The sequence below is a fragment of the Methylobacterium sp. J-072 genome (assembly GCF_022829425.1).
Taxonomy (GTDB): Bacteria; Pseudomonadota; Alphaproteobacteria; order Rhizobiales; family Beijerinckiaceae; genus Methylobacterium.
Genome location: NZ_JAKSYK010000115.1, coordinates 53,942 through 109,855, shown reverse-complemented (window position 1 = coordinate 109,855; position 55,914 = coordinate 53,942). Strand labels below are relative to the sequence as shown.

The window sequence follows — 55,914 nt, the reverse complement described above, 5'->3', positions numbered from 1 at the left end:
TGACCCTGGTCTGCCTGTGCCCGGAAATCCTGTCGTCCTACGCCTCGGCGAGCCTCGGCTTCGGCGGCACCTCGCTGCTGATCGTGGTCTCGGTGACCATGGATACGGTCGCCCAGATCCACGGGCACCTGATGGCCCATCAATACGAGGGCCTCGTGAAGAAGGCCAAGCTGCGTGGCGCCTCGACCACGCAACGCCGCCGCTGACCCTGTTACAGAGGCGGGACGACGCCACCGACGCGCCCGCCTCTGACCAAAAGGTCCGGATGCCTCCCGGCACGGGACCGGCTAGAAAAACATGAGACGGGCGATGCCGGGGAGGTTTCGCCACCCGCCGCTTGGGCCCGGAGAGAGTCGGGCCGGACGAGGACAACGCCATGCGCATCATTCTGCTCGGCCCCCCCGGCGCGGGGAAGGGGACGCAATCCGAGCGGATCGTACAGCGCTTCGGCATCCCGCAGCTGTCCACGGGCGACATGCTGCGCGCCGCGGTGGCTGCCGGCACGCCGGTGGGCCGGGAGGCCAAGGCCGTGATGGAATCGGGCGGCCTGGTCTCCGACCGGATCGTGGTCGGCATCGTCGCCGACCGGATCGAGGAGCCCGACGCGAAGGGCGGCTTCATCCTCGACGGCTTCCCTCGCACCGTCGCCCAGGCCGAGGCGCTCAGCTCCATGCTGGCCGGCAAGGGCATGGACCTCGACGCGGTCATCGAGTTCAAGGTCGACGAGAACGCGCTGGTCGGGCGCATCGAGAAGCGTGCCGCCGAGACCCAGGCCCGCGGCCAGGCGGTGCGCAAGGACGACACCCCCGAGGTGTTCAAGCAGCGCCTGGAGGCCTACCGGGCCCAGACGGCGCCGCTCTCCGACTATTACGCCAAGACCGGCCTGCTCCAGACCGTGGACGGCATGCAGCCGATCGATACGGTGACCGCCGAGATCATGGGACTGCTGGAGCCGCACGCGGAACGCGTTGCGTCCTGACAGATCGCCGGCACGGCACGGCTTTGAGCGGCCTGCCGGCGGATCCATCGGTGAACCTCAGTTCAAGTCGGAGGTTGAGGGGCAGACCCGACCGGGAGCCCCCTCCATGACCGTCCTCCGCATCCCCGTGAGCCTGCTCTTGGTCGCCATCGTGGTGACACCGCTCCCGGCTGCAGCGCAGAGCCCGGCGCAAGCCTTCGTGTACGGCGAGAAGCGCTTCCGGAACGCGTGTCGGCCGCCGCTCAAGTACGCAGCGGGGGCCTGTGTTCGCCGCTGCCCGGCGGGCTACCGGAATACAGGCGGCTATTGCCGGTTCCAGAGCCAGCGCTTCCGCTGAGACAGCCGCGTCAGCGCTCGGCCCGCCGTTCCGCCCGCAGCGCCCCAAAAAAGTTCACGACATCCATCGGCAGCGCCCGGCGGCCGAAGAGGCGAGTAGGGTTGCCGTCGGTGCGGCCGTCGCGCAGCTCGACCATCGCGGTCATGCCGTTGTAGCGGAACACCATCCGGCGGCCGGCGAAGGTGGCCCAGAGCAGGCCGGGGCCGTCATCCTCCTCCTGTAACGCGATCGAGCCGGGCTCGGCCTCCGTGAGGACCCCGCCGGTCACCGCCAGAATCACGGGCGTGACCTCCTCGGCATTCTCCTCGGCCGCCCGGAGGACCGAATCGGCGAAGGCCCGCAGGGTGGCGCCGTCGCTGGTCAGAACCGACATCTGTACTCCTGGGTGGATCCCTGTCCGGTCCGCGCGCGACGCATGGCGGCACGGCCGATCGTTCACGCGTCGTTGACATATGGTCCTGCGCACGCTAGCAGGCCGTCCTTCGTCCAATCGATCGCTGGTCCGAGGTGCCCTGTCCAGGGCCGCCCCCGGGCCACGTTGTCGTTTGGCGCGCGCAGGGGCCGGCCTCCACCGGACGCGCGCGAGCACCGCCCGGTTTCCGGGCCTCATATGGAGCGTGATCATGGCCCGTATCGCAGGCGTCAACATCCCGACCAACAAGCGCGTCGTCATCGCGCTCCAGTACATCCACGGTATCGGCGCCAAGAAGGCCGAGGAGATCACCCAGAAGGTGAACATCCCCGCCGAGCGCCGGGTGAACCAGCTCACCGACGCTGAGGTGCTTCAGATCCGCGAGACGATCGACCGCGACTACATCGTCGAGGGCGACCTGCGCCGCGAAGTCTCGATGAACATCAAGCGCCTGATGGATCTGGGCGCCTATCGCGGCCTGCGTCACCGCAAGCAGCTGCCGGTCCGCGGCCAGCGCACCCACACCAACGCCCGCACCCGCAAGGGCAAGGCGAAGCCGATCGCCGGCAAGAAGAAGTAATTTTTCGTCCTTGGAAGGCCGTGCTTCGCTCGGCCTTCTTTCCGTCGCGCTGGGTGTCCCACACGGATCCCGGCGCAGGCTCGACCGCCCTGCACGGGCGCGCCGGCCCAGTCCCAAACAGAATCCCGAGCGCCTGGAATTACGGGCGCGCTTGAAGGAAGAGTGAGACGAGAATGGCTAAGGAACCGCAACGCGTCCGCCGGCGCGAACGCAAGAACATCGTGTCGGGCGTCGCCCACGTGAACGCCTCGTTCAACAACACGATGATCACCATCACGGACGCGCAGGGCAACACGATCTCGTGGTCGTCCGCGGGCGCGATGGGCTTTAAGGGCTCGCGCAAGTCCACGCCGTATGCCGCCCAGGTGGCCGCCGAGGACGCCGCCCGCAAGGCCTCCGAGCACGGCATGCGCACCCTCGAGGTCGAGGTGTCCGGTCCGGGTTCGGGTCGTGAGTCGGCCCTGCGCGCCCTTCAGGCCGCGGGCTTCACGGTCACCTCGATCCGCGACGTGACCTCGATCCCGCACAACGGCTGCCGTCCGCGCAAGCGTCGTCGGGTCTGAACCAACTGGTTTGACGGAGAAGCTCATGACGGGATCGAAGCCGCTTCCGGGCGTGCTGCGTTGGAACCTCGGCGACCTCACGGTCACCGCGCTCAACGACGGCTGGTTTCAGGCCAGCCTCGATCTCGTCACGGGGATCCCGAAGGACGAAGCCGGCAAGCTGCAGGTCGCGGGCTTCCGCACCGAGCAGCCCAAGATCACGCTGAACGCCTTCCTGATCACCGGCGCCGGCCGCAAGCCGGTGCTGATCGATACGGGCTACGGCGAGAGCGCTCCGGCCGAGACCCTCGGGCGGGCCGGCGCGGCCCTGGCGCTCACCGGCGTCAAGCCGGAGGGGATCGAGACCGTCCTGGTCACGCACCTGCATCCCGACCATGTCGGCGGTCTGGTGACGAACGGGGCGGCCCGGTTCCCGAACGCCGAGATCGTGGTCCACGCCGACGAGACGGCCCACTGGCTCACCGACGAAGCGCTCTCCCGGGCGCCGGATGAGGCCAAGCCGTATTTCGAGGGCGCCCGCAAGGCGGTGGCGCCCTACGCCAAGCGGATGCGCGAGCATCGGGGCGGCGAGGTGCTGCCGGGCATCACGGCGGTCCACCTGCCGGGCCACACCCCGGGACATTGCGGTTTCCGCATCGTCTCCGGTGGACAGTCGCTGCTGATGTGGACGGATGTGGTGCACCTGCCCGCGATCCAGTTCAAGAACCCGGAAGCGGGTGTCGGATTCGACGTCGATGGCGACCAGGCGCGGGCGACGCGCAAGGCCATCATGGACGAGGTCGCCAGCGACCGGACCTTCATCGCCGGGGCGCATCTCGAATTCCCGGCGCTGGGCTATGTGGACCGGGATGGGGCGGGCTACCGCTTCGTGCCGGCCCTCTGGGTCGGCGGCGAGTAATAGACTTTGCATTCAGGGACCGTTCGGGGCGCCAGGGGGCGGCGCCGGGCGGCCGAAGCGCGGGGACGGGCGTCGCGGATCCCGAGCATGGACGAGAGGTAGGATCGTGGTCATTCAGAAGAACTGGCAGGAACTGATCAAGCCGAACAAGCTGCAGGTCTCGACCGGCGACGACCCGAAGCGGGTCGCCACGGTCGTGGCCGAGCCGCTTGAGCGCGGCTTCGGCACCACGCTCGGCAACGCCCTGCGGCGCGTGCTCCTGTCCTCGCTCCAGGGCGCGGCCGTGACCTCGGTGCAGATCGACGGCGTGCTGCACGAGTTCTCCTCGATCCCGGGCGTCCGCGAGGACGTCACCGACATCGTCCTGAACATCAAGACCATCGCGATCCGGTCGCAGACCGATGCGCCCAAGCGCATGACCCTGCGCAAGACCGGCCCGGGCACCGTCACGGCCGGCGATATCGGCACGGTCGGCGACATCCAGATCCTGAACCCCGAGCTGGTGATCTGCACGCTGGACGACGGCGCCGAGATCCGCATGGAGTTCACGGTCGCCACCGGCAAGGGCTACGTCCCGGCCGAGCGCAACCGCCCCGAGGATGCGCCGATCGGCCTGATCCCGGTGGACTCGCTGTTCTCCCCGGTGACCAAGGTCAGCTACCGCGTCGAGACCACCCGTGAGGGCCAGGATCTCGACAAGGACAAGCTGACGATGACTATCGAGACCAACGGCGCCGTGGGCCCGGAGGACGCGCTCGCCTACGCAGCGCGGATCATCCAGGACCAGCTGCAGGTCTTCGTGAACTTCGAGGATCCGCGCAAGGAAGAGGCCGCGCCGCTCGCGCCGCAGCTGCCCTTCAACCCGGCGCTGCTCAAGAAGGTCGACGAGCTGGAGCTGTCGGTCCGTTCGGCGAACTGCCTGAAGAACGACAACATCGTCTACATCGGCGACCTGATCCAGAAGTCCGAAGGCGAGATGCTGCGGACTCCGAACTTCGGCCGCAAGTCGCTCAACGAGATCAAGGAAGTGCTGGCCGGCATGGGCCTGCACCTGGGCATGGACATCCCCGGCTGGCCGCCGGAGAACATCGAAGATCTCGCCAAGCGCTTCGAAGAGCATTACTAGGTCCGACGTCCACGCTCCGCCCTCATCCTGAGGTGCCGGAGCGAAGCGGAGGCCTCGAAGGAGGCCTCCAGCGACCATCGCGATCCCTGGAGCGCTCCTTCGAGGCTGCTGCGCAGCACCTCAGGATGAGGGTTTAGGGTTGGAGTTCCCGCCGCGGGGTTACGCGGATAACAACAGCCTCGATGAGGCGCCCGGCCGTACCGTGGCACGGCGGCCGAGAAGAGAAGGAAGCCAGCACCATGCGTCACGGTTATCGCGGCCGTCGCTTCAACCGCACCGCCGAGCATCGCAAGGCGATGTTCGCCAACATGTCGGTCGCCCTGCTGAAGCACGAGCAGATCGTCACCACCCTGCCGAAGGCCAAGGACCTGCGTCCCGTGGTCGAGAAGCTGGTCACCCTCGGCCGCATCGACAGCGTCCACACCCGCCGTCTCGCCATGGCGCAGCTGCGCGATGCCGACATGGTCAAGAAGCTCTTCGCCGTGATCGGCCCGCGCTACGCCGGTCGTCCGGGCGGCTACCTCCGCATCATGAAGGCCGGCTTCCGCAAGGGCGACAACGCCCCGCTCGCCGTGATTGAGTTCGTCGAGCGCGACGTCGACGCCCGCGGCAAGGATTCGGGCCAGATCGAGGTCGCCGAGGCGGCCTGAGCCACAACAGCTCAGCCGATCGCGTTTGAAAGAAGCCGCCCCGGGTCATCCGGGGCGGCTTCTTCGTTCTGAAGAGCGGTCAAAAAAGAACCCGCCGGCTTGCGCCGACGGGTCTGAAGCAGGGTCCACGTTTCGGATCGTTGCGGGAGCTCACCCTTGGCGGTCAGTGTCGGACTGACCGGGAACTCGACCGCGTCGCGGTTCCGAAACCCCTATCCCTGCTGATTCTTGTTGGGCGGATCGTCCTGATCCGGGTCGGCATCGCGCCGCCTGCCTGGGAAGATACCGTGATTGCTCATGGTTCACCTCCACGTTCGTAACCCGGAGCAACGAGGCTCCGTGGAGGGTCAATGAGCCGGCAACGGGGTGGTTCCCATCCGCCCCGTCATTGCGAGCGCAGCGAAGCAACCCAGGGCGGCGCGCGCTCCCAAAACGTAGCGGATCACCGGCTTGCTTCGCCACGCTCGCAATGACGGATTAGGTCACCCCCGCCCCGGATCAGCACCATCCAGAAGATCCGAGACCCGGTTCGCTAGGTCGGCCGAGCGGAACGGCTTGGTCAGGACCGGCAGGTCGTCGGGGATCTGCATCGCTTCGGCATGGCCGGTGAGGATCAGGACCGGCAGGCTGGGGTCGCGGTCGCGGATCGCGGCGGCGAGTTCGATGCCGCTCATGCCCGGCATGGCGAGGTCGGCGACGATCAGGTCGAACCGGCCGGGCGCGAAGGATTGGAGCGCGGTCTCGCCGTCGCCGGCCTCGGTGGCGTCGTGACCGAAGCCGGTGAGGAACGAGGCCGTGACGTGCCGGACCTGCGGGTCGTCGTCGACCACCAGGATCCGCGCCGACCGGGCCGCCACCGGGGCGTCCCCTGGGGCGCGGGCCGCCTGCTCGGGCGCCTCGGCCGCGAAGGGGAGGGCGAGCTCGACCCGCGTGCCGCGGCCGACCTCGCTCTCGATGGCGAGCCGCCCCTTCGATTGCTGGGCGAGGCCGAACACCATGGCGAGGCCGAGGCCCGTGCCCTGGCCCACCGCCTTGGTGGTGAAGAACGGCTCGCAGACCCGGCGCAGGATCTCGTCCGGGATGCCGGTGCCCTCGTCGGTGACGCTGACGCCGAGATAGGAGCCGTCGGCGATCTCGGGATCACCCGCGATGTCGAGGCGCCGGGTGGCGACGGTGATCGTGCCGCCGTCCGGCATCGCGTCCCGGGCGTTGATGCACAGGTTGAGCACGGCGAGTTCGAGCTGGTCCGGATCGACTTGGACGGCGGCCAGGTCGTCGCCCAGCTCGGTCCGGACGGTGACCAAGCCGCCGAGGCTGCGGCCGAACAGGTCGCTCATCCCGGCGATCAGGGCGTTCACGTCGGTGGCCCGGGCCTGAAGGTCGTGGGCGCGGCTGAAGCTCAGCAGGCGCTTGGTCAGCGAGGCGCCGCGCTCGGCCGCGCCGCGAGCGTTCTCGATCAGGCGCTGCACCCGCGGCAGCTCGGCGACCTTGGGGGCGGCGAGTTCCAGGCTGCCGAGGATCGCGGTCAGCAGGTTGTTGAAATCATGCGCGATGCCGCCGGCCAGGGTGCCGAGCGCCTGCATCTTGTCGGATTGGCGCAGCCGCGCCTCCAGGGTCCGCTGCTCGGTGACGTCCCGCTCGATCACCGCGAGGTGGCTGACCGCGCCGCCGGCGTCGCGGATCGGCACCCGGGTCACGTGGCTCCATTGCTCGGCGCCGACCGGGCCCTCGCTGGTCAGGCTCTCGGCGACCGTTCCGGAGCGGATCGCGGCGGCATCCGCCTCGGCCACGGCGCCGCCCTGCGCGCCAAGGAGGTCGCCCTCGCGCTGCCCGAGGCAGTTGAACACGTCCCGGCCGAGCAGGGTCGCCTTGCGGGCGTTAAGCCGCACGAACCGGCCGTCCGCGTCCTTGAAGCTGATCGCATCCTGGGCGTGGTCGAGGAGCCCGCGCAACAGCGCCCGCTCGGTGGCGAGGTCGCGGCCCAGGCGGTGGCGCTCGAAGGCCTGCCGGACCGTGGAGCGCAGCAGGCTCGCGTCCCAGGGCTTGGTGACGTAGCCGACGATGCCGCCACGGTTGAGGGCCGCGATCACCGCGGTGATGTCGGCGTAGCCGGTGAGCAGGATCGCCTGGGCGTCGTGGAAGGCGCGGGCCTCGGCCAGCAGCGCGTCGCCGGTGAGGCCGGGCATGCGCTGGTCCGACAGGACCACGGCGATGTCGGGCTCGGCGTGCAGGATCTCGAGCGCCTCGTTCGGGTTCGAGGTGGTCAGAACCCGGTAGGAGTCCTCGAACAGGTCCTCCAAGGCGATCAGGATGTCCGGCTCGTCATCGACGGCCAGGATTGTCCCGCTGGGGCCCTCGAACCCGGCCCGAGATCCGTTCTGAGAATGCGTATCCGTCACCGAACCGGTGTCCATCGCGGAGGAGAATGCTCGAATTGCCGTGCCTTCACTCATGCGTTGGCCGCCTGCCGCGGAATGCCGATCACGAAGCAGGCTCCCCCGTCCGGCGCCGCCTCCACGGTGAGCGAGCCGCTATGCGCCTGAACGACGCTGTAGGCAATCGCAAGACCCAAGCCGGTGCCTGAACCCACGGGCTTTGTCGTGAAGAATGGCTCGAAGATCTTCTCGCGCAGGTCTTCCGGGATACCAGGACCAGTATCACTGATCCGAATCTCGTCGACCTCCGGGCTCGAGACGGTGTCGATCCGGATCATGCCGCCCTCCGGCATGGCGTCGGCGGCGTTGCCGAGGATGTTCATCACCACCTGGTTGAGCAGCGCCGGGGTGCAGTGGATCTCAGGCCGGCCGGCGAAGCTGCGCTCCACCGCGATCCGGTCGCCGAGCTTGTGCTGGATCAGCGCCAGCACGGTCTCGATCGCCTCGGGCACGTTGACCAAGGCCCGCTCGCCCTCGTCGAGGCGGGAGAACTTGCGCAGGTTGAGCACGAGGTCCTGGATCCGGGTCAGCCCCATCCGCATCGAGCCGACCCGCTGGCGGGCCTTGTCGAGGGCGCGGACGGCCGCCTCCGGGGCCGCATCGGGCAGCTCGTTGAGCAGGCGCTCGACCGTACCCTGGTGGGCCAGGATGAAGGCCAGGGGGTTGTTGATCTCGTGGGCGATGCCGGCGACCAGCTCGCCGAGGGAGGCCATCTTGGCGGCCTGGACCAGCTTGGCCTGGGCCTCGGTGATCTGGCGGTTGGCGTCGGCGAGGTCGCGGTTGGCCCGTTCCAGGGCGTCGGCGAGGCGGGCGCGCGCCTCGGAGGCCTCGGCCTCGGCGCGGGCGCGCTCCACCGCCCGCTCGCGCTCGCCGAACTGGCCGGCGATGCGGCGGTCGTCCTCCTCCAGCAGGCGGCGGCGGACAAAGCCGCGGACCCGCAGGGCCAGCACCTCGGCATCGGTCTTCGAGACCACGTCGTCGGCGCCGGCCGCGAAGGCCTCGACCAGAAAGTCCTTGGCCGGATCGCTGCCGGCGATGCCGACGAGATGGAAGCCGGCGCCGGCCGCCTGGCCCGAGCGGCGCTGGCTGATCGCCCGGCACAGGGTCAGGCCGTCATAGGCGTGGCCGAGCAGGTCCACGGTCACGCAGTCGAACGCATCCTCGCCGACCCCGTCCAGGGCCGCGAGCGCCGCCTCCGGCCCGTCGGCGGTGGCGACATGGTGGCCCTCCTGCCCAAGCAGGCCCGCCAGGAAGGTCCGGTAGGTCAGGCTGCCGTCGATCACCAGGATCCGCCCGCGCCGGAACGCGGCGGCACCCGGCCCCTCGCCCTCGGCGGAGGGCCGGCGCTCGCGCAGCAGGGCGCGGATGCGCAGGATCATCAGGTCGCGGTCGGCGGATTTCGGCAGGTAGGCGTCGGCGCCGCTCTCCAGGCCCTTCCGCTCGCCGCCGCCGCCGCCGGTGAGCATCAGCACCGGCAGGGCCCGGGTGCGCAGGGACAGGCGCATCTGGCGGATCAGCTCGTCGCCATCCATGCCGGGCAGGTGGTAATCCGCCACCACGAGGTCGGGCTGGCTGCGGTTGAGATGGTCGAGGGCGGCCTCGGCCGAGGGGCAGCGCTCCACCGCGAAGCCGTGGGCCTCCAGCAGGAGGCGCAGCTCCAGGGCCTGGGTCTCCGAATCCTCCACCAGCAGGATCCGGGCGGGCCCGTCCTGGGCCCCGGCCTCGCTCCGGCTCACGGCCGCGCCCCCGGGTCGGCCAGCCGCAGGACGTGGTCGCCGATCCGGTCGAGGGGCAGGATCGCGCGGGCGGCGCCGAGCCGCACCGCCGCCGCCGGCATGCCGTAGACCACCGCGGTGCTCTCGTGCTCGGCCACGGTCTGGGCGCCGGCCCGGTGCATGTCGGCCAGCCCGACCGCGCCGTCCTCGCCCATGCCGGTGAGCAGCACGCCGATCCCCGAGGCGCCGACCTGGCGCGCCAGCGAGCGGAACAGCACCGTGGCGGCCGGGCGCTGGCCGGAGACGGGCTCGGTCTCGACCACCCGCATCACCCGGCCGGTGCCGATCTCGAGGTGGCGGTCACCGGGTGCCACGTAGACGTGGCCGGGTTCCGCGCGCGCCCCGTCCCGCGCCAGCGAGACCGGCAGGGCGACGACGCTGTCGAGCCAGTTGGCGAAGCCCTCCATGAAGGCCGCGCCCATGTGCTGGACCACCAGCACCGGCAGCGGAAATGTTTTCGGCAGGGCGCCGATCACCCGGGCCAGGGCCGGCGGCCCGCCTGTCGAGGCACCGATCGCCAGCAAGCTGGGCGCCTGCCCGGCCAAGTCGGCCGGCGCGGCGAAGTCGGCCAGACTGGTCCGTCCGGCCCATTCGGTGCCGATCGGCCGCCGCCGGATCACCGGGACCTGGGCCATGATCCGCAGCTGGGTGCAGATCTGGTCGGCCACCGCCTCGTAGCCGGCATGGGTCGTGGCCACGGGCTTCTCGACCACCGAGAGGGCGCCGGCCCGCAGGGCGTTCATGGAGATCCGGAGCGAGGAATCCTCGACCGAATCGGCGACCACGACGATCGGGGTCGGCTGCTCGGCCATGATCCGGCGCGTGGTCTCCAGGCCGTCGATGCCGGGCAGGCGGATATCCATCGAGATCACGTCCGGCCGCGCGACCGGGAGGGTGGCCAGCGCGTCCTCGCCCGAGGCCACCGCGGCCACCAGCTCCAGCCGGGGATCGCGCGAGACGATGTAGCGCAGCAATTCGCGCACGACGAGGCTGTCCTCGACCAGCATCACCCGGACCGGCGTCATAGCAGCTGTCCGATCGTGTCGAGCAGCTGGCGCTGATCGAATTTCTGCTTGGTCAGGTAGGCGTCCGCCCCGAGGTCGAGGCCACGGGACACGTCCGCGGCATCCCCGCGCGACGTCATCAGGATCGTCGGCAGCCGGGCGAACCGGGGGTCGGCCCGCAGCGCCTTCAGCAGCCCGAAGCCGTCGAGGCGGGGCATCTCCACGTCGGCGAGCACCAGATTCACAGGTTCGATCTCGGCGCGCAGCCGGTCGAGGGCGTCCTGACCGTCGACGCAGACGACCACGCGGTAGCCGGCGGCTTCCAAGATGCCCTTCTCCAAGGTCCGGGTGGTGATCGAATCGTCGACGACCAGGATGGTCGCCCGCGCGGCGGCGCGGGGCGCGGTCGTCGAACGTGGAGCCTGCGTCATCGTTCCGGCGGGAAGCCCGGCCGATGACGCCGCGGCCCGCGCGGCGAGGCCGTCGGGGTCCAGGACCAGCACCGGCACGTCGCCGGGCAGAACTGCGGTGCCGGCGATCAGGCCGGGATCGGCCCCGAAGGACGGGGCGGGCAGGACCAGCAGCGCGCGGACATCGTGCAAGCGGTCGACCCCGAGCGCCAGGCGGCCGCCGCCGGCCCGGAGCAGCACCGCGGTCAGGATCGCCGGTTCCTGATCGGCGGCATTCGGTGTCTGTCCCAAAATCTCGGTGAGATCGGTGACCGGGTGGTTCGTGGCCGCCTCGCCCTCGCCGACCCGCAGGATCGTGCGGCCCAGGGCGAGGGGCAGCTCGGCCCGGTCGAGGCGCAGCAGGCGCTCCACCGCGCCGCCCGGCAGGGCGTAGGTGCGGCCGGCCGCCTCGACCAGCAGCAGGCTGCGGCGGGCCGCGGAGAGCGGCAGGCTGAAGACGAGCGCGGTGCCGGTGGGCTCGCGGGGTTCCAGGCGGACGCTGCCGAGCAGCTGGCGGGCCGCGTCGGCGGCCACCGACAGGCCGTAGCCGCGCCCCGACAGGGTATCGACCGCCTCCGCGGTGGAGAAGCCGGGCTCGAACACGAGCCGCAGCAGGGTCTCGGGATCGGCGTCCTCCCCGGGGGCGAGCAGCCCGCGGGCGCGGGCGGTGGCGGCGATGCGGGGCAGGTCCGGCCCTGGCCCGTCATCGTGCACGGTAACTTGGAGGCGCGCGCCGCGCACCGCCACCTCCAGCCCGAGCGCCAAGGCCTCGGGCTTGCCGGCGGCGCGGCGCACGTCCGGGCTCTGCCAGCCGTGGCTGAGGGCGTTGCGCAGGGCGTGCAGCAGCGGGTCCTTCAGGGCCTGGAGCAGTCCGCGCTCCACCGGCAAATCGAGGCCGCGCAGGTCGAGATCGACGTCGCGGCCCTGTTCCCGGGCGGTCTCGCGGATCGAGCGGGCAAGGGGGCCGAGCACGGTCTCGGCCGGCACCAGGGCGAGGCGCTCGGCCTCGGCGCGGACGCGGAACGCCGCGCCCTCGACCGCGCTGGTCGCGGCGGCCTGGCGCCGGGACAGCTCCGCGGCCTCCCGGGCGAAGCCGCCGAGACGCGTCGCCAGCGCCCGCAAGTCCGACCCGTCCGCATCGGATCTGGCGGCCAGCGCCTCGGCGCCCGCGCGCATGTCCCGGGCGAGCCGGGCGAGGCGCGCCAGACCCTCGGCCGCAGGAGCCTGGGCCGCCAGGGTGCTGGTCAGGTCGTGGCTCGCCCGGGCCAGGGCTTCCACGGCCTCTCCGGGCACGCGCAGGATCGCGGCACCGGACTCGATCGGCTCGGGAGCCGGTGCCGGGGCGGGCGGGGCAGGGGGTTCGGTGGGTGGCGCAGCGGCGGGCGGCGGCGGGGCCTTCGGCGCCTCCTCGGACAGGCCGAGGCATTGGCCCAGGGCCGACAGGGCGTCGGCGGGCATGTCCGGCCCGGTGCCGTCCTGAAGGCCGGAAACGTAGGTCTCGATCCGGTCGAGGGCGAGCTGGACGGCGTTGGCGGCGGCACGGTCGAGGGCCTGCGCGCCCGTGCGGACCCGCTCGAACAGCGTCTCCAGGCGATGGGCGACGGCCTCCACGGGGGGCAGGTCGACGGCCCGGGCGGCGCCCTTCAGGCTGTGGGCGCGGCGGAACACGTCGTTCCAGTCCGGGGTGGCGCTTCCGAGCGCGGCCCGGATCGCCGTGATGTGCTCGCGGTGCTCGACCTCGAAGGCCGCGAGCAGGAGCTGGCGGATGTCGGCGGGCAAGGCGGCGCCCGCCCTCAGTGCCGGTAGCGTTCGGCCAGGGCCATCAGCGCCTGGGCGAGGTCCGTGAGGTTGGCCGAGGCCGCCTCGACCTCCCGGGTGCCGGCCGCCGTCTGCTGGCTGGCCTGCCGGATGTTCTGCAGCGCCCCCATCACCTGCTCGATCCCCAACTGTTGCTGGTTGGTCGAGGCCACGATCTGCTGGAACGTCTGCACGTTCTCCTCCACCCGCGCCGTGATCTCCTCGATCGTCCGCTGCGTCGTGTCCGAGCGCGTCTTGCCCGAAGCCGCGCGCTTCACCGCCTCCTCGGTCAGCATCACCGACGTGTTGATGCCCCGCTGGATCTCGCCCAAAATCCCCCGGACCTGGCCGGTGGCCGCTTTCGCTTGATCGGCCAAGAGCTTCATCTCGGAGGCCACCACCGCGAAGCTGCGCCCGCTCTCGCCGGCCGCCGCCGCCTCGATCGCGGCATTGAGCGCGAGCAGATGCGTGCGCTCGGAGATGTCGTTGACCGTCTCGATGATGTCGCCGATCGTCTGGGTCTTCTCCGACAGGCTGACGATGTTGCCGGCGACCGCCTCGGCCTGCTCGCGGATCGCGTCCATGGCCTTGGCGGTGTCGGAGACCGCGCGCAGGCCCTGCCGCGAGGTCTGGGCGGTGGCCTGGGCGGTGGCGATGACCTCGGTGGCGCGCTTGCCGATCTGGGCGCCGGAATGGGTGATCTCGTCCACCGTGGCGGCGGTTTCCTGGACGGCGGCGAACTGCTCTTCGACGGAAGCCGCCTGCTGCTGGGCGGAGGCGCGGATCTCGGCGGCGGCGGCGTTGAGGTCGGCGGTGGCGGCGCGGTTGGTCCGGGCGAGGTCGGACAGGTTGTCCACCATCGCGTCCAGCGTACGCCCGAGACGGGCGATCTCGTCGCCGCCCTGCATGCCGAGCTTCCCCGACAGGTCGCCGTCGCCGACCCGCTCGACGAAGGCCATCACGGTCTCCAGCGGGCGCACCACCGCGCGGCGGATCATCCAAGTGACCAGCACCGCCAGCAGCACCGCGGCAGCCAGCGTCAGGTAGATCGACAGGCGCGAGCGCTCGTAGACCTCGTGGGCGGCGCGTTGCCCCAGGGCCATGCTGCCGTCGAGCAGGGTGCGCAGGTTGGTGATGCCGCCCAGGAACGGCGCCTGCAGACGGCTGATCTCGTCGTTGCGCGCCTCGACGGCGGGGAGATCCTGCTTGGCGATGGCGGCGAACTGCGCCTCGCTCACGCTTCGCACCTCCTGGAAGGAGCGCTGCACCTCGGCCGCCGCCGTGGCGATCCGGTCCCAGGCGGCGTTGCGCTCGGCGGTGATCGAGCGCGTCCGGTACTCGCCGGCGAGTTGCATGGTGGCGGCGAGGCCGCTCTCGACCTCGGCGGCGGTCCGGCGCCAGGCGGCCACGGTGTCCTCGGCGCGTGCCGGCCGCCCTTGCGCCTGCGACAGCATCCCGATCACGGCGTTGCGGCGCAGGAGCCCGAGGTCGCGGGCCTGGTTGCCGAGATCGTCGAGCTGGCGCAGCACCGCCATGTCGCGCCGGACGATGGCGTCGGTCGTGTCGCGCACCGACCCGATCTGCTCCAGCGCGTAGAAGCCGAGCGCCACGATCACCACCGTGACGGCGCCGAAGCCGAGGAGGATGCGTCTTCCGATCGAGAACGTCACGGTCGGGGCTGGCTCCGGTGGAGGGGCGCGCGGACGGGACTTAGGGCAGTACGCGGCGCAGGAGGCGGGGGAGGTCGACGACGACGAAATCCGGTCGGCCGTCGCGGGCCGAAGCGGGGGCATACCCCGAAGCGGCCGCGTTGCCCAACCCGGCGGGATCCGCATCCTCCGCAATCCCTGCGGCGGACGGTCCCGGGGCGGCGGCGATCCCCAGAACCCGATCCACCGCCAGGGCGACGGATTGCGGCTGGCCGCCGCGCAGCACGACGAGATGGCCGCCCCCGCTCTCGCCCTCGGGCGGGGCTTCCGGCCGGCCGAGGGCCCGGGCGAGGCCGACGACACCGACGATCCGGCCCGACAGGGCGATCAGGCCGAGCAAAGCCGGCACCGCCCCGGGCATCGGCGTGCACGGGCGCATCGGCAGCACCTGCGCCACCGCGGCGAGGGGAATCCCGTAGCGCTCGGACCCGCAGGCGCAGACGAGGTGGTCGATCCCGATCTCGGGCCCCGCCGCGGCGGCGCTCCGCCGCGCCAGGGACGCGGCGCGCTCGGCCCGGATGTCCCGCTCGGTTCTGGGCCGGGTGCCGTGCTTCGGTGCGCTCTGGCGCGCGTCCATCAGGGACTCCCGGTGTCTGCGCCGCGATGGGGCCCGAGCCCGGCGCGGGCCGCGGCCGCCCCGGCGGCGATCTCGCCGGCCGCCGCGCCGTCGCCCTCGAGCAGGAGCGTGTTCGGCCCCAGCGCTTGGCTGAGGGCGATGGCGTTGTCGAGGGCGCGGGCCGCCTCGTCGGGACGGTCGAGCCCGATGAGCAGCAGGCCGAGATGGTAATGGGCCATCACGAAGCCCCGGTCGAGGTAGAGCGCCGCCCGCAGCGCCCGCTCGGCCTCGGCGTCCCGGCCCAGCGTGTGGGCGAGCAGACCCTCGTAGAAGCGCAAAGCCGGATCGGTCGGGTCGCGGGCGAGGGCGCCCCGCAGCACCCGCCAGGCGGCGCCGGTCTCCCCGGAATCGGCGAGGGCCCGGATCTGCGCGAGGTCGCCGTCCGGTGCGTCAACGGGGACCGCCTCGGCCGGCGGAAGCGCGTCCGCCGCGGGAGGGCGCGGCTGGGCCAGGGTCGCGACGACGGTCTCGAGCGCCGCGCAGGGTTCTTCCACGGGCCGAACGCGCGGCGGCACCGGCACGACGGCGGGCGAGACCGGCCGCGGCACGGGTGGCGTCACGTCACCGAGGCGGCGGTAGGCCACGGTGCCGGGCAGGCTGACCGGATCGAGGAACCCCGAGAAGTTTGGGTTCGGCTCGGCATGGCCGAGCAGCATCCAGCCCTCCGGCCGGAGTCTTCGGCCGAGGCCGCGCACCACCGCGGCCACCGTCTCGGCCTCGAAATAGATCAGCACGTTGCGGCACAGGATCAGGTCGAAGCCCTCGCCGGGCGGCCTCTTGGGCTCTAGCGGGCTCTTGGGCTCGACCAGGCTGAGGAGGTTGCCGCGCTCGAACCGCACCAGCGCGCGGAATTCCGGCCGCAGGGCGTAACCCCCCTCGCGGCGGATCCCGGGGGCGGGGGGCAGGCGCGTGAAGTAGCGCAGCCTCTCCTCCGGCGGCATGGTCCTGAGCGCCCAGCGCCCGTACTCGGCCGCCCGGGCGGTCGCCAGCGCCTCGACGCTGATATCGGTGCCGAGGATCACGATCCGCCAGTCGGGCAGGGCGTCGCCCAGGGCCTCGCGGACCAGGATCGCCAGGGAATAGGGCTCGGCGCCGGTGGAGCAGCCGGCGCTCCAGATCCGCAGGGTGCGGTCGAGGCTGCGCGCCGCGATCAGCGCCGGCAGGATGGTCTCGCGCAGGGCCTGGAACTGCTCGGCGTAGCGGAAGAAGAAGGTCTCGCCGACGGTGATCTCGGCCTCGAGATTGGCCCATTCCGCCTCGCCCTTGGACCGGTCGGCCAGGAGCGCGGTGTAGGCGGCGCAATCGGCGACTGCATTGGCCCGGAAGCGCCGGCGCAGGCGCTCGATCAGGAGCTCGTCCTTGTCGATATAATAATGGTGGCCGGTGCGGGCGATGATCCGTGCCTTCAGACCGGCATAGGCCGGGTCGTCGCCCGGATCGGGGCGGGGAGGGACGGGACGCCGCATCGCGGGATCAGGCGGAGGGCGGCAGGGCGGCCAGGCGCTCGGCGGCGGCCTGCGTCAGCGCCGCGACCCGGGCCCGCTCCTGGGCGGTCAGCAGGCCGTCGGGGGCGAGGGCGTGCACGAGCCGGTCGCCGATCACGAGCTCGGCCGCCACGCAGCCGTTGAGGGTGCCGGCCTCCTCGGCCGGCCGGATCGCGGAATCGGGCACGATCACCAGATCGGCGGCGCGGTCGACCAGGTAGGCGACCGCATCGTCCCGGGTCAGCACCAGATGCGCGTACAGGCCCGGCTCCGTGGCGGCCGGGCGCAGGCCGAGCAGCGGCGCGAGATCGATCACCGGGATCGGCGCGCCGCCGAGATTGAGGAAACCGGCGAGCCAGCCGCCGGTAGTCGGGGGATTGTGCAGGTCCGGCAGCGGCAGGATCTCGGAGACCGCGGCGCGGGGCAGGGCGCAGGGCGTGCCGGCAACGTCGAGGAGCAGATAGGCCGAACCGCTGCTGGCCAAAGCCGCCCCCTCCCGAACGCACCCCGATCGCGGTCGCGCCGGGACAGGGCGCGCAATAGGCTGTCGGACCCCGGCAAGCAATCATCCACCTCCGAATCGCGGGATCGGGGAACCAAGTCTCCTCTCAGCCGCTTATTTTCCGACGCAGCGGCACCGCTCCAGACGACGGGCGACGCCTCGCCTGCGACTGTCTTAGAGCCGGGATTCGATCATGAAGAAACTGCTGCTGGCCGCCGCCTCGCTGACGCTGCTCGCGGGCTCCGCCCTCGCTCAGGGCAACGCGCCCTACAACAATTCCGGTTCCCAGGCCGGTGGTCCCCGCGGCGGCCTAGAGCGCGCTGGCGAAGCCGCCGCCATGGAGCGGGGCGCCGCAGCCCCGACCGAGCGCCCGATGATGCGCAAGCGCATGAAGCACAAGCGGATGATGAAGCATCACCGCCGGATGCGCCACCACCAGATGTGATCGGGCCGGGATAGCCGCACGCGGCATGACCCGGACGGTTTGGCCTGTCGCACCCGCGGCAGGCCTTTTTTGTGGGGTTTTTCGGTCGCGTTTCAAACGATCCAGTTCGAAGATGACATGCGCCCTCCCTCCCCCCTTTGCTGGGGAGGGAAGGCGCGTAGGCCTAAGAGAACACGATAGGCCGGCGCGGAGACCCGGAGAGCAGCCAGGACAGGTCAGACCCCGATCCTTCGCCCTCCGTTTGGGTGCCCCCCGAGTCCCAGCCGGTTCACTCTGCCGCGGAAGCCGTCAGAGGCGCGGTATGTTGGGAAACCGGAGTTCCAGATTACGAGTTGGCGCCGGGGGCAGCTGCTGCACCTAGCCTCCGCCGACGGCCCCCGCCGCGGCGCGCGCTCGCCCGCCCTGGCGGAGGAGTTCGGCACCTGCGTCCGCAGGGTTGGGAAGAGCCAGGCGCCGAAGCCGGACGTGGCCGTGCGAGCACCACCCGCCAGCTTCTTCTGCGTCGCGCTGCCGCTCCCCGGCTCGGACCCGGGGGCCACCCTCCCCCGCAGAGGGGGGAGGGAAGGCGCGTGTGGCTAACCGAACACCATAGTCCGGCAGGAAGACGCGGACCGCATTCGGCCCATGTGAGAATCCAATCCTCCGCCCTGCGATCCGGTTGCCCCACCGTCCCAGCCGGTTCACTCTCTCGCGAAAGCCGCCACACCCGCAAGATGTTCGCAAACGAACATTCGCGCCCGTAAGGTGGCTCGAGGAAACGCCAGGAGGCTCGATGTCACGCCCGCTCGACCGGAGATCCGAGGACAGGATCGAGGCCACGGGGGTCGAGGGGCGGCGCAGCGCCATCGTGGCGGCGGTGCGCCAGCGGGGTTTCGTCACCATCGAGGCGCTCGCCGCGCAGTTCGGCGTCACCGTCCAGACGATCCGGCGCGACCTCAACGAGCTGAGCGCGGAAGGGCGGCTGGAGCGATACCGGGGCGGGGGCGGGCTGCCGTCGAGCGTCGAGAACATCGATTATGCCGACCGCCGGGTGACCCTGCTGCCGGAAAAGACTCGAATCGGCCGGCTCGCGGCCAGCCGGATCCCGTCGCACTGCTCGGTCTTCGTCAATATCGGCACGACTCCCGAGGCGGTGGCCCGCGAGTTGACCCGGCACGACGACCTCAGCGTCATCACCAACAATCTCAACGTGGCGCTCTCGCTCGCCGAGGCCACGGAGTTCCACATCGTCGTGGCCGGCGGCACGGTGCGCAACCGCGACGGCGCGGTGCTCGGCCAACTCACCTGCGACACGCTCAGCCAGTTCCGGGTCGACGTGGCGGTGATCGGCATCAGCGGCATCGATTCCGACGGCGCCCTGCTCGACTACGATTACGAGGAGGTGCGGGCGACGCAGACCATCCTGGCCCATGCCCGCAAAACCTTTTTGGTCGCCGACCATACCAAGTTCACCCGGCGCCCGATGGTGCAGGTCGGCCGGCTGGACCAGGTCGACACGTTCTTCACCGACCGGATGCCGCCGCCGGAGATCGTCGCGATGATCGAGCGCCAAGGGGTGACCCTGGCGGTGGCGGACAACGCCGACGAACCGTAACGAACATGCGTTTTTTCGCTTGCGAAAATCAGCGGGCGGCTCAATATGTCCTGAACCCGCCATCCAGGGCGGGAGAGGAGGAACAATGCCGGCTGCAACGCGCCAGCGCGAGCCGTCCGACGCCTACGATCTCCTGGTCATCGGCGGCGGCATCAACGGCACCGGAATCGCGCGCGATGCGTCGGGCCGCGGCCTGTCGGTCCTGCTGGCCGAGCGCGGGGATCTGGCCGGCTTCACCTCCTCGTCCTCGACGAAGCTGATCCACGGCGGACTGCGCTACCTCGAATATTACGAGTTCCGCCTGGTCCGCGAGGCCCTGGCCGAGCGCGAGCGGCTGCTGCGCCAGGCGCCCCACGTGATCTGGCCCCTGCGCTTCGTGCTGCCCCACGACGAGGGCCTGCGCCCGGCCTGGATGCTGCGGCTCGGCCTGTTCCTGTACGACCATCTCGCGCGGCTGCGGACCCTGCCGGGCTCGAAGTCGGTGGACCTGCGCAATTCGCCCTACGGCACGCCGCTGCAGAAGCGGCTGACCAAGGGCTTCGTCTATTCCGACTGCTGGGTCGAGGACAGCCGCCTGGTTGTCCTCAACGCCATGGATGCCCGCGAGCGCGGCGCCACGGTGCTGACCCGCACCGGCGTCGTCTCGGCGCGGCGCGAGGGTGACGGCTGGATGGCGACGCTGCGCGACGAGCGCACCGGGACCGAGCGGACAATCCGGGCCAAGGCCGTGGTCAACGCCGCCGGCCCCTGGGTCAGCGCAACGCTCGGCGGCACGCTCGGGATCAACAGCCGCGCGGCGGTGCGCCTGATCAAGGGCAGCCACATCGTGGTCAAGCGCCTGTTCCCGGGCGACCAGGCCTATATCCTTCAGCAGCCCGACAAGCGGATCATCTTCGCGATCCCCTACGAGCGCGACTTCACGCTGATCGGCACCACCGACGTGCCCTATGACGGCGAGCCCGGGCCGGTCTCGATTTCCCCGGAGGAGACCGACTACCTCTGCGGCTGCATCAACCGCTCCTTCGACACCCGCATCACCCCGGCCGACGTGGTCTGGAGCTATTCGGGCGTGCGCCCGCTCTACGACGACGCGGCCGAGAACGCCTCCGCGGTGACCCGCGACTACGTTCTCGACGCGGAGGACCAGGGCGGCAAGGCCGCGGTTCTGTCGGTGTTCGGCGGCAAGATCACGACGTACCGGCGCCTGGCCGAGCACGCGATCGAGAAGCTCAAGCCGTTCTTCTCCGGCCTCAAGCCGGCCTGGACCGGCGAGGCGGTGCTGCCCGGCGGCGCCATGCCGGACGCGGACTTCGATTCTTTCCTTGCCAAGCTCCAGGCCGAGAAGCCGTTCCTGCCGGCCGAGACCGCGCGGCGCCTCGCCCGCGCCTACGGCACCAAGGCGCGCGAGATCGTCGGCACCGCGCGCTCCATGGCCGATCTCGGCGAGGTGTTCGACGGCGGCCTCACCGCGGCCGAGGTCGATTACCTGCGCGTCGAGGAATGGGCGGTCACCGCCGAGGACATCCTCTGGCGCCGCTCGAAGCTCGGCCTGCGCACCAGCCCGGAGAGCGCCGCGCGCCTGTCCGCCTATCTCGACCGCAAGGCCGAGGCTGCATGATCTTGCCGAACCCGATCCGGCGCGAGACCGGTCGGGCATAACTCAGGGAGGGAACGATGAGCCGTTACGTCGGGGCCATCGACCAGGGCACCACGAGCAGCCGCTTCATGGTGTTCGATCGCGAGGGCAGCGTCATCGCGCTGGCCCAGGCCGAGCACGCGCAGATCTATCCGGCCCCCGGCCATGTCGAGCACGACGCCGCCGAGATCTGGACCAAGACGCAAAACGTGATGCGCGAGGCCCTGGACAAGGCCGGCCTCCAGCCCTCCGACCTCGCGGCCATCGGCATCACCAACCAGCGCGAGACCACGCTGATCTGGGATCGGCGCACCGGCAAGCCGCTGCACAACGCCCTGGTCTGGCAGGATACCCGCAACGACCGGCTGGTCTCCGAATTCGCCCGGGACGGCGGCCGCGACCGGTTCCGCGACCTCACCGGCCTGCCCCTGGCGAGCTATTTTTCCGGACTCAAGCTGCGCTGGCTGCTCGACCATGTCGAGGGCGCCCGCGAGCGGGCCGAGGCCGGCGACGTGCTGTTCGGCAACATCGATACCTGGCTGGTCTGGAACCTCACCGGCGGCACCGAGGGCGGGCTGCACGTCACCGACGTGACCAATGCCAGCCGCACGCAGCTGATGTCGCTGAAGACCCTGGAATGGGACGACGGCATGCTGGCGACCTTCGGGATCCCGAAGGCGATGCTGCCCAGGATCGTCTCGTCGAGCGAGGTCTACGGCGAGACCAAGGCGCCGTTCGCCGGCGTGCCGATCGCCGGCATCCTGGGCGACCAGCAGGCGGCCCTGTTCGGGCAGACCTGCTTCAGTCCGGGCGAGGCCAAGAACACCTACGGCACCGGCTGCTTCGCGCTGATGAACACCGGCACCGAGCCGGTCCCGTCCAAAGCCGGCCTTGTCACGACCCTGGCCTACCGCCTCGACGGCGAGAAGCCGGCCTACGCCCTGGAGGGCTCGATCGCGATCACCGGCGCCCTGGTGCAGTGGCTGCGCGACAACCTCCACATGATCAAGGATTCAGCCGAGGTCGAGACGCTGGCCACCACCGTCGAGGACAATGGCGGCGTCTACTTCGTGCCGGCCTTCTCGGGCCTCTACGCGCCGCACTGGAACGAGGGCGCCCGCGGCCTGATCATCGGCCTGACCCGCTACGTCAACCGCGGCCACATCGCCCGCTCGGTGCTGGAGGCGACCGCCTTCCAGACCCACGAGGTGCTGGACGCGATGGCCAAGGATTCCGGCATCCCGGTCAAGGAGCTGCGCGCCGATGGCGGCATGGTCGCCAACAACACGCTCATGCAGTTCCAAGCCGACATGCTCGACGTGCCGGTGGTGCGCCCAAAAGTGTCCGAGACCACGGCGCTCGGCGCCGCCTACGCGGCGGGCCTCGCGGTCGGCTACTGGAAGGGCCTCGACGACCTCAAGCGCAACTGGGGCGTCGACAAGCGCTGGACCCCGAAGATGGATGCCGGCCAGCGCGAAAAGATCGCCGCCGCCTGGAGCCGCGCGGTGCAGCGCTCCTTCGACTGGAAGCTCGACGAGGATTGAGCAGAGAACCTTCGGCCCTCGCGGGCCGGAGGCCGCTGCCATCCGTGCAGTCCCACCCTTGACCTCATCCTGAGGTGCTGCGGAGCAGCCTCGAAGGAGGGCTCCAGGAATCGCGAGTCCAGCTGGAGGGCTCCTTCGAGGCCTCCGCTGCGCTCCGGCACCTCAGGATGAGGGAGGGGATAGGAGAGCCGCAAATATCGGCAGCGCTTTATCAAGATCACACACTCGCACAAGCTGTACAAGTTTCAAAATAAGCAGCAAACGGGGGAGCTACATCATGACATCGCCATTCCTGGGCGAATTCCTCGGCACGATGACGCTGATCGTGCTGGGAGACGGCGTCGTCGCCGGCGCCCTGCTCAAGCAATCCAAGGCGGAGAACGCCGGCTGGATCGCCATCACCGCCGGCTGGGCCTTCGCGGTCCTCGCCGGGATCTTCGTCGCCACCGCCACCGGCAGCCCGGACGCGCATCTCAACCCGGCCGTGACCGTGGCGGGCGCCGTCAGCACCGGGGATTTTTCGAAGCTCGCGATCTACATCCCGGCGCAGATGCTCGGCGCCTTCGTCGGCGCGGCGATCGTCTGGCTGCACTACCTGCCGCATTGGGCAGCGACCCCGGAGCAGGACCTCAAGCTCGCCTGCTTCTGCACCGGCCCGGCGATCCGGGACGCGAAGGCCAACTGGACCTCGGAGATCATCGCCACCTTCTTCCTGATCCTGACCATCTCGGCGCTGGTGACCAACACGCTCGGCGCGTCCGGGGCGATCCCGCGTGGGGTCGCGCCCTACATGGTCGGCATGCTGGTCTGGGGCGTCGGCCTCTCGCTCGGCGGCACCACCGGCTACGCCATCAACCCCGCCCGCGACCTCGGGCCGCGCCTCGCCCATGCGGTCCTGCCGATCGCCGGCAAGGGTTCTTCCGACTGGGGCTACGCGCTGATCCCGGTGGCCGGCCCGGTGATCGGGGCGGTGCTCGCGGGCGTGCTGGTGCGGGGGCTCGGGATCTGACGGAAACGCCGCATCCTCAACCGCCGCATGGCGTCCCGGCGTCGCGGCGGTTTGCGGCGCGGGGCCGGGCGCCTTAAGTCAGTCCTTCCTGACCGACCGCGCCTCCGGGCGCTTCCCCGCGGTGTGGCATGGCCATCGTCCTCGACATCCTGAAGAACGATCCGCGCTCCGCGCGCCTGCGCCACCCCGAGAAGGCGCACCGGCCGGACCAGCCCGTCCAGGCCAAGAAGCCGGACTGGATCCGGGTCAAGGCGCCCGGCTCAAAGGCCTGGACCGAGACCCAGAAGATCGTGCGCGAGCACGGCCTCGTCACGGTCTGCGAGGAGGCCGGCTGCCCCAATATCGGCGAGTGCTGGGAGAAGCGGCACGCCACCTTCATGATCATGGGCGACACCTGCACGCGGGCCTGCGCTTTCTGCAACGTCCGCACCGGCCTGCCCGACGCGCTGGACGCCCTGGAACCCGAAAAAATCGGCGACTCGGTGGCCAAGCTCGGCCTGCACCACGTGGTGATCACCTCGGTGGACCGGGACGACCTGAAGGATGGCGGCGCCCAGCATTTCGCCCGGACCATCGCGGCGATCCGCCGGGCAAGCCCCGGGACCACGGTGGAGATCCTCACCCCCGACTTCCTGCGCAAGGACGGGGCCCTGGAGGTCGTGGTCGCGGCCAAGCCCGACGTGTTCAACCACAACCTGGAGACGGTGCCAGCCAAGTACCTGACGGTGCGGCCCGGCGCCCGCTACTTCCACTCGGTGCGCCTGCTCCAGCGGGTGAAGGAGCTCGACCCGACGATCTTCACCAAGTCCGGCATCATGGTCGGGCTCGGCGAGGAGCGGAACGAGGTACTCCAGCTCATGGACGACCTCCGCTCGGCCGAGGTCGATTTCCTGACCATCGGCCAGTACCTGCAGCCGTCGAAGAAGCACCACGAGGTGGTGCGCTTCGTGCCGCCCGACGAGTTCAAGACCTACGAGACCACCGCCTACGCCAAGGGCTTCCTGCTGGTCTCGGCCACGCCGCTCACCCGCTCGTCGCACCATGCCGGCGAGGACTTTGCCAAGCTTCAGGCGGCCCGGCTCGCCAAGCATGCCGTCCCGCACGCCCCCGCCCTCTCGGCCTGAGTCCGTCGGAAAAGAAATGCCGTCCTTCCGGGTTACCCGCACGGTGCGGCATTCGCCGCAGCAGATGTACGATCTCGTGGCCGATGTGGAGCGCTACCCGGAATTCCTGCCGCTGTGCGAATCCCTGCGGGTGATCCGCCGCCAGGATATGCCGGAGGGCGGGCAGGTGCTGATCGCCGAGATGGGCGTGGGCTACAAGGCGATCCGCGAGCGCTTCACCACAAGGGTCAGCCTCGATCCGGCCAACCACAAGATCGTCGCCGAATATATCGACGGCCCGTTCCGTCACCTGGAGAACCGCTGGTCGTTCAAGGAGGCGCCGAACGGCGGCTGCGCCGTCGACTTCTTCATCACCTACGAGTTCAAGAGCCGGACGCTGGGCCTCCTGATGGGCACGATGTTCGACCGCGCCTTCCGCAAGTTCACCGACGCCTTCGAGGGCCGGGCGGACCGGATGTACGGCACCGCCTGAGCGGATCAGGCCCGGGCCGGCGCGGACACATGCTCCGGCCGCACGCCCATCCCGATCATCCGGGCGGGCAGGGCCTGGAGCATCGGCAGCCGGTCGAGGATGCGCAGGGCGAGCGGCGCCCGGAACGGCGCGTCGGCCTTGAGGGACGGGGCGATCACCCGGGCCTGAATCACCCGCTGCAGCGTCTGGGTCGCCCGGACCGGGAAGAGCCGCCGGGCCTGGACGCGGGCGAGGTCGGCCTCGGTCGCGCGCCCCGCCCGCAGGGGCTCGGCCAGGATATTGGCCGCCGCCACCGCATCCTGGATCGCCAGATTGATGCCGACCCCGCCCACCGGCGACATCGCGTGGGCGGCGTCGCCGATACAAAGCAAGCCGGGGCGGTGCCAGCGCTTCAGCCGGTCCACCGTCACGGTGAGGAGCTTGACCGAATCCCAGTCGGCGATGGCCTCGGTGCGGTCGGCCAGGAACGGCGCGATCTCGGCGACCGCCGCTCGGAAGGCCGGCAGCCCCTTCGCGCGCAAGGCTGCGTCCCCGCCCTTCGGGACCACGTAGGCGCATTGCCAGATGTCGCCCCGGTCGAGGGTGATCAGGATGCGCCCCGGGCCGAACCGTCCGGCCGCCGCCTCCGGGTCGCCGTCGCGGCGGGGCAGGCGGAACCACAGCACGTCGATCGGCGCCCCGAAGGCCCGGGGCGTGAAGCCGGCGCGCTCGCGCATCGCCGAGTGGCGCCCGTCCGCGCAGAGCACGAGGTCGGTCCGGATCGCCACCGGCCCGTCCGGCCCCTCGGCCCGCACGCCCGCGACCCGTCCGTCGGCCTCGATCAGGTCGCGGGCCTCGGTCCTGCGGATCAATCGGAACCCCGGATAGCCGGCCGCCACACCGGCCAAAAAATCCAAAAAATCCCATTGCGGCATAAACGACAGGAAGCGGTTGCGGGTCGGCAGCCGGCTGAAATCGGCGACCCGGTAGCTCCGGCCGTTCACGACCCCCGAAAAGGTCTCGACCCGCCGTTGGGGCAGGGCGCGGAAGCGCTCGGACAGGCCCAACTCGTCCATCAGGTCGAGGGTGGAGGGGTGGATCGTGTCGCCGCGGAAGTCGCGCAGGAAATCCGCGTGCTTCTCCAGCACCGTGACGGCGATCCCGGCCCGGGCGAAGAGCAGCCCGGCCATCATCCCGGCCGGGCCGCCGCCGACGATGCAGAGCTGGGTCTTCAGGCTGTCCATCAAGCCCTCCGTACCTGATCAGTCGGCGAGCGCCCCTTCGAGCAGGCCGAGCGCGTCCGCCACGGCGGCACGGCGGATTTCTCCGCGGCCGAGGTCGCCGTAGCGTCGCTCCAGGTGGCGGCGTCCGCCCTCGCGCTGGGCCAGCCCGAAATGCACCAGCCCGACCGGCTTCTCGGCGCTGCCGCCGCCGGGGCCGGCGATGCCGGTGATCGCCACCGCCACCGCGGCGCGCGAGGCCGCCAGCGCCCCGGAGGCCATCGCCCGGGCCACGTCCTCGCTGACGGCGCCGTGCCGGCGGATCAGGTCCATCGGCACCCCGATCGCCTCCACCTTGGCCTCGTTCGAGTAGGTGACGTAGCCACGCTCGAGCACGGCCGAAGAGCCCGGCACGGCGGTGAGCAACCCCGCCACCAGCCCGCCGGTGCAGGATTCGGCGGTGACGAGCGTGCGCCCGGCCTTGGCATAGGCCGCGACCAGCGCCTCGGCGCGGTCAAGAAGCTCCGTGTCGTCGATCATCGCGCGAGGCTCGCCCTGGGCCGGAGCGCCCTATCTCGTGTTGTGATCCAAGCCCGGTCCCGGCTCAAGGACCGGCCGCCCCCCATAGGAGACCGCGACCCGATGATCTTCCCCGCGACCACGGCTGTCTACGCCGCGCTGCTCGCCCTCGTGTATCTCGGCCTGTCCGGCTGGGTGATGGGATCCCGCGTCTCCGACAACGTCCTGTTCGGCGACGGCGGCGACGAATCCATGCTCAAGCGGGTCCGCTCGCACGCCAACTTTTCGGAATACGTGCCGCTGGCGCTGATCCTGGTCGGCCTGCTGGAAGCCGGTGGCGCCAGCCATGGCCTGGTCCAAGGCCTGCTGATCGCCCTGCTGGTCGGCCGCATCCTCCACCCGATCGGCATGTTCGCCGCGCCGAACTCCCCCCGCCAATTCGCCTGCAGGGGCGGCGGGATCTTGCTGACGCTGGCGGTGCTGGCCATCGCGGCGATCGCGCTGCTGCTGCGGACGGCGTGATTCTTTTTTGAGAGCGGATTCGCCTGGTCAAGATTGGCGCCCCTCCAACCAATCCCCTCATCCTGAGGCGACGGAGCGAAGCGGAGGCCTCGAAGGAGGCCTCCAGCCGGCCGCGCGATCCCTGGAGCGCTCCTTCGAGGCTCGCTGCGCTCACACCTCAGGATGAGGGAGTAGGTGGGATAGACCCTTTGCCATGCGTCAGCCGGCCCGACCGGTTGGCCGGGTGCTCTCTCGGTCACGCCGTCGCGGACCGTAATCGACGCATATGGGCGGAAACTGAAGCCGCACGCTTTCCTCCCTCCCCCGCAGAGGGGAGAGGGAAGGCGTCGACGCCCCTCACCCCTGCCGCATCGCGGTCTCGGCCTCGGCGTCGAGGGCGGGGCCGTCCTCTTCGGGGAGGCGGATCGTGGCGGCGGCCTGGGCGGCGAGGCCCTCGGCGCGGCCGACGAAGCCGAGCTTCTCCGTGGTCGTCGCCTTGATCGAGACGGCGGTCAGCGGCACGCCGGCGATCTCGGCGATCCGAGCGCGGATCGCCTCTCGGTGCTGGCCGATCCGCGGCGCCTCGGCCAAGACGGTGATGTCGAGATGGTCGATCCGGCCGCCCCGCGCCCGGACCAGCCCGCAGGCATGGGCCAGGAACTGGTCGGAGGAGGCACCCCGCCAGCGCTCGTCGGAGGGCGGGAAGTGGGTGCCGATATCGCCGTCCGCGATGGCGCCGAGCAGCGCGTCGGTGAGCGCGTGCAGCGCCACGTCGCCGTCGGAATGCGCGAGCACGCCGCGGTCGGCCGGGATCTTGATGCCGCCGAGCCAGACATGGTCGCCAGTGGTGAAGGCGTGGACATCGAAGCCGGTGCCGAGGCGGGTGACGTAGGCGGTCATGGCGCGGGCTCCGGGCGCTGGCGTTTCGGATGGGTCGGAGGCGAAGGCCCGGTCCGCCTCGATCAGGTCGGCGGGCTGCGTGATCTTGCGGTTGGCGATGTCGCCGACGAATACCACCACCGGCAAGCCCGCCCATTCGGCGAGCGCGCCGTCATCGGTGAAGCCATCGAGCCCTTGCGCGGCCGCGTCGCGATGGGCGGCGAGCAGCGGCGCGAAGGCGAAGGCCTGGGGGGTCTGGACCGCGCGGAGATGTTCCCGGGGCGGGGTCTCGTGCACCCGGCCGATGCCGGGGGCGATCTCGGCGACGCGCTTGACCGTGTCGGTCACCGGCACGCCCGGCACCGCGGCGCCGTGGTCGCGGCCGGCCGCGATCGCCCGGGCGATCAGGGCGGCATCGACGTAAGGGCGGGCGGCGTCGTGCACCAGCACGATCTCCGGCGCGGCGCCGGCCGCCAGGGCCTCGAGCCCGGCGCGCACCGAGAGCTGGCGCGTCGCCCCGCCCTCGACCGGCGCGCCGATTTTTTGGCGCATCTCCGGAAGAAGCTCTTCGAGGCAGCTCTGAAAAAACTCGGCCGCGTCGGCGGCGATCACCGGCTGGATCCGGGCGATCGCGTCCTGGGCGGCGAGGGCGGCGAGCGTCCGGGTCAGGACCGCCTGTCCGCCGACCCGGCGGTATTGCTTGGGCGTGCCGCCGCCGATGCGGATGCCGCGGCCGGCCGCGACCACCACCGCGGCGACGCCGGACCCTGCATGGGCAGGTCCGGTGGCAGGCGTGCCGGTGGCGGGCATGGGCGGCGAACTCGTGAAATCCGGGGTGATGACGGCAGCGGGCGCGCGGGCCAGCCGTGCTGCCGAACCTCTGCCGGTGAGGGTGCCCGTCGTTTAAGCGGGGGAGGGCGTGAAATCAACGCGCGGTCGCCGCTTGCCAGCGGACCGCCTTTGCCTCATTGTTGTGCAGAATGGCGACTGATCATTATTTAAGCGCGCTGCGCGACGGACGACCGGCAGGCGGGGGCGAATCCCCCGCCCCGCTCTGCCTGCTCGCGCCCCTGTCCGGGGTCACCGACCTGCATATGCGCCGGATCGCCCGGCGCTGCGGCGCCGACGCGGTGGTGTCGGAGATGGTGGCCGCGCGCGAGTTCGCCCGCGGCGCCGAGGAGGCGACCCTGCGGGCGGCCGGTTCCGGGGTCGACCTGCATGTAGTCCAGCTCGCGGGCTGCGAGGCCGAGCCCATGGCCGAGGCCGCGCGGCTCGCCGAGGCCGGCGGCGCCGACGTGATCGACGTGAACATGGGCTGCCCGGCCAAGATCGTCACCGGGATCGCCTCGGGCTCGGCCCTGATGCGCGACCTCGACCACGCGACGCGCCTGCTCGCCGCCGTGCGCGGAGCGGTGTCGGTGCCGGTCACCGTCAAGATGCGCCTGGGCTGGGACGACGCGAGCCGCAACGCCGTCGATCTCGCGACCCGGGCCGAACGGCTCGGGCTCAACGCCGTCACCGTCCACGGGCGGACCCGGCAGCAATTCTACACCGGCGTGGCCGATTGGGCCGCGATCCGACCCGTGGTCGAGGCGGTATCAATCCCGGTGATCGCCAACGGCGACGTGGTCGACCTCGCCAGCGCCCGGGCGTGCCTGGCCGCCTCCGGCGCCGCCGGAGTGATGATCGGGCGCGCCGCCACCGGGCGACCCTGGCTGGTCGGGCAGGTGGCCGCGGCCCTGGCCGGACGGCCGGCGGATCCGCCCTCGCGGGCCGAGCAGGCCAGCATGGCGGCCGCGCATTATGCCGGCCTGCTGTCGCTCTACGGCCGTCGCATGGGCGTGCGCCACGCCCGCAAGCACCTGGCCGCCTATGCCGAGACCGGCGGTGCGCTGGAGCCGGCCGAGCGCACCGCGCTCCTCACCACCACCGATCCCGACGTCGCACTGGCGTTGCTCGCCCGCGCTTTCGGGGTTGCCGAGATCGTCCGGGAGGCCGCGTGAGCGAGGACGCGTTTCTGCAGGAGCCCGGCGGCCAGCGCCCCCCCGCCGGGGAGGCCGTGCTCAACGCCCTGCCGCTGCCGGTCCTGACCATCGGGGGCGACGAGCGGATCCTTCACTGCAACCACGCCGCGGAGGCCTTCTTCGACTATTCCGCGCGGCTTATGCAGCGCCGCCGCCTGCGCGACATCATCCCGTTCGCGTCGCCGATCATCGCGCTCGTGGCCGAGGTCCGGCGCCGCCGCGCCAGCGTCAGCGAGTACCGGGTCGAGCTGACCCAGCCCCGCCTCGGCCTGGAGCGCAGCGTCGACGTGTTCGCCACGCCGCTCGCCGACGACGACGACGCCGTGGTGATGATGCTCCAGGAGCGCACCATCGCCGACAAGATGAACCGCCAGCTGACCCACCGCGGTGCCGCGCGCTCGATGGTGGCGCTCGGCGCGATGCTCGCCCACGAGATCAAGAACCCGCTCGCCGGCATCCGCGGCGCCGCGCAGCTCCTGGAAGGCACCGGCGCCGAGGAGGACCGGATGCTCACCCGGCTGATCTGCGACGAATCCGACCGGATCGTGCGCATCGTCGAGCGGATGGAGCTGTTCGGCGACGAGCGCCCGTCCGATCGCGGTGCCGTCAACGTCCACGGGGTGCTCGATCAGGTGAAGCGCTCGGCCCAGAGCGGGTTCGCGCGCCATATCCGCTTCGTCGAGATCTACGATCCGTCGCTGCCGCCGGTGCTCGGCAGCCGCGACCAGTTGATCCAGGTGATCCTGAACCTCGTGAAGAACGCCGCCGAGGCGATCGGCCCCGACGCGGTCGAGGGCGAGATCACCCTGTCCACCGCGTTCCGCACCGGGTTGCGCCTGCAGGTGCCGGGCTCGCGCGAGCGGGTCAGCCTGCCGATCGAGGTCGCGATCCGCGACAACGGGCCGGGCATTTCGGCCGACCTGCTGCCCGACCTGTTCGACCCGTTCGTGACCACCAAGGCCCAGGGCTCCGGCCTCGGACTTGCATTGGTGGCCAAGATCGTCGGCGACCACGGAGGCATCGTCGAGTGCGATCCCGCCCCCCGCCGCACGACGTTCCGCATCCTCCTGCCGATGTCCAGCGCCCGCGATGGGCGCGAATCGGCGGTCGACCCGTGACGTCGCCTTGTGTTTCGGCCGCCCGGCCGGAGGTCTGAGTAGAGAGTCATGCCGAACGGCCACATCATCGTCGCCGACGACGACGCCGCGATCCGCACGGTGCTGAACCAGGCACTGTCCCGGGCGGGCTACGAAGTCCGCTCGACGGGCAATTGCGCCACCCTGTGGCGCTGGGTCGCGCAAGGGGAGGGCGACCTCGTCATCACCGACGTGGTGATGCCCGACGAGAACGTGTTCGACCTGCTGCCGCGCATCAAGCGCGTGCGGCCGGAGCTGCCGATCATCGTCATGAGCGCGCAGAACACCTTCATGACGGCGATCCGCGCCTCCGAGCGCGGCGCCTACGAGTACCTGCCGAAACCCTTCGACCTGAAGGAGCTGATCGCCATCGTCGGCCGCGCGCTGTCGCGTCCCCGCGGGGCGCCCGCGGCCGGCGCGCCACCCGACAACGAGGACATCCCGCTGGTCGGGCGCTCGCCCGCCATGCAGGAGATCTACCGGGCGCTCGCCCGGCTGATGCCCACCGACCTCACGGTCATGATCACCGGCGAGTCCGGCACCGGCAAGGAGCTGGTCGCCCGGGCGCTGCACGATTACGGCCGCCGCCGCACCGGTCCGTTCGTGCCGGTCAACATGGCCGCGATCCCGCGCGACCTGATCGAATCCGAGCTGTTCGGCCACGAGAAGGGCGCCTTTACCGGCGCCCTCCAGCGCTCGGCCGGCCGGTTCGAGCAGGCCGAGGGCGGCACGCTGTTCCTCGACGAGATCGGCGACATGCCGATGGAGGCTCAGACCCGGCTGCTGCGCGTGCTCCAGCAGGGCGAGTACACCACGGTCGGCGGCCGGGTCCCGATCAAGACCAACGTCCGGATCATCGCGGCGACCAACAAGGACCTGCGGATCTCGATCCAGCAGGGCATTTTCCGCGAGGACCTGTTCTTCCGCCTCAACGTCGTGCCGCTGCGGCTGCCGGCCTTGCGCGAGCGGTCCGAGGACGTGCCGGACCTGATCCGCCACTTCTTCGTGCTGGTCGAGCGCGAGGGCCTGACCCGCAAGTCGCTCGACGGCGACGCCATGGAGCGGCTCAAGCGCTACCGCTGGCCCGGCAACGTCCGCGAATTGGAGAACCTGGTCCGGCGGCTTGCCGCGCTCTATCCGCAGGAGACCATCACCGGCCCGGTGATCGAGGCCGAGCTCGACACCCTGCCGCTCGCCGCCCCGGCCTCGGCCAACGGCAGCGCCCGCAAGGCCAATGGCGAATCCGAGAGCCTGTCCAGCGCGGTGGAGCGCCACCTGTCGGATTATTTCTCGGGCTACCGGGACACGCTGCCGCCGCCCGGGCTGTATCACCGGATCCTGCGGGAGATCGAAGGCCCGCTGATCGGCGCGGCTTTGGCCGCCACACGGGGCAATCAGATCCGCGCGGCAGAGCTGCTGGGGGTCAACCGCAACACCCTGCGCAAGAAGGTCCGCGACCTCGACCTCCAGGTGTTCCGCACGGCCCGGTGACGGGTTCCCAAAGGGCTCAGCCCTTTGGCGGGGGTTTCGGGGCACGCAGCCCCGAGACGCCGAGGGCCGTTTCCGATCGCGTCGCGATCGGGAACGGCCCTCAGTCTTTGATTCTACGCGCTCGCTTACGCCGAACCGGTCCCCACTTCGGCGGCGAGCGCTCTCGTCAGCGCCGCGGCAGGATCGGGTCGCCGCGCATCAGGGCGTTGAGCCGCTCGGTGTCGAAGCCATTCGGGATGCTGGGCACAGCCGCCTTCGGCGCGGGCGCAGCCTTCACCGGGGCCGGCAGCGACCCGGTGGCAGACGGCTCGGCCTGGGCGGCGCGCACCACGGCCGACGGCGCCAGATGGGCCAGCCGGTCGGCGCTGACGAGGGCGACGATCGCCGTCGAGACCAGCACGAGGACGCCGCCGAAGAGAGAACGCAGGATACGCACGCAGACGACCCGGAACGCGACTTGAGACGGCAACAGATTACCCGCCGGCCCGTTAACGAAGCCCACCCCAAAGTTCCGGGCTGGGAGCCAATGTTCGGGAGGCGATATTGACGAACGTCCAGGCCACCGCGAGCGACAGCCCGTTCATCCAGGGCCGCAACGCTCGCCTCTACGGTAAGCCCGCGAGCGAATGCCCCTATCCGGAAGGCTCCGAAGAGCATGCCGGCTGGATGCAAGCTTACGAGGAGGCCGCGGTCTCCGATCCGCCCGAGACGCCGTGAGGGGTGGGGGATAGCGGTCGCAGCACGACATAATCGTCGACTGCGTCGCGGAACGCGGCTTCAAGCGCGGGCCTGCTCTCGCCTTGGAAGCTGATGACGTCGTTGATCCCGGCGATCTGGCCGAAGAACAGCCCGTCCTCGGCGTCGAATTCAACGCGGAATGAGAAGCCCCGATAGGTCAGCATGTCCACGGCGTTGCTCCTGGCCTGATGACAGGCGCGTAGACGAAGATGGTGCTCGCCCCAGTATGCTCCAACCTAAATAGGCTGGGGGCAACTCCTGTTACGAGTCGCGACATGCCCCCTCTCCCGTGCGGGAGAGGGTTGGGGTGAGGGATGCGCCCTCTCCGGAAAGACCTGACCCCTCACCCTGTCCCTCTCCCGCACGGGAGAGGGGACCTGCGCCCTATCCGGGCGACGATGTAACGGCGTCCGCTAAGCTAGCCTGTATCCCCCTCAGCCTGAGCACTTGGCGCGCGAAGGCGTCACGGATTTTCTAAGAAATCCGTGACGCTCCGTGGCGGGTGAGAAAACCCTCTGCCGCATCCGGTCCGAACTGGATCGCGCCTCAGGCTTGACCTCGCCCGAGCCCGCAGGCTTCGTGTTTCGCAGCGCAACGCGATCGTCGAGCCACAATGTCCCTGACGCCCAAGCCCGAATCCAAGCAGACATTCGGGGCGGCGACACGCCTCGTCCATGCGGGCCGGGATCCGGGCGCGCAGCACGGCTTCGTCAACACGCCGATCTATCGCGGCTCGACCGTGCTCTACCCGACCTACGACGCCATCAAGCATCGGCGCGGGCGCTACAATTACGGCACCTCGGCGACGCCCACGATGGACTCGCTGACCGACGCCTGGACGGAACTCGCCGGCGCCGCCGGCACGGTGGTGACGCCCTCGGGCCTGTCGGCGCTGACCGTCGCCCTGATGGCCGCGGTCTCGGCGGGCGACCATCTGCTCGTGACCGATTCCGCCTACCGCCCGACCCGGCAGTTCTGCGACGGGGTCCTGGCCCGGTTCGGCGTCGCGGTCACCTATTACGATCCGACCGTGGGGGCCGGCATCGCCGAGTTGATGCGCCCGAACACCAAGGCGGTGCTGGTCGAGGCGCCCGGCTCGCAGAGCTTCGAGATGCAGGACATCCCGGCCATCGCCGAGGTCGCACATGCAAGGGGCGCCTGCGTGATCATGGACAACACCTGGGCGACGCCGCTGCTGTTCCCGCCCCACGCGCGCGGGGTCGACATCGCCGTCGAGGCCGGCACCAAGTATCTCAGCGGCGGCTCGGACCTGCTGATCGGCCTGGCCTCCGCCAACGCCGCGTATTACCCGGCTCTGCGGCGCACCTTCGATCATCTCGCCCCCTGCGCCGGCGCGGAGGACATCTTCCTGGCGCTCCGGGGCATGCGGACCATGGCGCTGCGCCTGCGCGAGCACGGCCGCGTCGGGCTCGAGATGGCCCGGTGGTTCCAGGCCCGGCCGGAGGTGCTGCGGGTGCTCCATCCCGGGCTGCCGGAGGATCCGGGCCATGACATCTGGAAGCGCGATTTTTCCGGCGCCTCCGGTCTGTTCGGGGTGATCCTCAAGCCCGTGCCCGAGGCGGCAGTGGCCGCGATGCTGGACGGGCTGGAGCTGTTCGGGATGGGTTTTTCCTGGGGCGGCTTCGAGAGCCTGGTGATCCCGTTCGATTGCGCTCCCTACCGGACCGCCACCCAATGGGCGCCGGGCGGCCCGGCCCTGCGCTTCCATATCGGGCTGGAGGACATCGCCGACCTCCAGGCCGATCTCGATGCCGGCTTCGCCAGGCTGCGGGCCGCGTCCTGACGGTCTGCGCCGTCATCGTGTGATGACGGAGGGATGACGGCGCATTTGACCTTCCCGTCCGATCCTGATTGACCGGCCGGGCATGACCACGAGCCTCTCCGCCGGCGGCGTCCCGCGCCTCGCCTCTGTCGACCGGATCGGCCGCGGGCTCGACGCGCTGAGCCTGACCCATGCCCGGGCCACCGCGGCCCTGCTGGCGCTGTGCCTGCTGCTGTTCCTGCCCGGCCAGATCTCGCTCCAGCCGATGGACCGAGACGAGCCGCGCTTCGCCCAGGCCTCCAAGCAGATGCTGGAGAGCGGCGACCTCGTCGACATCCGCTTCCAGGGGGAGGCCCGGCACAAGAAGCCGGTGGGGATCTACTGGGCGCAGGCCGCCGCGGTGGCGGCAGGCGAAGCGCTCGGCGTCCCCGACGCCCGCCGGCAGATCGCCCTCTACCGCATCCCGTCGCTGATCGGCGCCACCGCCTCGGTGCTGCTCGCCTACTGGGCCGCTTTGGCGTTCCTGCCCCGCCGGCTCGCCCTGCTCGCTGCCGCCCTGTATGGCGCCGGGCTGATGCTCTCGGCCGAGGCGCATCTCGCCAAGACCGACGCGCTGCTCGCCGCCTGCGCCACCGCGAGCCTCGGGGCGCTCGCCCGGGTGTGGCTCGCGTCCCGTGCGGGCGGAACCGTGGGCCGCGCGGTCTTCCCCGCCTTCTGGCTCGGGATGGCGCTCGGCATCCTGGTCAAGGGGCCGATGGTGCCGCTGTTCGTGGTGCTGCCGGCGCTGATCCTGTCGGTGGTCGCGCGCTCGGGCCGCTGGCTGCTCGCCTTGAAGCCCGGAGCGGGGCTGGCGCTGACGCTCCTGCTGGTGGCGCCGTGGTTCGCGGCGATCGCCTGGAAGAGCGGCGGCGCCTTCTACGCGGAGGCGGTGGGGCACGATATGCTCGGCAAGGTCGGGGGCGCGGCTGAGCGGCACTGGGGTCCGCCCGGAGCCTACGCGCTCGCCTTCTTCGCGACCTTCTGGCCGGGGGCGGCCTTCGCAGCGATGAGCCTGCCGCTCGCCTGGCGCGCCCGGCGCGAGCCGGCCTTCGCGTTCCTGATCGCGGCCGTACTGCCGGCCTGGCTGATCTTCGAGGCGGTGCCGACCAAGCTGCCCCATTACGTCCTGCCGCTGATGTCGTGGCTGGCGATCCTCACCGCCCTGGCCCTGTCGCGCGGCGCGCTCGACCCGCGGCTGCGGGGCGCGCGGGCGACGGCCCTGCTGGTGCCGGCGATCCCCATCGGGCTGACGCTCGGCCTGTGCCTCGCAGGCTGGCGCCTGGACGACCACACGCTCCCCTGGGCCGCGCTGCCGCTGCTCGCTGCGGCCTGCGCGGTCGCGGTCCTGGCCTGGTCGGCCTTCGCGGGCGGCAGACCTGAGCGGGCTCTCGTGCTCGGGATCGTCGCCTCCGGCCTACTCGGGCCGGCGGTGCTGGGCGTGGCGCAGCGTGCGCTGCCGGCCCTCAAGGTCTCGTCGCGTTTGGCCGCCCTGCGCGACCGGATGAGCTGCCCGAACCCGCAGGTCGCGAGCCTCGGCTATCGCGAGCCGAGCCTCGTCTTCCTCACCGGCACCGATCTCGCCCTGCCGCCGGACGGGGCGGCCGCCAAACACTTCCTGGAGGCGGGCGGCTGCCGGCTGCTGTTCGTGGAGGCCCGCGACCGCGACGATTTCAACGCCGCCTGGCCGGTGGGACGCGGAGCACCCGCCCCGCTCGCAGAGGTCGAGGGCTTCAACCTCAACACCGGCCGGCGGGTGTTCGTGACCGCCTACGCGGTGGCCCCATGACCGGCGCCCCCAATCTCAGCGTCGTCGTGCCGGTGAAGAACGAGGCCGGCAACATCGCCCCCCTGGTGGCCGAGATCGAGGCCGCCTGCGCGCCCCTCAGCTTCGAGTTGATCTACGTCGACGACGGCTCCACCGACGGCACCCCGGACGCCCTGGCGGCGGCGCGCGCCGGACGGCCGTGGATGCGGGTGGTGCGGCACGCGCGCGGCGGCGGCCAGTCGGCGGCGGTGCGCAGCGGCGTCCTGGCGGCCCGGGCGCCGATCATCGCGACCCTGGACGGCGACGGCCAGAATGACCCGGCCTTCATCCCGGCCCTGCTCGCTGCCCTGGAGGCGGGCGGCGAACGAGCCGGCCTAGCCCAGGGGCAGCGGCGCGGCCGCAAGGACGGGCGCTTCAAGATGCTGCAATCGCGCATCGCCAACGGCGTGCGCGGGCGCATCCTCAAGGACGCCACGCGCGACACCGGCTGCGGCCTAAAGGTGTTCCGCCGCGCCGTGTATCTCCGTCTGCCCTATTTCGATGCCCTGCACCGGTTCATGCCGGCCCTGGTGGTGCGCGAGGGGTTTTTGGTGGTCCACCACGACGTGATCGACCGGCCGCGGCTCACCGGCGTCTCGAATTACGGCCTGTTCGACCGGCTCTGGGTCGGGCTCCTCGACCTCGCCGGGGTTTGGTGGCTGATCCGGCGCAAGCGCGCCGACCCGCAGCCGCAGGAACTGTTTGCTCCGGCCGCCGCGCCCGCAGACCAGGATGTCGGATGCTGATCCAGCTCGCCCACGATCTGCCCGACTATTTCTACGACGTGTTCGTCACCCGGCTCGATTTCTGGGTGGTGTTCGGCATCGTCGCCCAGATGGTGTTCGGCTCCCGCTTCATCCTGCAATGGATCGCCAGCGAGCGGGCCGGCCGGAGCGTGATGCCGCTCTCGTTCTGGTTCCTGTCGATCCTGGGCGGGCTGATGACCCTGGTCTACGGGTTCGTCCGCCGGGAGCCGGTGATCATCATCGGCCAGGGCCTGTCCACCGGCATCTACCTGCGCAACCTCGCGCTGATTTTTCGCGAGCGGCAGCGTCGGCAACGGGATCCCGCATGACCCGCGCGCCCTTGCCGGATTTCTACGACGATCTCGACGCCACCTTCGCCGAGCTGTGGCGGCTCCTGGGCGACGGCGCCGCGCAGGGCCGGAGTGGGTTCCACCTGCCGGCGCTGGCGACCCTCGGGCCCGACGGTCCGCGGCTGCGCACGGTGGTGCTGCGCGCGGCCGACCCCGAGTCCGGCACCCTGCGCTTCCATTGCGACCGCCGCTCCGACAAGGCCGCCGAGATCCGGGCGAACCCGGCCTGCGCGCTCGCCGCCTACGACGAGGCCGCCAAGATCCAGATCCGGATCGAGGGCCGGGCGACGCTCCACGCGGACGACGCCGTCGCCGAGGCCGCCTGGGCCGGCTCCCGGGCGATGAGCCGGGTCTGCTACGGCGCCGACCCCGCCCCCGGCACGGCCCTGCCCACCGGCGGCGCCTACACGCTGCCGGACGAGGAAACGGCGGCGACGCTCGGCCGCCCGCATTTCGCCGCCGTATCGGTGCGGGCCGAGCGCCTCGATTTCCTCTATCTCGACCGCCGCGGCCATCGCCGGGCGGCCTGGCAGCGGAGCCAGGCCGGCTGGAGCGGCGGCTGGGTCGCGCCCTGACACGGCCGTCCCGCGGGGCAAATCGGTAGCCGGCTCCTGCAAATAGCATTAAAACATTGTTTCTTCTTTATATCTAGGCAACACAGACTGCACTAGCGAATTCCCGAAATATTACTGAGCCAAGCGATATTAAATTCGCCGCTTGACCGGCACATTGCCTGCCGCAGCCTCGAAAATCTCTCTTGCCGCCGCCGAAAGAACTCAACATAGCTCATCCCGGTTCGATCATCGTCGCGCCATGGGGGCTCCAATGGAATTGATCTCGAAAATAAATATTCCGACGAAGCTTTTCGCGGTCATCATCTTGATGAGCGCGCTGTTTTTCGGATGCGCCGTGTACACGTCGCAGAACATCATCGCGATCGATACGGCCTACACAATCCTGCTCGACAAGGATTCCAAGGCGCTGGTGAAGATGGCGCGGCTGAACCGCGTCGTCGCGCAGCTCGGCTACGTCGCCTTCCGCACCGTAGCCGAGGCCGGCACGCCGGACGGAGCCCGCGTCGGCGCCACCCTGGACGAGCTCGTGCCCGAGGCGACCAAGCTCCTCGACGGTGCACGCCGGGAAGCCCCCACCTTCCGGGAGCGTGCGGATCGCATCGCCACGCAACTCGATACTTATGTCAGGACCGTGCGCGACATGCGCGACCTGGCCGGCAAGGGCCTGAGCGCCGAGGCGCTGGCGCTGGCACGCCAGACGGCGGATCCGATCCGGCGGGAGCTGACCGAGAGCGTCCGCACCCTCGTGGACGACATGGATGTCTCGGTCCAGAAGCGCTCCGACGACCTGACCGTCGAGACCTACGCGACGCGCTCCCTGCTGCTGACCCTGTCGATCCTCGGCATCGTCATCGGCCTCGTCGGCGGCGCCCTGGTCGTGGTCGTCGGCGTGACGCGCCCGATCCGCCGGCTGACGAATGTGCTGCGGCGCATGGCGGCTGGGGAGATCGATGCCGAGATCCCCGAGGCACGGCGCGGCGACGAGATCGGCCTGATCGGCCGGGCCGTGGAAGGCATCAAGGCGCTGGTCGCCCAGAAGGCCGCCGAGCAGGCCGAGATCCGGCGGGTGGCCGACGAAGCGGCCGCGGAGGCGCGCCGCCAGGCGATGCTGGAACTGGCCGACGGTTTCCAGGGCACGGTCGGCCGGATCATCGGCCAGGTCTCGTCCTCGGCGACCGAATTGCAGGCCACCGCCCAGACCATGACCGCCACCGCCACGCAGACCGCCAGCCAATCCACCACGGTCGCGGCCGCCGCCGAGGAGGCCGCCTCCAACGTCAACACCGTGGCGAGCGCGGCCGAGGAACTCGGCTCGTCGGTCCAGGAGATCGGCCGTCAGGTCGACGGCTCGGCCAAGCTCGCCCAGGGCGCCGTGTCCGAGGCCGACCAGACCGCGACGCTGGTGCAGGAGCTCAGCACCGCCGCCGCCAAGGTCGGCGACGTGGTGCGGCTGATCACCGATATCGCGGCCCAGACCAACCTGCTGGCGCTGAACGCCACGATCGAGGCGGCCCGCGCGGGCGAGGCCGGCCGCGGCTTCGCGGTGGTGGCCGCCGAGGTGAAGGAGCTGGCCAACCAGACCGCCCGGGCGACCGAGGAAGTCGCGGGGCAGATCGGCCAGATCCAGAAATCCACCGGCGCCGCCGTCTCGGTGATCGGCGGGATCACCGCCCGCATCCGGGAGATCGAGTCCGTGGCGACGAGCATCGCGGCGGCGGTTGAGGAGCAGGGCGCGGCGACGCAGGAGATCGTGCGCAATGTCGGACAGGCGGCGCAGGGCACCAGCGAGGTGACCAGCAACATCGCCGGCGTGGCCTCGGCCGCGGAGGAGACCGGCAAGGCGGCGGGTCAGGTGCTCGATGCCGCCTCCGAGCTGTCGCGCCAGTCCGAGCATCTCAGCGGCGAGGTCGGCCGCTTCCTGGCGACCATCCGGGCCGCCTGAACCGGGCGCGAGACGCGGCGGTGCGGGATGTCAGCCCTGCATCGCCGCCCCTGTCCCGCGCGAGCCGACGGGCGTAGAGCCCCGGCTCGGTCCGCCGATTCGGGTCGATCGGGAGGACTGACGTGGGCCTCGTCTACGCGCTCGCCGCCTATCTGAGCTGGGGCCTGCTGGTCCCGGTTCATTTCCGCACGCTCGGGGCCTTTAGCCCGAACCACATCCTGGCCGAGCGCATCGTCTGGTCGAGCCTGTTCGCGGGCGGGCTGGCCCTGGCGCTCGCGTCCCGCAAGCGCCTCAACCTGCCGCTGCCCCTGCGCCGCCGCCACGCCCTGCTGGCGGTCTCGGCCGCGATGATCGGGGTGAACTGGCTGCTCTACCTCCACGCCATCGACCGCGGGCACCTGCTCGACGCGAGCCTCGGCTACTACATCAACCCCCTGGTCAGCGTGGCGTTCGGCCGAGTGGTGCTCGGCGAGCGGCTGCGGCCGCTTCAGGCGGTGGCGGTGGGGATCGCGGCTTCGGGCGTCGCCGTCGCGGTGCTCTGGGCGGGGGAATTGCCGGCCCTGTCGCTGTCCCTGGCGGTGTCCTTCGCGCTCTACGGGCTGGTCCGAAAAATCGTCGGGGTCGATGCCCTGGTCGGATTCCTGGCCGAGACCCTGCTGCTCCTGCCGCTCGCGATCCTGTGGCTCGTCCTCTCGCCCGAGCCGTTCCTGCCAGCCGAGCCAAAGACCCTCGCGCTGCTGATGCTGACGGGGGTGACCACCGCGCTGCCGCTGATCTGGTTCGCTGCCGCGGCGGTTCGCCTCCGGCTGACCACGCTGGGTCTGCTGCAATACGTCGCCCCGACCTGCCTGCTGGGCCTCAGCGTCCTGGCCTATGGCGAGCACGTGGAGCCGCCCCGGGCGGCAATGTTCGCCCTGATCTGGGTGGCGCTCGCCCTCTACAGCGTCGATGCCCTGCGCGGCCGGCGGCCCGCAGAACCTGTGGTCGAGGTCCGGTCGGATCCCGACCCGATGCGTGTATAAGGAATCCCATGCGCCCCGCGGGGCGGGGGACGGGATACCGGCGGGCCGATGAGGGAATCCGAGGGCGGTTCAGGCGTCGTCACCGATGCCGATTACAGGAACCTCGCCGAGACGCTGCCGCAGCTCGCCTGGATCGCCGAGGCGGACGGGACCATCGTCTGGTACAACCAGCGCTGGTACGACTACACGGGCAGCACCCTGGAAGAGATGCGCGGCTGGGGCTGGCGCGCCGTCCACCATCCCGACCACGTCGAGGCCGTGACCGAGCGCTTTCGGGCGGCGATCATGCTCGGCCAGTCCTGGGAGGACACGTTCCCGCTGCGCGGGAAGGACGGGATCTATCGCTGGTTCCTGTCCAAGGCGCTGCCGCACCGGGACGCGGCGGGCAACATCCTGCGCTGGTACGGCACCAACACCGACATCTCTCGGCGCCGCGCCGTCGAGGAGCGCCTGCGCGATTCCGAGCAGCGCTTCCGGGCGCTGGTCGATGCCTCCGCGGCGGTGATCTGGAACACCAACGCGGTGGGCGAGCTGATGCCCCCGCAGGTCCGCTGGAGCACTTATACTGGGCAGAGCGAGGAGGCCTACCAGGGCTGGGGCTGGGTCGACGCGGTCCATCCCGACGACCGCGCCCACGCGGCCGATGCCTGGGCCGCCTGCGTCGAGGAACGCAAGCCCTACGAGATCGAGTACCGCCTGCGCCGGCACGACGGCGTCTGGCGCGCCATGGAGGTGCGCGGCGTGCCGGTGCTCGCCGAGGACGGCACCCTGCGCGAATGGGTCGGCACCTGCGTCGACGTCACCGACCGCAAGGAGGCCGAGGAGGCAGTCGAGCGGGCGCGCCAAGCCGCGGAAGCCGCCAACCGGGCCAAGAGCCAGTTCATCGCCAATATGAGCCACGAGCTGCGCACCCCGCCCTCGGCGGTGATCGGCTATTCCGAGATGCTCGGCGAGGAGCTGGAGGATATCGGCCAGGCCGCTCTCCTGCCGGACCTGCGCAAGATCGAGGCGGCGGCCCGGCACCTGTTGTCGCTGATCAACGACGTGCTCGACATCTCCAAGATCGAGGCCGGGCGCATGACCGCCTCGGCCGAGACGTTTTCGGTGTCGGACCTGCTCCGGGACGTCTCCGACGCCACCGGTTCGCTCGTGGAGAAGAAGGGCAACCGCTTCGTCCTCGACACGGACGGGGCCGAACTGGGCGCGATGCACCAGGACCAGACCAAGATCCGCCAATGCCTCCTGAACCTGATCGGCAACGCCGCCAAGTTCACCGAGACAGGGACCATCACCCTGGCGGTGCGCCGGCACCACGACGCGGGGGCGGACTGGCTGTCCTTCGCGGTCACCGATACCGGCATCGGCCTGTCCGAGGCGCAGATCGCGCGCCTGTTCGAGCGCTTCGTCCAGGCCGACGATTCGACCACCCGCCAGTTCGGCGGCACCGGTCTGGGCCTCGCGATCACCCGGGCCTTCTGCCAGACCATGGGCGGCGACATTGCCGTGACCAGCACGGAAGGGCAGGGCGCGACCTTCACGATCCGCCTGCCCGCGGTGCTCAAGCCCGAGGACGCGCCGCAGGAGATCGCCGCCGAGACCGCCGCGGCCGCGGTCGAGCCGCACGAGCAGCACGAGACCGTCCTGCTCGTGGACGACGACCCGGCCGCCCGGGAGCTGCTCCAGCGCTTCCTCGAGCGCGAGGGGTTCCATGTCCGCACCGCCAATGACGGCCGCGCCGGGCTGACCCTCGCCCGGGCGCTGCGGCCGCGGGCGATCCTGCTCGATGTCGAGATGCCGCGCATGGACGGATGGGCGGTGCTGCACGCCGTGCGCAACGATCCGGATCTCGCCGGCACGCCGGTGATCATGACCTCGGTGGTGGCCGAGCAGGGGCTCGGCCAGGCGCTCGGCGCCACCGACTACTTCGTCAAGCCGATCGACTGGGACCGGCTGAAGGGCATGATGGAGCGCTACCGCCCGGAAGGGCCCGGTGAGGCGCGCGTCCTCGTGGTCGACGACGACCCGGATGCCCGCGAGCGCCTGCGCCGGTCGCTCGGCCGCGAGGGCTGGACCGTGGACGAGGCCGAGAACGGCCGGATCGCCCTGGAGCGGGTCAGCCAGACGCGGCCGAGCCTGATCCTGCTCGATCTGATGATGCCCGAGATGGACGGGTTCAGCTTCCTGCGGGCGCTCCGCGCCCGGCCGGACGGCGACGTGCCGGTGGTGGTGCTCACCGCCAAGGAGATCACCAGCGCCGAGAAGGCGAGCCTCGGCGCCCAGGCCGACCGGGTGATCGCCAAGGGCTCCATGAGCCTCGCCGAGATCGGCCGGCAGCTGCGCGTGCTCTACGCGCGCTCCGCCGCCGAGCCGGTGCCGGGACGGCTCCAGGGCCTGATCGAGCGGCTCGCCGAGAACGATGTGGGAGAAACACCATGAGCGACAACGGGATCGATCCGGACAAGGCGGCGGCGATCCGCCTGCGGGCGCGGCTGGCGGTGGTGGAGCGGGCGGCCTGGTTCGGCCTCGTCCACGCGATGAAGACGCAGCCCGCCGCGACCGAGGCCTACATCGCCGCCGAGCGGGCGCGCTGCGCGGAAGGTTTTGGTGGCACCGCCTGGGCCAAGGATCTCACCGATGCCGAGCGCAAGATGCTCGGCGAGGAGGTCGATGCCGGGCTGGCGCAGCTGATCGCGGATGCGCGCGGGGAGGTGTGAGAGCCTGTTCGACCGGACTTTCCTACCCTCGGCCTCATCCTGAGGCGGCGGAGCGAAGCGGAGACCTCGAAGGAGCCCTCCAGCCAGCCGCGCGATCCCTGGAAGGCTCCTTCGAGGCCCGCTCGCGCGGGCACCTCAGGATGAGGGGAGGGACTGGGATCTCCGTTGCTCGGAATTGTCTTCCGACCGGGATCCCGACGTCAAATAAGATCTCGGCGCTTTTGGAACGCGTCGCGCCAAGCCGGCGGCAGTCCCATGACCGATAGAGGCGCCGCGACAGCGTGGCCCGGCAGGGTCGTCGCGCAATAGACTCCCCGCGCCACGCTCCGGGCCAGCACCCGCGCAGCGGCGTCGCCCAGGCGGGCGAGGTCGGCCACCGGGTCGGCCAGCGGCACGGTGCCGGTCGCCACCGCGAAGACGAGGTCGCCGTCGAGCGGCGTATGGGCCGGCACCAGGGCGCGGGCGAGGCCGTCCTGCGCGGCCACCGCGAGGCGCCGGCACTGCGCCTTTGTCAGCGCGGCGTCGGTGGCGACCACCGCGAGCGTCGTCGCCGCGCCGGGGAGGACGCGGGCCGGGAAGGCGAGGGCGTCCGCCGGGACCCGGGCGGGAGAGCCGAGACCGCCGAACTCGTCGCCCACCTCGAACGGCGCGGCCCAGAAATGCGGCCCGTCGCCGATCGTGGCGCTGCCGAAGGCGTTGACCGCCGCCAGCCCGCCGACCGAGAAACCGGTGCCCGGCACGGCGGCTGAGGCCGAGCCGATCCCGCCCTTCAGGCGCCCGGTCCGCGCCCCCGTGCCGGCCCCCACGGAGCCCAGGGCGAACTCGTTCGACGCGGCAGCGGCCGCCAGAAAGCCCAGCTCGCGATAGGGCGGGTAGCGGCCCCAGTCCTTGTCGCCGCCGTTGAGCAGGTCGAACAGGATCGCGCCCGGCACGATCGGCACCCGCATCGGTCCGACCGGAAAGCCGCGTCCGGCCTCGGCGAGCCAGGCGGTCACCCCCGCGGCGGCGTCGAGCCCGAAGACCGAGCCGCCCGAGAGCACCAGGGCGTCGATCCGCTCCACCGTGCGTTCGGGATCGAGCAGGTCGGTCTCGCGGGTGCCCGGGCCGCCGCCGCGCACGTCGACGGAAGCGGTGACAGGGGCGTCAAACAGGATCGCCGTGACCCCGCTGGCGATTCGCAAGTCGCTGGCGTGGCCGACCCGCAGGCCGGGAATGTCTGCAATGCAATTGCGCGCCATCGGTCTAGCTTGCCACGCCCGGCGTTCCGAGCAAATCCCCGCTCACGCCGTCGCGGCTCGACCCGGTTCGGCACGGCGGCAGATGCGGCGAGGAGCACGGCATGGACGTCGGATTCATCGGATTGGGGCGGATGGGCCGCGGCATGGCCGCCAGCCTCGCGCGGGCCGGCCACAGGGTCCGGGTCTGGAACCGCTCGCCCGAGGCCGCGCAGGGCCTCGATGGGGTGATTCCGGTGGCGAGCGCCGCGGAGGCGTTTGCCGGGGACGCGGTCATCACCATGCTGGCCGACGACGCAGCGCTCGAGGCGGTGATCGTCTCGGGCGGCCTGCTCGACCAGCCGGAGCGCCCCGGCCTGCATATCGGCATGAGCACGGTCTCAGTGGCGCTCGCCCGGCAGCTCGCCGCCGTGCATGAGCGGGCCGGCGTCCCCTATATCTCCGCCCCGGTCTTCGGGCGGCCGGACGTGGCCGAGGCCGGCAAGCTCAACATCGTGGCCGCCGGCGCCGCGGCGCTGCTCGACCGCGCGGCGCCGCTCCTCGACGCCATGGGCGCCAAGACCTGGCGCTTCGGCGAGGAGCCGTCGCGGGCCAACGCGGTCAAGCTCGCCGGCAACTTCATGCTGATCTCGGCGATCGAGGCCATGGGCGAGGCCTGCGCGCTCACCGAGGGCCACGGGGTCGCGGGCGCCGACTTCCTCGACCTGATGACCAACACGCTGTTCGCCGCGCCGGTCTACAAGGGCTACGGCGCCTCGATCGCCCAGAACCGCTACGAGCCGCCGGGCTTCGGCCTCAAGCTCGGCGCCAAGGACGTGCGGCTGGCGCTCCAGGCGGCGGAAGGCGCGGGCGTGCCGATGCCGTTCGCCAGCGTCCTGCGCGACGGCCTGATCGAGGCGATCAGCCACGGCGACGGCGAGAAGGACCTCGCCGCCCTGGCCCGGGTCTCGGCCCGGCGGGCAGGGCGCGGCTGAGGCGTCACGGACGATGCGACGCGTCTGAAGACCAAGTTCGATAGAACTCGGATTTCGCGCATCGCCCCGAAAGGCGAACATCGACTTTCGGGGCGAGACACTCCAAAACCAAAGCCTCGGTGCATCGTCCGGGACCCGATGTTCGGGACGATACGCTGACGACAGGGGCGACCGACGATCGCGATGTCGGAGCGTCTATCGAAGAACGTCTCACAAAACGCCACCTCTGCCGCCATGTCTTGAGAAAGACATCCGGCGGCGGGACGTTTCGTGAGGTGCTCTCGATCGGATCAAGCCTATGCTTCACCGTCCTCTGTCGCTGCGCGTGATGTCGCTGTCCACGAAGGTGACTCTGCTCGCGATGCTCGCCGTCGCGCTGACCGTGGCGGCGCTGTGGATCACCGTGTCCCATCAGACCTGGTCGCAGATGCAGCAGCAGCAGCGCACCAACGGCGAGCACAACCTGCGCACGCTGGCGCTGCTGATGGCCGGGCGCGTACCCGGCGCGAAGGTTGACTTGGCCGGCTCGCGGGTTGCCAGGGTGATGACGCCGAGCCTGTCCGACTTCGCGGACGCGACCGTCCCGGACGACGCGGTAGCCTATTCCGGCGGCGTTGCCACGGTCTTCAGCTACGAGCCCGCCTCCAAGAGCTTCGTGCGGCGCCAGACCACCGTGCGCCGGGAAGACGGCACCCGCGCCGTCGGCACCACCCTCGCGGCGGATCACCCGGCCCAGGCCGCGATGCAGGCCGGCCAGACCTACGAGGGCCCGGCGACGCTGTTCGGGCGGCGCTTCTACACGGTATATCAGCCGACCGTGGATGCGGCCGGGACGATCAACGGCATCCTGTTCATCGGCCTGCCGATCGAGATGTATTTCGACGCCTATACGCAGACGATGACCACCGTCAGTATCGCCGCCCTGGCCATCGCGGCGCTCGTTTGCGCGCTGATCGGGCTGACCGCGCCGCGCCTGTTCCGGCCCTTCACCACGATCGCCGCCCGGATCGAGGCGCTGGCAACGGGCGATCTGGAGACCGCGATCCCGCATGCCCAGCGCGGCGACGAGATCGGCACCGTGGCTAGGTCGCTCGAAGTGCTGCGCAGTGCCGGCCTGCGGATGCGGGAACTCGAGCAGTTGCAGAGGACGGGGGCGGCGGACGAGGCACGGCGCCGGGCGGATCTCGATCGCGCCATCGAGGCGTTCCGTGGACAGGTCGTCGTGCTCAAGGACGCGCTCACCACCAGCACCGGCGAGATGCACGCGCGGGCCGACGAGATGGCGGCCGGCTCCGCCGAGGCCGAGGTCGCCGTGGCAACGACCGCGCGGAGCTCGCACGAGACCTCGGCCAGGATCCAGACGGTGGCGAGCGCGGCCGAGGAATTGTCCGCCTCGATCGGCGCGATCGGCACCCAGCTCGACAAGGCCCAGTCGCTGGTGGCCAACGCGTCGGCGGAAGCGGAGGCGATGAACACGAAGATCGGCGCCCTGTCCGTTGCCGTGAGCCGCATCGGCGACGTCGTCGGGCTGATCCGCCAGATCGCCGGGCAGACCAACCTGCTGGCGCTGAACGCCACGATCGAAGCCTCCCGGGCCGGTGAGGCCGGCAGGGGCTTCGCAGTCGTGGCGGCCGAGGTGAAGGCGCTGGCGGACCAGACCGCGCGGGCCACGGAGGAGATCGGCGGCCAGATCGCCGCGGTGGAATCCTCGACGGCGGCGACCGTGGCGGCGATCGGCCAGATGGGCGCGCGCATGCGGGCGGTCAGCGAGACCACGGGCGGGATCGCCACGTCGGTCGCGGCCCAGAGCGCGGCAACGGCGGAGATCTCGCGCAACGTCGCCGATACGGCCGACGCCACCGGGGTTATCACCGCCGGGCTGACCACCGTGGCCGGTGCCGCGACGCGTTCAGCCCGGATGGCGGCGACGGTGACCGTGGCCGCCCGGAGCGTCGACACGGTCGCGGCCGACCTCGAAGGTGAGATCGAACGGTTTCTCGCGCAGGTGGCTGCGTAAGCGGAATCCCGCGTCAGAGCCCGAAGCGGGCGAAGGCGGCGCGCTCCTCCAGCGCCGCCAGCGCGTCCTCGGCGATCCCGCCCGGTGCCCCGCCCCGGCGCAGCAGGCGGGACAGGAGCCCGCCTTTGGCCTCGGCCACGAGCCGCAGGTCGACCGTGTCGCCGAAGCGCGCGCGCATGGTCGCGCGCACGTCGCCGAGCGCGTCGACCAGCCCGAGGGGCAACGCCTGGCGGCCAGTCCAGACCGCGCCGGTGAACAGGTTTTCGGATGTCGACAGGGTCGGGCGCCGGGATGTGACAAGGCCGGTGAAAAGGTCCTGGATGTCGGCCTGGAGGCGCTTCAGGCGCTCCACGTCGGCCGGGTCCTCCGGGCGGAACGGGTCGAGCATCGACTTCGCCTCGCCCTGCGTGTGAACCCGGCGTTCGACGCCGATCTTCTCCAGCAGGCCCTGGAAGCCGAAGCCGGCGGAGACCACACCGATCGAGCCGACGATCGAGGTCGGGTCGGCGACGATCTCGTCGGCCGCACAGGCGATCATGTAGCCGCCCGAGGCCGCGACATCCTCCACGAAGGCCACGACCGGGAGCTTCTTCTCCTCGGCCAGGGCCCGGATGCGCCGGTGGATCAGGTGCGACTGCGCCGGCGCGCCGCCCGGCGAGTTGATCACGATCGCCACCGCCTTGATCCCGGGCATCGTGAAGGCCCGCTCCAGGCTGCCCGCCACGCCGCCGATCGAGAGCCCCGGGCGGATCGGCGAGACCGCCCCGATTATGCCGGAGAGCCGGACCACGGCGACCCGGGGGCGACGGTCGCGGAAACGGCGCGGCAGGAAGGCCCGGAGGGCGTCGGGGATCGCGAACGGCATGGAGACTCTTGGGGAGAGATCGGAAGCGCAGGTGCTGCCGCCCGAGTTGGGCTTTCCGGGGGCTGGTGCAAGGGAACCGGGACAGGAGGTCCCGGCAACCATGATCGTCTGCGCAGTCAGAGCGGATCGAACCGTTTGCCGACCTTGGCGGTTCCTGGCGACGGCGCGCGGATCGTGCCGGCCCGGATCGGCGGGACGCCGCCGGGGGCTCACACGGGAGAGAGAGACGATGCGACCCTGGCCTATCCTGGTCCTGCTCGCCGCGCTGATCGGGGGCTTCGCCAGCGCCCCGTCGCAGGCGGCGCCCCTGCCGGTCCCGGCGGCCGCCGAGGCGGCTGCGCCCGGCCCCACGGTGCAGCTCGCCCGCTGGCACTATCGCCGCCACTGGCACCGGCGCCACCACTATCGGCGGCACTGGCATCACCGGCGCCATCACTGGCACCGCCGCCACCATTTTCACCGTCACTACGGGCACCGGCGGCCCATCGCGTATCGCCGCCATTTCGGCCCGCGGCACCCGACGTTCTACTGAGAGGTGCAGCCCGCGCCCCGGCCGGATCGGGCCGGGGCGCGGCCTTGTGCGCGGGCGCGGAAAAGCTTATTTAACCACCTGATATCACTGCTGTTCCGCAAGGCCGTCCGGGCGCTCCGCGCGCCACCGGGACGATCGCCAGCACCGCCCCTCCGGGCCTGATAACGGGTACTTCCTTGGCCGAGACCGATCCGACGGGCACCACCCCGCCCGCCAGCGACATTCGCCCCGTCTCCATCACCGACGAGATGCGCCGCTCCTACCTCGATTACGCCATGAGCGTGATCGTGAGTCGCGCGCTTCCCGACGCGCGCGACGGGCTGAAGCCGGTCCACCGCCGCATCCTGTATTCCGCCTTCGAATCCGGGCACCTGCCGGAGCGGAAATACGTCAAGTCGGCCCGCATCGTCGGCGACGTGATCGGTCTCTACCACCCGCACGGCGACCAATCGATCTACGACGCCTTGGTGCGGATGGCGCAGGACTTCTCCATGCGCCTGATGCTCATCGACGGGCAGGGCAATTTCGGTTCGGTCGACGGCGACCCGCCAGCGGCCATGCGCTACACCGAATCGCGCCTGGACAAGCCGGCGACCGCGTTGCTCTCGGACATCGACAAGAACACCGTCGACTTCCAGCCGAACTACGACGAATCGCGGGAGGAGCCCAAAGTCCTCCCGGCCCGGTTCCCGAACCTCCTGGCCAACGGCGCCGGCGGCATCGCGGTCGGCATGGCGACCAATATTCCGCCGCACAATCTCGGCGAGCTGATCGACGCCTGCATGGCGCTGATCGACGATCCGGGGCTCACCATCGAGCAGCTGACCGAGATCGTCCCCGGGCCGGACTTCCCCACGGGCGGCATGATCCTCGGCCGGGCCGGCACCCGGCAGGCCTACGCCACCGGCCGCGGCTCGGTGATCATGCGCGCCAAGTCGCATGTCGAGGAGCTGCGCAAGGAGCGCGAGGCGCTGATCTTCACCGAGATCCCGTATCAGGTGAACAAGGCGACGCTGGTCGAGAAGATCGCCGAGCTCGTGAAGGAGAAGCGGGTCGAGGGCATCTCGGACCTGCGCGACGAGTCCGACCGCAGCGGCATGCGCATCGTGGTCGAGATCAAGCGCGACGCCATGGCCGAGGTGGTGCTGAACCAGCTCTACCGGTTCACGCCGCTGCAATCCTCCTTCGGCTGCAACATGGTCGCCCTCAACGGCGGCCGGCCGGAGCTGATGAACCTGAAGGACCTGCTCCAGGCCTTCGTCGACTTCCGCGAGGAGGTCGTCTCCCGGCGCACCAAGTTCCTGCTCGGCAAGGCCCGCGAGCGCGCCCACGTGTTGTGCGGCCTCGCCATCGCGGTCGCCAATATCGACGAGGTGATCCGGCTGATCCGCACCTCGCCGGATCCGAACACGGCCCGCGAGGCCCTGATGAGCCGCGACTGGCCGGCCCACGACATCGCGCCGCTGATCGCGCTGGTGGACGACCCGCGCCACCGGGTCGCCGAGGACGGCACCTATCGCCTGTCCGAGACCCAGGCCCGCGCCATCCTCGACCTGCGCCTGCAGCGCCTCACGGCTCTCGGCCGCGACGAGGTCGGCGACGAGTTGAAGACGCTGGCCGACGAGATCGCCGACTATCTCGACATCCTGCGCTCGCGCGCCCGGATCCAGGCGATCGTCAAGGACGAACTCGTCGAAGTGCGGCAGCAATTCGCCACGCCGCGCCGGACCGAGATCGTCGACTACGATTCGAGCGTCGACGACGAGGACCTGATCGCCCGCGAGGACATGGTCGTGACCGTGTCCCATGCCGGCTACGTCAAGCGCGTGCCGCTCTCGACCTACCGGGCCCAGCGCCGGGGCGGGAAGGGCCGCTCAGGGATGGCGACCCGCGACGAGGATTTCGTCACCCGCCTGTTCGTGGCCAACACCCACACGCCGGTGTTGTTCTTCTCCAGCCAGGGCCAAGTCTACAAGGAGAAGGTCTGGCGCCTGCCGATGGCCGCCCCGAACGCCCGCGGCAAGGCGCTGGTGAACATCCTGCAGCTCCAGGACACCTCCGAGCGCATCACCACGATCATGCCGCTGCCCGAGGACGAGGCGTCCTGGGAGACCCTCGACGTGATGTTTGCGACCGCCAGCGGCAACGTCCGGCGCAACAAGCTGTCGGACTTCGTCCAGGTGAACCGCAACGGCAAGATCGCCATGAAGCTCGATCCGGGCGACCACATCGTCCATGTCGAGATCTGCCGGCCGGACCAGAACGTGCTGCTGACCACGGCGATGGGGCAGTGCATCCGCTTCCCCGTGGAGGACGTGCGCGTGTTCAAGGGCCGCGATTCCACCGGCGTGCGCGGCATCCTGCTGGCCAAGGACGACCGGGTCATCTCGATGACGATCCTGAACGCCTTCGACGCCAGCGCCGAGGAGCGGACCGGCTACCTGAAGATGCGCCGCGCCGTCACCGGCGAGGCGGAGGAGGGCGTCGAGGTCGAGGCCGAGGACGGCGCCGAGGCCGCCGCGATCTCCCAGGAGCGCTACGCCGAGATGGGCGCGGCCGAGCAATACGTGCTCACCCTGTCCGAGCGGGGCTACGGCAAGCGCTCGTCGTCGTTCGAGTACCGGACCTCGGGGCGTGGCGGTAAGGGCATCACGGCCATGCGGGTCAACGACCGCAACGGCAGCCTCGTGGGCTCCTTCCCGGTCGAGGCCACGGACCAGATCATGCTGGTCACCGACCGCGGCCAGCTGATCCGGGTGCCGGTGGACGACATCCGCATCGTCGGCCGCGCCTCGCAGGGCGTGACCGTGTTCAACACCGCCAAGGACGAAAAGGTCGTGTCGGTGGAGCACATCGTGGGCGAGGACGACACCGAAGCCGGCGCCGAGGGCGGCTTGGACGGCGGCCTGGACGGCGGCATCGAGGGCGGCCCCGATGCTAGTCCGGAGGGCGGCCCCGAGGAGGTGTGAGGCTCCGGCCCGCGCACCCCGAGGTTCCGTCCGGCGCAAAAATGCTCTAGGTCGGGCTTCGATGACCCGCACCGCCCTCTATGCCGGCTCGTTCGATCCGGTCACGAACGGCCATCTCGACGTGGTCCGCCAAGCCTGCCGGCTGGTGGACCGCCTCGTGATCGCCATCGGCGTCCATCCCGGGAAGGCGCCGCTGTTCTCCGCCGAGGAGCGCGCCGCGCTGCTCGCCGAGACCTGCGGGCCGGTGGCGCAGGCCGAGGGCGCGACGCTGGAGATCGCGACCTTCGCCGACCTCGCGGTCTCGGCCGCACGGCGCTGCGGCGCATCGATCTTCATCCGCGGCCTGCGCGACGGCACGGATCTCGACTACGAGATGCAGCTCGCCGGTATGAACGGCGCCATGGCGCCCGAGGTGCAGACGGTGTTCCTGCCCGCCTCGACCCAGGCGCGCCCGATCACCGCGACGCTGGTGCGCCAGATCGCCGGCATGGGCGGGGACGTCTCGCCCTTCGTGCCCGCCGCCGTCGCCGACCGCCTCCGGCAGCGCTTCGCCGCCACCGCCTGATCCTCTGACGTTTCTGGAAGGAACCCGATGAACCGCCGCTACGCCCTTCTCGCGCTCGCCCTCATGGTCGGCTCCGTCCCGGCCGCGCGGGCCGCCGACGCCAACACGGTCTATCTCGAGACCAAGGACGGGCGCATCACCATCGCGCTGCGGCCGGACCTCGCCCCCAAGCACGTCAAGCAGATCAAGACGCTGGTTTCCCAGGGCTTCTACGACGGCCTGAAGTTCCACCGGGTGATCGACGGCTTCATGGCCCAGACCGGTGACCCGAAGGGCAACGGCACCGGCGGCTCCAGCCTGCCGAACATTCCGGGCGAGTTCTCGCAGACGGCCGAGTTCCGCCGCGGCACCGTTGGCATGGCGCGCTCGTCGGATCCGAACTCGGCCAATTCGCAGTTCTTCATCTGCCTCGGCGACGCGCCGTTCCTGAACAAGCAATACACCGTCGTGGGCAACGTCACGGACGGCCTCGACGTGCTCGACAGGATCAAGAAGGCCGCCCCCGGCGCGCCGGGCGGTGCCGTGCAGGATCCGGACAAGATCGTCCGCATGACGCTCGCCGAGAAGGCGAAGTAGCGCCCGCCGATGTGGCGCCGGCTGGCCGTGATCGGCGTGCTCGTCCTCGCTCCGGCGGCGGCGCGTGCCTATGACGGCTTCTATGCCTATGGCGGCTATGCCGACGAGCCCGGCGGCGGCTACCCGTTGAGCCTCCCGCAGACCCTGCGGGGCACCGTCGCGGTGCCGCTCGCGCATCAGCCGGCCCGGGCGGCCGACACCCTCGCCGAACTCTACCCGGTGCTGGCCGCCTGCTGGCAGCCGCCCGCCGGACTCGGCCGGCCGGAAGCGGGGTCCGACGACGTCGAGATCACCGCGCGGCTGTCGCTGCGGCGCGACGGCAGCCTGCTCGGCCCCCCACGCATCACCTACGCGGCGGGGTACGCGCGGAACCAGCGCCGGTCGCTGGTGCGGGCGACCCTGGACGCGCTCGCCGGCTGCACGCCGGCCAAGATCACCCCGGGCCTCGGCCGGGCGATCGCCGGGCGGCCGGTGGCCCTCCGCTTCGTCTACCGCCCGCCGGCCTGACCGTTTCACGCGCGCTCGCCGGATCCGGCGGGCGCCGCTACAGTCCCACCAACAGGAAGGACCTACCCATGGCCGACACCGAAACCCTCATCCTCGAGACCACCAAGGGCCGCGTCGTGATCGGGCTGCGCCCCGACCTCGCCCCGGGCCATGTCGAGCGGATCAAGACGCTGGCCGCCCAGGGCTTCTACGACGGCGTGCCGTTCCACCGGGTGATCGAGAACTTCATGGCCCAGACCGGCGACCCGACCGGGACCGGCTCGGGCGGCTCCGAGCTGCCGGACCTGAAGGCCGAGTTCAACGCCGAGCCGCACGTGCGTGGCACCTGCTCGATGGCCCGCACCAACTTCCCGCACTCGGCGAACTCGCAGTTCTTCATCTGCTTCGACGACGCGCGCTTCCTCGACAAGCAGTACACGGTCTGGGGCAAGGTCGTGGAGGGCATGGACGTGGTCGACACGATCAACAAGGGCGAGCCGCCGCGCTCCCCGGACAAGATCGTCAAGGCGAGCGTGGGCGAAGCGGCCTAGTTTGAAACTTGGCCGCCCATGCGCGCGACAGGTGCGAGCACGGGCGGCCGGTCAGAGGGTCCGCACCGCCTTTCCCGTCATTGCGAGCGGAGCGAAGCAACCTAGGGCAGCGCGCGATCCTCGAACGTGGCGTTTCCCTGGGTTGCTTCGCTCCGCCCGTAATGACGGTGCGGGACGAGCAATCCGCCCGGACACCATCGGGGCGCTCAAGCGCTTGGCAGTCCTTCGGCAGCACGGCCCGTTTGGGCGAGCCCGCGGTCGAGTTCTGGAGCCGCAGCCAGATCCTCCAGCGTGTTGAGGTTCAGGAACGGATCGACCGTTTCAACCGGCCACTCCACGACGGCCGCGCCGTGGCACGCGATGAACGCGCCGACCCGCCGCTCGTCCCGCTCCACCAGGGCGCGGCGCAGATCCGCCCGCAGCTCCACCGGCCAGAGCGCCACGGTGTAGTGCTCGTGCCCGCCCGAGGCGGCGAGCGCGATCGGCGAGTCCTTCAGGGCTGATCCGAGCCGCGCGGCGAGATCGCCCGGCAGGAACGGGGC

General features: G+C 70.9%; 54 protein-coding genes (2 of these 54 only partly in view). 37 read left to right on the top strand and 17 right to left on the bottom strand.

Annotated elements, in window-relative coordinates; all coding sequences use genetic code 11:
• The 3 genes from secY to MKK67_RS13395 all read left to right on the top strand — a co-directional run.
• Window positions 1–206: the end of a preprotein translocase subunit SecY gene (gene secY / locus MKK67_RS13405; protein ID WP_243965518.1), read on the top strand. Its footprint begins 1,141 nt before the window's first position; the window shows 206 of its 1,347 coding nt (coding positions 1,142–1,347); its start codon lies beyond the left edge, outside the window; its stop codon occupies window positions 204–206.
• A gap of 170 nt (window positions 207–376) precedes the next feature.
• Window positions 377–979 carry an adenylate kinase gene (locus tag MKK67_RS13400; RefSeq protein ID WP_243965517.1) on the top strand — a complete coding sequence of 201 codons (603 nt, stop codon included), beginning with the start codon at window positions 377–379 and terminating at the stop codon, window positions 977–979.
• A gap of 106 nt (window positions 980–1,085) precedes the next feature.
• Window positions 1,086–1,316 (top strand): hypothetical protein, encoded by a 231-nt coding sequence (locus tag MKK67_RS13395; RefSeq protein ID WP_243965515.1) that lies wholly within the window; start codon window positions 1,086–1,088, stop codon window positions 1,314–1,316.
• Window positions 1,317–1,326: 10 nt separating this feature from the next.
• Here the strand turns inward: MKK67_RS13395 and MKK67_RS13390 are convergent, their stop codons facing one another.
• Complete coding sequence (locus MKK67_RS13390) at window positions 1,327–1,689, bottom strand: hypothetical protein (RefSeq protein WP_243965513.1); 363 nt, start codon at window positions 1,687–1,689, stop codon at window positions 1,327–1,329.
• Window positions 1,690–1,939: 250 nt separating this feature from the next.
• On the opposite strand from MKK67_RS13390, the gene rpsM reads away from it, so the two are divergent.
• The 5 genes from rpsM to rplQ all read left to right on the top strand — a co-directional run bounded on the left by rpsM (window position 1,940) and on the right by rplQ (window position 5,545).
• Complete coding sequence (rpsM, locus tag MKK67_RS13385) at window positions 1,940–2,308, top strand: 30S ribosomal protein S13 (RefSeq protein ID WP_007557604.1); 369 nt, start codon at window positions 1,940–1,942, stop codon at window positions 2,306–2,308.
• Window positions 2,309–2,481: 173 nt separating this feature from the next.
• Window positions 2,482–2,871: a 30S ribosomal protein S11 gene (rpsK, locus tag MKK67_RS13380; RefSeq protein ID WP_007557606.1), complete on the top strand. Its 390-nt coding sequence runs from the start codon at window positions 2,482–2,484 to the stop codon at window positions 2,869–2,871.
• 25 nt (window positions 2,872–2,896) lie between these two features.
• Entirely contained in the window at window positions 2,897–3,769 is an 873-nt protein-coding gene (locus MKK67_RS13375) for an MBL fold metallo-hydrolase (protein WP_243965511.1), read from the top strand.
• Between the two features lie 106 nt (window positions 3,770–3,875).
• The gene (locus tag MKK67_RS13370) at window positions 3,876–4,895 is read left to right on the top strand and encodes a DNA-directed RNA polymerase subunit alpha (protein WP_007557610.1); all 1,020 of its coding nucleotides are present in this window, start codon (window positions 3,876–3,878) and stop codon (window positions 4,893–4,895) included.
• A 239-nt stretch (window positions 4,896–5,134) separates the two neighbouring features.
• Complete coding sequence (gene rplQ / locus MKK67_RS13365; RefSeq protein ID WP_243965510.1) at window positions 5,135–5,545, top strand: 50S ribosomal protein L17; 411 nt, start codon at window positions 5,135–5,137, stop codon at window positions 5,543–5,545.
• Window positions 5,546–6,027: 482 nt separating this feature from the next.
• Here the strand turns inward: rplQ and MKK67_RS13360 are convergent, their stop codons facing one another.
• The 8 genes from MKK67_RS13360 to MKK67_RS13325 are packed head-to-tail and all read right to left on the bottom strand — an operon-like array spanning window position 6,028 to window position 17,298.
• Window positions 6,028–7,998, bottom strand: coding sequence for a response regulator (locus MKK67_RS13360; RefSeq protein WP_243965509.1), 1,971 nt, complete (start codon window positions 7,996–7,998; stop codon window positions 6,028–6,030).
• Window positions 7,995–9,716 carry a response regulator gene (locus tag MKK67_RS13355; protein WP_243965508.1) on the bottom strand — a complete coding sequence of 574 codons (1,722 nt, stop codon included), beginning with the start codon at window positions 9,714–9,716 and terminating at the stop codon, window positions 7,995–7,997. Before MKK67_RS13355 ends, MKK67_RS13360 begins: the two co-directional genes overlap by 4 nt.
• A complete protein-coding gene (gene cheB, locus MKK67_RS13350) occupies window positions 9,713–10,780 on the bottom strand; it encodes a chemotaxis-specific protein-glutamate methyltransferase CheB (RefSeq protein WP_243965506.1) in 1,068 nt (355 codons plus the stop codon). Before cheB ends, MKK67_RS13355 begins: the two co-directional genes overlap by 4 nt.
• Window positions 10,777–12,987 carry a response regulator gene (locus tag MKK67_RS13345; RefSeq protein WP_243965504.1) on the bottom strand — a complete coding sequence of 737 codons (2,211 nt, stop codon included), beginning with the start codon at window positions 12,985–12,987 and terminating at the stop codon, window positions 10,777–10,779. Before MKK67_RS13345 ends, cheB begins: the two co-directional genes overlap by 4 nt.
• Before the next feature lie 14 nt (window positions 12,988–13,001).
• A complete protein-coding gene (locus MKK67_RS13340) occupies window positions 13,002–14,675 on the bottom strand; it encodes a methyl-accepting chemotaxis protein (protein WP_243965503.1) in 1,674 nt (557 codons plus the stop codon).
• Window positions 14,676–14,715: 40 nt separating this feature from the next.
• A complete protein-coding gene (locus MKK67_RS13335; RefSeq protein WP_243965501.1) occupies window positions 14,716–15,291 on the bottom strand; it encodes a chemotaxis protein CheW in 576 nt (191 codons plus the stop codon).
• Window positions 15,291–16,796, bottom strand: coding sequence for a CheR family methyltransferase (locus MKK67_RS13330; protein ID WP_243965500.1), 1,506 nt, complete (start codon window positions 16,794–16,796; stop codon window positions 15,291–15,293). The genes MKK67_RS13335 and MKK67_RS13330 overlap by 1 nt, the downstream gene beginning before the upstream one ends.
• Window positions 16,797–16,803: 7 nt before the next feature.
• Window positions 16,804–17,298 carry a chemotaxis protein CheW gene (locus MKK67_RS13325; protein ID WP_243965499.1) on the bottom strand — a complete coding sequence of 165 codons (495 nt, stop codon included), beginning with the start codon at window positions 17,296–17,298 and terminating at the stop codon, window positions 16,804–16,806.
• A gap of 211 nt (window positions 17,299–17,509) precedes the next feature.
• Between MKK67_RS13325 and MKK67_RS13320 the strand changes: the two genes are divergently transcribed.
• The 7 genes from MKK67_RS13320 to MKK67_RS13290 all read left to right on the top strand — a co-directional run bounded on the left by MKK67_RS13320 (window position 17,510) and on the right by MKK67_RS13290 (window position 25,140).
• Window positions 17,510–17,761, top strand: a complete 252-nt coding sequence (locus MKK67_RS13320; protein ID WP_243965497.1) for a hypothetical protein — start codon at window positions 17,510–17,512, stop codon at window positions 17,759–17,761.
• A gap of 772 nt (window positions 17,762–18,533) precedes the next feature.
• Window positions 18,534–19,355: a DeoR/GlpR family DNA-binding transcription regulator gene (locus MKK67_RS13315; RefSeq protein WP_243965496.1), complete on the top strand. Its 822-nt coding sequence runs from the start codon at window positions 18,534–18,536 to the stop codon at window positions 19,353–19,355.
• Window positions 19,356–19,440: 85 nt separating this feature from the next.
• On the top strand, window positions 19,441–20,973 hold the full coding sequence (gene glpD / locus MKK67_RS13310) for a glycerol-3-phosphate dehydrogenase (protein ID WP_243965495.1): 1,533 nt from the start codon (window positions 19,441–19,443) through the stop codon (window positions 20,971–20,973).
• Window positions 20,974–21,029: 56 nt separating this feature from the next.
• Complete coding sequence (glpK, locus tag MKK67_RS13305; protein ID WP_243965494.1) at window positions 21,030–22,535, top strand: glycerol kinase GlpK; 1,506 nt, start codon at window positions 21,030–21,032, stop codon at window positions 22,533–22,535.
• 277 nt (window positions 22,536–22,812) lie between these two features.
• Window positions 22,813–23,544 (top strand): MIP/aquaporin family protein, encoded by a 732-nt coding sequence (locus MKK67_RS13300; RefSeq protein WP_243965493.1) that lies wholly within the window; start codon window positions 22,813–22,815, stop codon window positions 23,542–23,544.
• 128 nt (window positions 23,545–23,672) lie between these two features.
• Window positions 23,673–24,668, top strand: coding sequence for a lipoyl synthase (gene lipA, locus MKK67_RS13295; RefSeq protein WP_243965492.1), 996 nt, complete (start codon window positions 23,673–23,675; stop codon window positions 24,666–24,668).
• A 16-nt stretch (window positions 24,669–24,684) separates the two neighbouring features.
• Window positions 24,685–25,140: a type II toxin-antitoxin system RatA family toxin gene (locus tag MKK67_RS13290; protein ID WP_243965491.1), complete on the top strand. Its 456-nt coding sequence runs from the start codon at window positions 24,685–24,687 to the stop codon at window positions 25,138–25,140.
• Window positions 25,141–25,145: 5 nt separating this feature from the next.
• On the opposite strand, the gene MKK67_RS13285 is transcribed toward MKK67_RS13290, so the two are convergent.
• Both MKK67_RS13285 and MKK67_RS13280 read right to left on the bottom strand, forming a co-directional pair.
• Entirely contained in the window at window positions 25,146–26,363 is a 1,218-nt protein-coding gene (locus MKK67_RS13285; protein WP_243965490.1) for an FAD-dependent oxidoreductase, read from the bottom strand.
• Window positions 26,364–26,381: 18 nt separating this feature from the next.
• Entirely contained in the window at window positions 26,382–26,879 is a 498-nt protein-coding gene (locus MKK67_RS13280) for a CinA family protein (protein WP_243965488.1), read from the bottom strand.
• 102 nt (window positions 26,880–26,981) lie between these two features.
• Here MKK67_RS13280 and MKK67_RS13275 point away from each other — a divergent pair, with 102 nt between their 5' ends.
• The gene (locus tag MKK67_RS13275) at window positions 26,982–27,380 is read left to right on the top strand and encodes an MAPEG family protein (RefSeq protein WP_243965486.1); all 399 of its coding nucleotides are present in this window, start codon (window positions 26,982–26,984) and stop codon (window positions 27,378–27,380) included.
• A 336-nt stretch (window positions 27,381–27,716) separates the two neighbouring features.
• Here the strand turns inward: MKK67_RS13275 and MKK67_RS13270 are convergent, their stop codons facing one another.
• Entirely contained in the window at window positions 27,717–29,048 is a 1,332-nt protein-coding gene (locus MKK67_RS13270) for a bifunctional 2-C-methyl-D-erythritol 4-phosphate cytidylyltransferase/2-C-methyl-D-erythritol 2,4-cyclodiphosphate synthase (RefSeq protein WP_243965485.1), read from the bottom strand.
• Window positions 29,049–29,218: 170 nt separating this feature from the next.
• Between MKK67_RS13270 and dusB the strand changes: the two genes are divergently transcribed.
• Genes dusB through ntrC form a run of 3 tightly spaced genes read left to right on the top strand, consistent with a single transcriptional unit; the run spans window position 29,219 to window position 32,889 of the window.
• Complete coding sequence (gene dusB / locus MKK67_RS13265; protein ID WP_243965484.1) at window positions 29,219–30,241, top strand: tRNA dihydrouridine synthase DusB; 1,023 nt, start codon at window positions 29,219–29,221, stop codon at window positions 30,239–30,241.
• Window positions 30,238–31,380 carry a two-component system sensor histidine kinase NtrB gene (locus MKK67_RS13260; protein WP_243965483.1) on the top strand — a complete coding sequence of 381 codons (1,143 nt, stop codon included), beginning with the start codon at window positions 30,238–30,240 and terminating at the stop codon, window positions 31,378–31,380. Before dusB ends, MKK67_RS13260 begins: the two co-directional genes overlap by 4 nt.
• A gap of 48 nt (window positions 31,381–31,428) precedes the next feature.
• Window positions 31,429–32,889, top strand: a complete 1,461-nt coding sequence (gene ntrC / locus MKK67_RS13255; protein ID WP_243965482.1) for a nitrogen regulation protein NR(I) — start codon at window positions 31,429–31,431, stop codon at window positions 32,887–32,889.
• 166 nt (window positions 32,890–33,055) lie between these two features.
• Here the strand turns inward: ntrC and MKK67_RS13250 are convergent, their stop codons facing one another.
• Window positions 33,056–33,358: a hypothetical protein gene (locus MKK67_RS13250; RefSeq protein ID WP_243965481.1), complete on the bottom strand. Its 303-nt coding sequence runs from the start codon at window positions 33,356–33,358 to the stop codon at window positions 33,056–33,058.
• A 74-nt stretch (window positions 33,359–33,432) separates the two neighbouring features.
• Here MKK67_RS13250 and MKK67_RS13245 point away from each other — a divergent pair, with 74 nt between their 5' ends.
• On the top strand, window positions 33,433–33,606 hold the full coding sequence (locus MKK67_RS13245; RefSeq protein WP_243965480.1) for a hypothetical protein: 174 nt from the start codon (window positions 33,433–33,435) through the stop codon (window positions 33,604–33,606).
• Here the strand turns inward: MKK67_RS13245 and MKK67_RS13240 are convergent.
• Window positions 33,564–33,797 (bottom strand): type II toxin-antitoxin system HicB family antitoxin, encoded by a 234-nt coding sequence (locus MKK67_RS13240; RefSeq protein WP_243965478.1) that lies wholly within the window; start codon window positions 33,795–33,797, stop codon window positions 33,564–33,566. The two genes, MKK67_RS13245 and MKK67_RS13240, sit on opposite strands and share 43 nt — an antisense overlap.
• Window positions 33,798–34,240: 443 nt before the next feature.
• Here MKK67_RS13240 and metC point away from each other — a divergent pair, with 443 nt between their 5' ends.
• The 9 genes from metC to MKK67_RS13195 all read left to right on the top strand — a co-directional run bounded on the left by metC (window position 34,241) and on the right by MKK67_RS13195 (window position 44,602).
• On the top strand, window positions 34,241–35,431 hold the full coding sequence (gene metC / locus MKK67_RS13235; RefSeq protein WP_243965476.1) for a cystathionine beta-lyase: 1,191 nt from the start codon (window positions 34,241–34,243) through the stop codon (window positions 35,429–35,431).
• A gap of 82 nt (window positions 35,432–35,513) precedes the next feature.
• Window positions 35,514–37,235, top strand: a complete 1,722-nt coding sequence (locus MKK67_RS13230; protein WP_243965474.1) for an ArnT family glycosyltransferase — start codon at window positions 35,514–35,516, stop codon at window positions 37,233–37,235.
• The gene (locus MKK67_RS13225) at window positions 37,232–37,999 is read left to right on the top strand and encodes a glycosyltransferase family 2 protein (RefSeq protein ID WP_243965472.1); all 768 of its coding nucleotides are present in this window, start codon (window positions 37,232–37,234) and stop codon (window positions 37,997–37,999) included. Before MKK67_RS13230 ends, MKK67_RS13225 begins: the two co-directional genes overlap by 4 nt.
• A complete protein-coding gene (locus tag MKK67_RS13220; RefSeq protein WP_092043020.1) occupies window positions 37,993–38,328 on the top strand; it encodes a lipid-A-disaccharide synthase N-terminal domain-containing protein in 336 nt (111 codons plus the stop codon). The genes MKK67_RS13225 and MKK67_RS13220 overlap by 7 nt, the downstream gene beginning before the upstream one ends.
• Entirely contained in the window at window positions 38,325–38,924 is a 600-nt protein-coding gene (locus MKK67_RS13215; RefSeq protein WP_243965470.1) for a pyridoxamine 5'-phosphate oxidase family protein, read from the top strand. Before MKK67_RS13220 ends, MKK67_RS13215 begins: the two co-directional genes overlap by 4 nt.
• Window positions 38,925–39,174: 250 nt before the next feature.
• Window positions 39,175–40,866 carry a methyl-accepting chemotaxis protein gene (locus tag MKK67_RS13210; RefSeq protein WP_243965465.1) on the top strand — a complete coding sequence of 564 codons (1,692 nt, stop codon included), beginning with the start codon at window positions 39,175–39,177 and terminating at the stop codon, window positions 40,864–40,866.
• A gap of 122 nt (window positions 40,867–40,988) precedes the next feature.
• Window positions 40,989–41,888, top strand: coding sequence for an EamA family transporter RarD (rarD, locus tag MKK67_RS13205; RefSeq protein ID WP_243965463.1), 900 nt, complete (start codon window positions 40,989–40,991; stop codon window positions 41,886–41,888).
• 48 nt (window positions 41,889–41,936) lie between these two features.
• Window positions 41,937–44,324 (top strand): response regulator, encoded by a 2,388-nt coding sequence (locus tag MKK67_RS13200; protein WP_243965459.1) that lies wholly within the window; start codon window positions 41,937–41,939, stop codon window positions 44,322–44,324.
• The gene (locus MKK67_RS13195) at window positions 44,321–44,602 is read left to right on the top strand and encodes a hypothetical protein (protein ID WP_243965456.1); all 282 of its coding nucleotides are present in this window, start codon (window positions 44,321–44,323) and stop codon (window positions 44,600–44,602) included. The genes MKK67_RS13200 and MKK67_RS13195 overlap by 4 nt, the downstream gene beginning before the upstream one ends.
• A gap of 200 nt (window positions 44,603–44,802) precedes the next feature.
• Here MKK67_RS13195 and MKK67_RS13190 read toward each other — a convergent pair whose 3' ends face one another.
• Window positions 44,803–45,840 (bottom strand): P1 family peptidase, encoded by a 1,038-nt coding sequence (locus MKK67_RS13190; RefSeq protein WP_243965454.1) that lies wholly within the window; start codon window positions 45,838–45,840, stop codon window positions 44,803–44,805.
• Window positions 45,841–45,941: 101 nt separating this feature from the next.
• Here MKK67_RS13190 and MKK67_RS13185 point away from each other — a divergent pair, with 101 nt between their 5' ends.
• Complete coding sequence (locus tag MKK67_RS13185; RefSeq protein ID WP_243965453.1) at window positions 45,942–46,811, top strand: NAD(P)-dependent oxidoreductase; 870 nt, start codon at window positions 45,942–45,944, stop codon at window positions 46,809–46,811.
• A 298-nt stretch (window positions 46,812–47,109) separates the two neighbouring features.
• Window positions 47,110–48,828, top strand: coding sequence for a methyl-accepting chemotaxis protein (locus MKK67_RS13180; protein WP_243965452.1), 1,719 nt, complete (start codon window positions 47,110–47,112; stop codon window positions 48,826–48,828).
• Window positions 48,829–48,841: 13 nt separating this feature from the next.
• Here the strand turns inward: MKK67_RS13180 and MKK67_RS13175 are convergent, their stop codons facing one another.
• Window positions 48,842–49,693 (bottom strand): S49 family peptidase, encoded by an 852-nt coding sequence (locus MKK67_RS13175; RefSeq protein WP_243965450.1) that lies wholly within the window; start codon window positions 49,691–49,693, stop codon window positions 48,842–48,844.
• Between the two features lie 229 nt (window positions 49,694–49,922).
• On the opposite strand from MKK67_RS13175, the gene MKK67_RS13170 reads away from it, so the two are divergent.
• From MKK67_RS13170 to MKK67_RS13145, 6 genes are all read left to right on the top strand, one after another.
• The gene (locus tag MKK67_RS13170; RefSeq protein ID WP_243965449.1) at window positions 49,923–50,225 is read left to right on the top strand and encodes a hypothetical protein; all 303 of its coding nucleotides are present in this window, start codon (window positions 49,923–49,925) and stop codon (window positions 50,223–50,225) included.
• A gap of 176 nt (window positions 50,226–50,401) precedes the next feature.
• Window positions 50,402–53,194, top strand: a complete 2,793-nt coding sequence (gene gyrA / locus MKK67_RS13165) for a DNA gyrase subunit A (RefSeq protein ID WP_243965447.1) — start codon at window positions 50,402–50,404, stop codon at window positions 53,192–53,194.
• A 61-nt stretch (window positions 53,195–53,255) separates the two neighbouring features.
• Window positions 53,256–53,759: a pantetheine-phosphate adenylyltransferase gene (gene coaD, locus MKK67_RS13160; protein WP_147855446.1), complete on the top strand. Its 504-nt coding sequence runs from the start codon at window positions 53,256–53,258 to the stop codon at window positions 53,757–53,759.
• Window positions 53,760–53,786: 27 nt separating this feature from the next.
• On the top strand, window positions 53,787–54,335 hold the full coding sequence (locus MKK67_RS13155) for a peptidylprolyl isomerase (protein WP_243965444.1): 549 nt from the start codon (window positions 53,787–53,789) through the stop codon (window positions 54,333–54,335).
• A 9-nt stretch (window positions 54,336–54,344) separates the two neighbouring features.
• Window positions 54,345–54,842, top strand: a complete 498-nt coding sequence (locus MKK67_RS13150; RefSeq protein WP_243965441.1) for a hypothetical protein — start codon at window positions 54,345–54,347, stop codon at window positions 54,840–54,842.
• A gap of 68 nt (window positions 54,843–54,910) precedes the next feature.
• Complete coding sequence (locus MKK67_RS13145) at window positions 54,911–55,372, top strand: peptidylprolyl isomerase (protein ID WP_058192188.1); 462 nt, start codon at window positions 54,911–54,913, stop codon at window positions 55,370–55,372.
• Between the two features lie 206 nt (window positions 55,373–55,578).
• On the opposite strand, the gene mobA is transcribed toward MKK67_RS13145, so the two are convergent.
• On the bottom strand, window positions 55,579–55,914 hold the 3' portion of the coding sequence (mobA, locus tag MKK67_RS13140; RefSeq protein WP_313899017.1) for a molybdenum cofactor guanylyltransferase MobA. It continues 321 nt past the right edge of the window; the window shows 336 of its 657 coding nt (coding positions 322–657); its start codon lies off the right edge, out of view; the stop codon is at window positions 55,579–55,581.

Bases quoted from the DNA above. Each gene is read 5' to 3' on its own strand.
- MKK67_RS13280 (WP_243965488.1), bottom strand. From the start codon at position 26,879: ATGATCGACGACACGGAGCTTCTTGACCGCGCCGAGGCGCTGGTCGCG.
- lipA (WP_243965492.1), top strand. From the start codon at position 23,673: ATGGCCATCGTCCTCGACATCCTGAAGAACGATCCGCGCTCCGCGCGC.
- MKK67_RS13210 (WP_243965465.1), top strand. From the start codon at position 39,175: ATGGAATTGATCTCGAAAATAAATATTCCGACGAAGCTTTTCGCGGTC.
- glpK (WP_243965494.1), top strand. From the start codon at position 21,030: ATGAGCCGTTACGTCGGGGCCATCGACCAGGGCACCACGAGCAGCCGC.
- ntrC (WP_243965482.1), top strand. From the start codon at position 31,429: ATGCCGAACGGCCACATCATCGTCGCCGACGACGACGCCGCGATCCGC.
- MKK67_RS13300 (WP_243965493.1), top strand. From the start codon at position 22,813: ATGACATCGCCATTCCTGGGCGAATTCCTCGGCACGATGACGCTGATC.
- MKK67_RS13145 (WP_058192188.1), top strand. From the start codon at position 54,911: ATGGCCGACACCGAAACCCTCATCCTCGAGACCACCAAGGGCCGCGTC.
- MKK67_RS13270 (WP_243965485.1), bottom strand. From the start codon at position 29,048: ATGCCCGCCACCGGCACGCCTGCCACCGGACCTGCCCATGCAGGGTCC.
- MKK67_RS13155 (WP_243965444.1), top strand. From the start codon at position 53,787: ATGAACCGCCGCTACGCCCTTCTCGCGCTCGCCCTCATGGTCGGCTCC.
- MKK67_RS13390 (WP_243965513.1), bottom strand. From the start codon at position 1,689: ATGTCGGTTCTGACCAGCGACGGCGCCACCCTGCGGGCCTTCGCCGAT.
- MKK67_RS13360 (WP_243965509.1), bottom strand. From the start codon at position 7,998: ATGAGTGAAGGCACGGCAATTCGAGCATTCTCCTCCGCGATGGACACC.
- MKK67_RS13335 (WP_243965501.1), bottom strand. From the start codon at position 15,291: ATGGACGCGCGCCAGAGCGCACCGAAGCACGGCACCCGGCCCAGAACC.
- rpsK (WP_007557606.1), top strand. From the start codon at position 2,482: ATGGCTAAGGAACCGCAACGCGTCCGCCGGCGCGAACGCAAGAACATC.
- MKK67_RS13375 (WP_243965511.1), top strand. From the start codon at position 2,897: ATGACGGGATCGAAGCCGCTTCCGGGCGTGCTGCGTTGGAACCTCGGC.
- MKK67_RS13395 (WP_243965515.1), top strand. From the start codon at position 1,086: ATGACCGTCCTCCGCATCCCCGTGAGCCTGCTCTTGGTCGCCATCGTG.
- MKK67_RS13230 (WP_243965474.1), top strand. From the start codon at position 35,514: ATGACCACGAGCCTCTCCGCCGGCGGCGTCCCGCGCCTCGCCTCTGTC.
- glpD (WP_243965495.1), top strand. From the start codon at position 19,441: ATGCCGGCTGCAACGCGCCAGCGCGAGCCGTCCGACGCCTACGATCTC.
- MKK67_RS13150 (WP_243965441.1), top strand. From the start codon at position 54,345: ATGTGGCGCCGGCTGGCCGTGATCGGCGTGCTCGTCCTCGCTCCGGCG.
- rpsM (WP_007557604.1), top strand. From the start codon at position 1,940: ATGGCCCGTATCGCAGGCGTCAACATCCCGACCAACAAGCGCGTCGTC.
- MKK67_RS13195 (WP_243965456.1), top strand. From the start codon at position 44,321: ATGAGCGACAACGGGATCGATCCGGACAAGGCGGCGGCGATCCGCCTG.
- MKK67_RS13170 (WP_243965449.1), top strand. From the start codon at position 49,923: ATGCGACCCTGGCCTATCCTGGTCCTGCTCGCCGCGCTGATCGGGGGC.
- MKK67_RS13200 (WP_243965459.1), top strand. From the start codon at position 41,937: ATGAGGGAATCCGAGGGCGGTTCAGGCGTCGTCACCGATGCCGATTAC.
- cheB (WP_243965506.1), bottom strand. From the start codon at position 10,780: ATGACGCCGGTCCGGGTGATGCTGGTCGAGGACAGCCTCGTCGTGCGC.
- coaD (WP_147855446.1), top strand. From the start codon at position 53,256: ATGACCCGCACCGCCCTCTATGCCGGCTCGTTCGATCCGGTCACGAAC.
- MKK67_RS13185 (WP_243965453.1), top strand. From the start codon at position 45,942: ATGGACGTCGGATTCATCGGATTGGGGCGGATGGGCCGCGGCATGGCC.
- MKK67_RS13180 (WP_243965452.1), top strand. From the start codon at position 47,110: ATGCTTCACCGTCCTCTGTCGCTGCGCGTGATGTCGCTGTCCACGAAG.
- MKK67_RS13220 (WP_092043020.1), top strand. From the start codon at position 37,993: ATGCTGATCCAGCTCGCCCACGATCTGCCCGACTATTTCTACGACGTG.
- metC (WP_243965476.1), top strand. From the start codon at position 34,241: ATGTCCCTGACGCCCAAGCCCGAATCCAAGCAGACATTCGGGGCGGCG.
- MKK67_RS13175 (WP_243965450.1), bottom strand. From the start codon at position 49,693: ATGCCGTTCGCGATCCCCGACGCCCTCCGGGCCTTCCTGCCGCGCCGT.
- MKK67_RS13400 (WP_243965517.1), top strand. From the start codon at position 377: ATGCGCATCATTCTGCTCGGCCCCCCCGGCGCGGGGAAGGGGACGCAA.
- MKK67_RS13320 (WP_243965497.1), top strand. From the start codon at position 17,510: ATGAAGAAACTGCTGCTGGCCGCCGCCTCGCTGACGCTGCTCGCGGGC.
- MKK67_RS13285 (WP_243965490.1), bottom strand. From the start codon at position 26,363: ATGGACAGCCTGAAGACCCAGCTCTGCATCGTCGGCGGCGGCCCGGCC.
- MKK67_RS13315 (WP_243965496.1), top strand. From the start codon at position 18,534: ATGTCACGCCCGCTCGACCGGAGATCCGAGGACAGGATCGAGGCCACG.
- MKK67_RS13275 (WP_243965486.1), top strand. From the start codon at position 26,982: ATGATCTTCCCCGCGACCACGGCTGTCTACGCCGCGCTGCTCGCCCTC.
- MKK67_RS13330 (WP_243965500.1), bottom strand. From the start codon at position 16,796: ATGCGGCGTCCCGTCCCTCCCCGCCCCGATCCGGGCGACGACCCGGCC.
- rplQ (WP_243965510.1), top strand. From the start codon at position 5,135: ATGCGTCACGGTTATCGCGGCCGTCGCTTCAACCGCACCGCCGAGCAT.
- MKK67_RS13215 (WP_243965470.1), top strand. From the start codon at position 38,325: ATGACCCGCGCGCCCTTGCCGGATTTCTACGACGATCTCGACGCCACC.
- MKK67_RS13190 (WP_243965454.1), bottom strand. From the start codon at position 45,840: ATGGCGCGCAATTGCATTGCAGACATTCCCGGCCTGCGGGTCGGCCAC.
- dusB (WP_243965484.1), top strand. From the start codon at position 29,219: ATGGCGACTGATCATTATTTAAGCGCGCTGCGCGACGGACGACCGGCA.
- MKK67_RS13225 (WP_243965472.1), top strand. From the start codon at position 37,232: ATGACCGGCGCCCCCAATCTCAGCGTCGTCGTGCCGGTGAAGAACGAG.
- MKK67_RS13290 (WP_243965491.1), top strand. From the start codon at position 24,685: ATGCCGTCCTTCCGGGTTACCCGCACGGTGCGGCATTCGCCGCAGCAG.